The following is a 57,671-nucleotide window of genomic DNA, read 5'->3' as shown; positions in this document are numbered from 1 at the left end:
GATATTACAGTAGCTCGTGTACCTGTATAGAAAAAATCCACATCCATTTTTCTTAAATTAGAATCTAAAGTAACTTCAGCAGTAGTATGAGGGGGTAATTCTGTGTTGATCGGATCATAATAATCATCCAGCGCAGGTACAAATGTAGCTCCTCCTGAAATAAACCCTTTACGTGGATATTGATATTCCAAAATATAATACTCCATGACTTTATAAATTCCTTTCCGATATACAAATGATAATCTGTTCTATGTAGTCTAAATCAAAAGAGGATATCTGTAAAAGACCTGCCATTTATAAAATGACAGGTCTTTTATCCGTACTATAGTTGTTATTTCATAAATAATAAACGAAATTCAATTAAAATGCCCATTCGCCTTGACGGAATACTGGTTCTTTTTCGCCGTCTTTAGTGATACCATAGATATCCATTTCACCTGAACCGATCATAAAGTCCACATGTGTCAGACTGTTATTAAGTCCACGTTCATTCAACTCATCACGGGATAATTCTTTACCACCGATCAAGTTAAACGCATACGCACTACCAATTGCAAGGTGATTCGAAGCATTTTCATCAAACAATGTATTATAATATAGAATGTTCGATTGAGAGATAGGAGACTTGTGAGGCACAAGTGCAACTTCACCCAGATAATGAGAACCTTCATCCATATTGACTAGACGCTCTAATGTATCTTGTCCTTGTTCAGCTTCTACACCAACAATACGACCGTCTTTGAATGTTAATTTGAAATTGTCGATAATGTTACCACCATAACTTAAAGGCTTCGTGCTACTTACATAGCCGTTAACATCGCTCTTAAGAGGTGCAGTAAATACTTCTTCTGTTGGCATATTCGCCATAAATGAGAATCCACGCTCACTTGTGCTTTCTGCTGCTGCCCATAAGTGACCTTCAGGAAGACCAATCGTCAAATCTGTTCCTGGTGCAACATAATGAAGTTGTTTGTATGCTTTATCGTTCAGGTATTTGGACTTGGTATTTAACAATTCAACGTGTTTTTCCCAAGCTTCGATCGCATCGCCATTACCTACACGTACCGCTTTGAGAATCGCATCCCACATAGTAGACATTTGATCTTCTTTTGCTACATCAGGGAATACTTTAGCAGCCCAAGCTTCAGAAGGAACCGCTACGATAGACCAGCTTAATTTTTCAGATTGTACATACTCACGGTATTTCGCAAGTGCTTTATTAGCAGTCATTTGATACGTAGAAATGCGCTCAGGCTTCACACCTTTTAACAAATCAGGATCATCCGAGATGACATGCAAAATAGCTCCGCCATCTTCAGCAAGTTCTTCCATTTCAGCAGCATACCATTTTGGACCAATTTCAAAAGATTCATCTGGAGCCAGATCGTAGCGCATACGTGCGACTTGATCGTCACTCCAATTGACTTTAACAAGAACAGCACCAGCTTCATATGCTTTTTTGGTGACAATACGTACAAATTCAACAGCATCAATCGAAGCATTGATAACCAAACGCTGACCTGGCTGTATATTAACACCGACCCGTACCGCAAGTTCGGCGTACTGTTCTAATTTGATCTGAAAATCTGACATTGATAAATTCCTCCATTTCAAATACAAAAATGTGTCAAAGAATCATTTTATGATCCGTCTTATCTATTTTACAGGAATCTATTCGTAATGAAAACAAAATGTCGAAATGTATAAATTTCCATATCTAAAAATAAAATTTGGTTTCTTTAAAAAAATGGTCTAGAATACTGTATAAATTGTTATATTTATTATGAATCCGTAATTGGTTGATGTGAGGTAAGAGAGGGGCAATCTGGATGGTATCCGATTGGAGAGTAGCTGAAGAAGCGCTACGCCGTATAGGAGTAAGTGGTAGTGATGATAATGATCCTGTTGTTATATCCGGTTATGCGGATGGAGCAAGGTGTATAGGCATAGGAACAGATGCGGCTGTATTTACGTATGATCAAGTTCCAGAGTATGCGTTTAAGCTTTTTACACCTGAAGCGATTGATAAAATTCAATCTGAAGTCTTTGTATATGAGCGATTAGCAGGTTCACCGTATTTTCCGACTTGTTATGGTAGAGGAACGAACTATCTGGTTATGAGTTATGAAGAAGGGCCAACCCTTCAAGATTGTTTACTACAAGGAATAGAAGTACCAGAGCAAGTGATTTTGGATGTAGAAGCGGCTAGAGAGTATGTACGCAGTATTGGTCTGAATCCACGGGATATTCATCTCAAAAATGTCATTGTCCAAAATGGACATGCTAAAGTAATCGATGTATCCGAGTATATTCAAAAAGGCGATGATAAGCGTTGGGATCATCTGGTATGGGCTTATTATCAATTTTATAGCCGAATATCAGGTAAAAGTATTCCATCATGGGTATTAGATACGGTCAAAAATTGGTATTCTCGTCTGGGCAAAACCAATATCGATCTGGAAGAATTTGCGAAAAGAGCAGGCGAACTGTTCTCTAAATATATGAAATAACACAAGTAACAAAAAAAGAAGGAAGTTCTCTACATATACCGTAGAGAGCTTCCTTTTCAAATAAAGCAGACAGTTAAAAAGAAAATCAAAGACTCATAAGATCATATTCAAACTTAAAGTTTAAATCCAGCTAACAATTGTTGTAGATCTTCTGCAAGTGAAGAGAGGTAACGAGCCGATTCAGACACTTCTTCCATTGTAGATAATTGTTCTTCGCTGGCTGCGTTCATTTCTTGAATACCAGCAGAACCTTGTTCGGATAGAGCACTTAAATGCTCCATCGCTTCAGAGATTTGTTGAGATTGTACAGTGATAGAACCCACCATTAAGCGTGTACCACCAATTTGTTCTACCGTATCAGCTACGGCTTGACGAATCGCTTCGAAAGCGACATTGACACGTTCACTACTTTGAACACCTGCTTGTACATTGTTCACTGAAGTATGCACTTGTTCAACAGCTTTTTGACTTTCAGATTGAACGTCTGAGATCAAAGCGGTAATTTGTGTAGATGATTGGGCTGCACCTTCAGCAAGTTTGCGAATCTCATCCGCAACAACTGCAAATCCACGTCCAGATTCCCCGGCACGAGCCGCTTCAATCGAAGCATTGAGAGCAAGTAAATTGGTTTGTTTGGCAATTTGTTGAATTGCTTGAGAAGCTAAGCCGATTTCGTCTGATTTTTGATTTAAGCTAGTTAACACATTCAAATTATCTTGAATATTGCTTGCCAAATCATTGATCAAATGTGTAATTTCTTGAACTTCATTGATTCCATTTCCTGCGGTTTCTTCCATATGATTCGTAAGCACTTGAATATTTTTATTGCTTGTTTGCAATTGTTTCATTTTGTCAGTCATTTCATTGGTTGCATTAGTTACCTGGTTAACCGTCTCAACTTGAGATTCAAATCCAGTTGATAACTCACCAGAAGAAGTAGCGATATGAGAAGAAGCTTTTGCCGTTTGTTCGGCACTTGCTGTTAATTGTTCAGAAGAAGCCGATAATGTCATTGCACTTTCGTCGACTTTTTTCGTGATTTCACGAATACTGGATATCATAGTGTTGAAGCCAGCAGACAATTGACCGATCTCATCTTTAGATACATAGTCAGAATGAACGGTAAGATCACCGTCAGATGCGTTAGTCATTAATAGTTGTACATTATTTAAAGGGCGTACAATTAAGCGTACGATCCAAGTTCCTAGTAATAGCGATACAATCAAGCCTATCGCAAAAAGAATACCTGTAATCCATTGAGATTGAGCATACTGTTGATCTGAATCTACTTTCGCATTGCCGCCTTCATCAATAAGATTGGTGCGCATAGCGTTAAGTACTTCATTTAACTGAGTACGCTGGTTACTTAGATTCGCATAAGCTTGAAAAGCTTGCTCATTCTCATTAGATGCTGCTAAAGCAGAAATATTGTCGCGTTGTTCGGAAAAGGCTGTTGCTAAAGGAACCAATTCAGCTGCTAGCTTCTGATTTGCCGGGCTTAAAGCCATTTGACCCATTAATTCAAATTGTTCTTTGTTACTTGCAGTCGTTGCATTAATAAGATTGACTAGCGCTTTGTTAGCTGTTGGGTCCGTCGTCTGCATCAATTCAAGAAGATTAGCAGCACTATCCCCATAGTTCATAATAATTTGATCCATAATTGTTAGCGAGCGCATATTAACTTCATACATATTTGAAGCGACTTTGGACATTTTATTAGTCATCAATGTTCCTGTGGCGCTTAACATAATTAAGATTAGTAGGTTTACTACAATAAGAGTGATAATTTTAGTTCTAACTTTCCAGTTTTTCATGCTTTGTTCTCCTGACTGAATATGATTTAAAATCGTATTTATATTTTGAAGCGGGCAAGAGTCGTCTGTAAATTCTCAGCAAGATCCGCTAAATAGCGTGCCGCACTTGAAACTTCTTCCATCGTAGACAATTGCTCTTCACTAGCAGCACCTGTCTGTTGAATTCCCGCAGAACTTTCTTCTGATATCGCACTCACATGTCCCATGGCTTCAGCAATCGTCTCTGATTGTTTGGCAACTTCTTGAATCAATGAACCGGTACGAAGAATTTTCTCTGTTGTATTGCTAACCGAATGCTGAATCGCTTGAAATGCTGTATTGACACGAGTACTGCTTGCAACAGTACTCTGGATGCTATCGGATGATTTGTGAACTTGTTCAACAGCCATATTACTATCATGTTGGATCGATTGAACCATATTTGAAATTAATTTGGATGAATCAGCTGTACTGGATGCAAGCTTGCGAATTTCTTCAGCAACCACTGCAAATCCTCGACCTGCATCACCTGCCCGAGCTGCTTCGATCGAAGCATTCAAAGCAAGTAGATTAGTTTGTTGAGCAATCTGTTGGATGGCAGAAGAAGCAATACTGATCTGGTTAGATTTATCATTCAAATTAGTCATGACTACTAGATTGTCTTGCATATCTTTAGCTATTTCCTGAATTAAATTCGTAATCTCAGTCACTTCACTTAATCCATTTTTAGCGTCATTGTTCATTTGTTCTGTCATTTGATTCACTTCATTACTAATCGCAGCTACATGTCCCATACGTTCATACATTGAACCAATGGACTGATTCACTTGGTTCACAGATTCTACTTGAGATTCAATACCTGTAGACATTTCATTAGTAGCGACAGCAATATGTTCAGCAGCTTGAGCAGTCTGATCTGCACTTGCTGTTAATTCTTCAGAAGAAGCTGATAATGTCATTGCACTTTCATCCACTTTGCGAATAATATCTTTCACATTATTGACCATAGCATTGAAGGATTGTGTAACCTGTCCAATCTCATCGCGAGATGTATATGTTCCTTCTACTGTAAGATCCCCTTCACCCGCACGACTCATCAATTCTTGTAGATGTTTCAGCGGGCGACTGATCGTACGACTGATCCATAAACCTAGTAATGCAGAAAGAAGAGCACCTGCAATAAAGACAATAATTAATACTAATTTGGCAACAGAGGCTAGATGAACAGCTTCTTGATTGTTGATTTGAGCTTCTGACTTGAGCAAAGCATTAAGTTGTCTGGTCGTGTCATTCATTGCTATTCGTAATGGCTCTACATCATTTTGAAAAACGCGATACGCTTCGGTGTTGTTATTTTGTGAAGCATTTTGAAGAACTTCTTCAATTTTGGAAGTGTAATCCGTTAAAGATTGAGTGTAAGTATCATAAAGCTTGGTTGTTGCTGGACTGAGCTTGATCGTGCTCATATCTGTATATAAAGTTTGATTTTGAGTCAAACGTTCTTTAATAGAAGCATCTAATGCTGTATTGCGTTCATCGTCTGTCGTGATAATAAATTCAAGCAATGCAGCTTCGATCGTACGGTTATCAATAATGATCTGGCTAACATCACTGATTGCTCTTACATTCTGGTTATACATTTCGTTCGATTCAGTAGACATCAGATCCGTTGTTTTGTAACCTGCAAATCCTATAACAATCATAAACAATGCACTGATTAACGTTAAACTGATAATTTTAGTTTGTACTTTTAAATGCTTCACCGGTACCATCTCATTTCGTGTCTATTTTTATAGTTAATAAGTCTTGGTTTTTAAGTAATGTAAAAATATCACAATTTGTCGAATATGTCGATACATTTTTAAATATTTTTTCATTAATTGTATTTTAATGTATTTTTAAAAAGGTTTTAATATTAAGGCGTTATCTATTATTGTCCTTTTAAATCTATCTTTTTTCGCTTTTTCAATCCTTTTATTGTTCCAACAAATTATATTTCGGTAAAATTTTAAAATAATGTATAGATGTCGAAAAAAATAATATTTTAAAACTCAAAATGTCGAATATAGTCGAAATTAATATAGTTAAAAAGACCTTATTTTTAAAAAATTGAAATAATAGAACATACTTTGATATGAAAAAGGGTATTGAGTAGGAGTGTTCATTTACGATGAAGCTTTATTTTGAATAGCGAAAGGAAGATTACAATGGATCAAAAACATTTATATATTAACGGAGAATGGGTGAAAGCTAGTTCGTATACTCCTTTATATTCTCCCTACAATCGTTCTCTTATTACAGAAGTGGCAGAAGCGAACGCAGAAGAAACGAAGCAAGCAATTACTGCTGCTTATGAAGCTAAAGAGACTATGCGTGCGATGCCAGCTCATCAGCGAGCCTCTATTTTGGAAAAATTAGCTTCTCTATTAGAACAACGATCTGAAGAAGCAGCTCAATTGATAGCTCTAGAAGGCGCCAAGCCGATTCAAGCCGCTCGTACTGAAATTGGGCGTACTGTCGAAACGTATAAATTTGCAGCAGAAGAAGCCAAACGGATTCATGGTGAAACGATCCCACTGGATGCTTCGGTCAGTGGAGAAGGAAGAATAGCGTATACAGTCAAAGAGCCTGTAGGTGTAGTTGGAGCGATTACTCCTTTTAACTTCCCTATGAATCTGGTTGCACACAAAGTGGGTCCTGCTCTTGCCGCTGGAAATACGGTTGTATTGAAGCCTGCGGAGCAGACACCATTGTCTTCTTTCTTATTAGCCGAATTATTACAAGAAGCAGGATTGCCTGCTGGCGCACTTAATGTAGTGACAGGTGATGGTAAAGTGGTAGGGGATACGATTGTTACTGATGAACGTGTCAAAGCATTATCATTTACAGGTAGCCCGGGAGTAGGTATCTCTATTCGTTCCAAAGCAGGGCTGAAAAAAGTGACTTTGGAGCTTGGATCGAATTCTGGCTTGATTATTGATCGAGATACTGATATCCCGGCGATGATTAAGCGTGCAGTCTCCGGAGCATTTGGTAATCAAGGGCAAGTGTGTATTTCAATTCAGCGAATCTATGTACATCAGGAGATCTTTGAAGCGTTTGTTGCTCAATTTGTAGAAGCAACGCGTGCACTGAAGTTAGGTGATCCTATGAATGAAGATACCGATGTGTCGGCTATGATCGCACCGAAAGAACAGACAAGAGCGATAGAATGGATTGAAGAAGCTGTATCCCAAGGAGCAGAGATCGCTTATGGCGGTACAGTAGAGAATGATCTTCTGTTGCCAACTGTCTTATTACGAGTACATCCGCAAGTACGTGTAGCATGTAAAGAAGTCTTCGCTCCAATCGTAATGATTAACCCTGTGGCAGATATGGAAGAAGCCATTCGCGAAGTCAATCGTTCGGATTATGGATTGCAAGCAGGGATCTATACGCAACAACTGCAAACGGCATTTCATGCTGCTGAGAAATTAGAAGTCGGCGGAGTAATTGTTAACGATATTCCTTCATTCCGTGTAGATCATATGCCATATGGTGGAGTCAAACAAAGCGGGATAGGACGCGAGGGAATCAAATATGCTTTAGAAGAAATGTTAGAGACTAAGTTAGTTGTCTTTAAAAAATAAGCAGTCTATCGAGTAATAATTTCCAGTTTTATTGTTAAAATTATACTCATTCACGACCTGATTCTTATAACCTTTTTTCACTTTTTGTGAATCGGAATTTAAATAAGACTTAATTACTGCTGAAAAGTAGAATTAAGTCTTATTTACGTGCGTAAAATGAGGTACTTTTCCCCAAATGATACTAAACTATACACCCTATGTCAGATAAAACAGTGTTTTTCAACTTTTTCCATATTTTTATCTAAAAAGGTATTTATTTTTTTTAGGAATCATGATACGATTCCTTTCAGACGCAAGAGGAATCCACAAAATGATTTATTTGGTAAAATATGAGCGTCCAAAAGGAGGGGTACCGGTTACTGATTGTTGTTGTAGATGTTGCCCGCAGTTTGTAGCTGGCGCTTAGGCATTCCTAGAATGCTATCATTCAATTTTGGCAAAGGCTCGTAGGTACTTAGAAGAAAAGGAAGAATATTCGCAGACAGGCTATACCAAAAAAACCAAGTGAACAGGGGAGAATACTTTGAAAAAGACGTTTGGATTTATACTTGCCGGTAGTTTGTTGATTGGTGCTCAGGCTCCAGCTTTTGCTGCTTCTGCTAATGAAGTAACACCACTAGGAGATTACACTCCACAAGTGATTACACAATCTACTTTGGTAACTAGCGGATTGACAGGCGATGCAAAAGTATGGAAATTCTTGGACAGACAAAAACGTACAATTGCCGGAGATCAACAAGCAACTGCACAACAAGTTTTTGATATTACTAAACGTCAAGCAGATTCTTCTACAGGTACAGAACATTATCGCATCAACCAAATTTACGAAGGCGTTCCTGTATACGGCGCAGAACAAACACTACATTTCGATAAAACAGGAAATGTATCTTTGTATCTAGGTAGCGTTGTGGAAGACGTTTACGGTAAATTGAGTGATTCTAAAGATGCAAAAGCAGCTGTAACTCCAAAAATTAGCGCTTCTGAAGCAATCAAAATTGCTGAAAAAGATGCTGCTTCTAAAATTGGTTCACTAGGCGAAGCTCAAAAAGCACCAAGTGCTAAATTGTATGTATATGCTCCAGAAGATAAAGCTAGCTTAGCGTATGTAACTGAAGTTAACGTACTTACTCCTGAACCACTTCGTACACGTTACTTTATCGATGCGAAATCAGGTTCAATCTTGTTCCAATATGACTTGATTGAGCATGCTACAGGAACAGGTAAAGGCGTATTGGGCGATACCAAATCGTTCACAACAACAGTATCAGGTTCTAGCAACTTATTGATCGATAGCACTCGTGGAAAAGGTGTACAAACATATACGGCAGCTAACCGTACTTCCTTGCCAGGAACAACAGTATCCAGCACAAGCAGTACGTTTAACGATCCTGCTGCTGTAGATGCTCATACTTACGCAGAAAGAGTATATGATTTCTACAAATCTAACTTTGGACGTAACAGTATTGATGGTAATGGTCTAGCTCTTAAATCAACAGTTCATTACTCTACTAGATATAACAACGCATTCTGGAACGGAACTCAAATGGTATATGGAGATGGCGACGGTTCTACATTCATTCCATTGTCTGGCGACTTGGACGTTGTTGGTCATGAATTGACTCACGGTGTAACCGAGTATACAGCTAATCTTGAATACTACGGTCAATCCGGTGCGTTGAATGAAGCGATCTCTGATATGTTCGGTAACACAATCGAAGGTAAAAACTGGTTGATCGGTGATGCGATCTATACGCCAGGTACAACTGGTGATGCACTTCGTTACATGGACAACCCTGCTAAAGGTGGACAACCAGCTTCAATGTCTGCTTATGTAAATACAAGTGATGATAATGGCGGCGTACACACAAACAGTGGTATTCCGAACAAAGCATACTACTTGTTAGCGCAAGGTGGAACATTTGGTGGAGTGAACACTACAGGTATCGGTCGTTCACAAGCGATCCAAATCGTATATCGTGCATTGAACTACTACCTAACTTCTAGCTCTAACTTCTCAGCTTACCGTTCTGCAATGATCCAAGCTTCTACAGACTTGTACGGTGCAAGCTCTGCGCAAACAACAGCAGTTAAAAACTCTTTGAGTGCTGTAGGCATTAACTAATCCCGAATAGTTACATCCAAGAAGCAGTAAATGATCTCTTTGAGATTGTTTACTGCTTCTTTTTGTTTTCATTTGATAAAATGTGGTTATTTATATAAAATGAAATAATAAACACAGATTTATTTTCTTATTATGAAATAAGTGTTGGTTATTTGTGAATAACGAGTCTAAAATCATCTATAATATTTATTTATCAAACATATAAATTTGTTTTAAAAGAAAATTTTCGTTAAAAACAACATTTTTGTTTGGATTTATGATATTATATGCTCTAGAAAACAACATTTATTTTTAAAATCCCAAATAAAGGAGTGGAAGACATGGAACGCGAAATGGCATTGGAAATTGTAAGAGTAACAGAAGTCGCGGCATTGGCTTCGGCTCCCTGGATGGGACGCGGTGACAAAAACAGCGCAGATGAAGCAGCAACACTAGCTATGCGTGCAATGTTTGACTCGGTATCGATCAACGGTACAGTAGTTATTGGTGAAGGTGAAATGGATGAAGCTCCAATGTTGTATATTGGAGAAAAAGTGGGAAATACAGATTCGCCAGAAGTTGATGTAGCTGTAGACCCGCTAGAAGGAACAGCTATTGTAGCGAAGGGGTTGAATAACGCACTTTCGGTTATTGCTGTAGCAGATAAAGGTAATCTTCTACATGCACCTGATATGTATATGGAAAAGTTAGCTGTAGGCCCTGCATTAGTGGGCAAGCTCAGTATTGAAGATCCTGTCGATGTGACTTTGCATAAAGCATCCAAAGCACTCGGTAAAAATATGGCGGATATCACCGTAATGATACTGGATCGTGATCGTCATGAAAGTATTATCAAAACATTACGTAAAGTAGGCGTACGGATCAAATTTATCAGCGATGGCGATGTAGCTGGCGCGATGGCTCCTGCTTTCCCCGAAGCAGGGATTGATCTGTATCTAGGTTCAGGCGGTGCACCAGAAGGTGTACTGGCGGCAGCGGCGCTATCTTGCCTTGGTGGAGAACTTCAAGGCAGACTGATGCCAGCCAATGCAGCTGAATTTGAACGCTGTCAGGCAATGGGTATCGAAAATCCGTACCAGATTCTTACGATGCAGGATATGATCGGCACCGACGATGTTATTTTTGCCGCAACAGGTGTAACGCCTGGTGAGATCCTGGGTGGTGTACGTTATCTGGCGGATGATCGTGCAGAGACACATTCAATTGTTATGCGTGCCAAAACCAAAACGATTCGTTATATCAAATCACTTCATTACCTACCGAACAAAGAAGTGCTTCACAAAGTAAGAAAGATTCAAGCAACAGGGCAACCTGAAGATCGCCGTGTAGCAGCTGTTGAATCGGTAGTCAGTAGCAAAAAGCAACCGGTCGAAGCGAAGCCAACATCTTAATCGCTGATGTTGCATTTTTGATTTCAGTATTACTCTTTATAAAAAGACAGTCCTTGATAGAAGGGCTGTCTTTTTTTGTATGGATTTGAAGAATCACAGAGATTGGTATAGGATAAATGATAATGAATCTTACTAGAGGAAGGGTATGGACAGCATGGAACTTAGCTTAGATCATGACATGTTAAAAGCTAAATTTTATATCATCATGGAACCACATCCTGATGCGATATATAGTGCTTCTTTTACAGAGTTGAGTACAGTGGATGGGATGGAGAAGTTTTTACAGTTCTATGCTCCTTTGTTAAAAGCACCGGATACCGAACCTGCGGGCACATTTTTTTGTTCGTGGTTAGGTCGAATCGCATTAGCAGGGCAATATTATCTTTCCTTCTATAATAAGAGTATTGCACTTGAGCCGGATAATTTAATTATGGATATGGTTGAGAGTAATGGATATTGTCAGTTTGCTTTTCGACTTCAGCAATGGGGTGAAGAGCAAGGGCCGGATGCACCGGAGGAACGAGCCTTATTCCGTCAGACTCATTTAGAACAGTTGTACCAACAAACGCTTCGTCCTATAGTCGAAGCGATCTCTGCGGTCACAGGAGCTCATGCGCGTGTCTTCTGGCGTCAATTTCCAAGTCAGTTCAATTATTTTGTGCAGACATGGCAACAAGAAGCATCTTCACCAGAGATTGTAGAGCATATTAAAGATGATCATCGGTATGTGACTTCTGAAATGAGTGCTGAACCTTTTGGATTAACGGTGAATCCATTGAATATGCGGACTCGTTATACGACCAGTATTCAAGGAGATCAACAGATTCCACTAAAAAGTGCTTGTTGTCTATATCATCGGATGGATGACGGGGATTATTGTTTCTCTTGTCCGAAGCTTAGCGAAACCGATAGAGATGAGCGTCGTCATGCTTATCAACAAAAGGAGGGGATTTAATTGATTATTGGAATTATATCGGATACCCATCTATCCAGTCGCAATCGTCATTTGCCTAATCATGTATTAGAAGGTTTACAAGGGGTAGATTTGATTTTGCATGCAGGAGATTTCTGTGATTGGTGGGTCTATGAGAAGTTGTCTGAATTAGCGCCTGTCGAAGCAGTCGCAGGTAATAATGATGGATCAGAGATTGTGGAGCGATTAGGACTACAAAAGATTATTGAAGTGGGCGGCAAGCGAATTGGCTTGGTGCATGGAGATGGATGGAAAGGGACGACACCGGATCGTGCTTTTAATACGTTTCCTAATGAAGCAGTAGATATTATTGTATTTGGACACTCGCATACACCATTGTCTGAAGTGCGGGAAGATATCCTACTATTCAATCCGGGTTCGCCGACAGACAAGCGCCGTGAACCTCGATACTCTTATGGTAAGATCACGATCGAGGGCGATCAAGTATCTGCGGAACATTTCTTTTTTGATAAAGAATAATCTATAGATCCTATATAAAAGGGTTGATGATGAGCGTATGTCGCTCAAATCATCAACCCTTTTCGTGATGCCTATTTACGTATTACATCAGGATAAAGTAGTCGTTTACCATGCGGAATACTCTAGGTGAATCCAACTTGAGATGGAGCGTGTACTATCACTGGATAACGTAATTCGATACAGACCCGGTATAGGATCGTTAGGAGAAAGAGGTAATATACGATGCAAAAATCCACCTTGATTGCCGTCAATAATCTCTGTGACGACAGGTGTCCATTTTTCAGTAGACCATGAGTAAAATTCATAGGTCATGAATACACGCTCTCCTGGCAGTAATGTAACAGAAATCTCGGCATCTACATTGCCACCCGGGCCAATACTAGGACTGTAATACACACGATTATTTTGATCCATCGATCCTGGGAAATCATCTTCTGCATATAATGAAGGTGTGATCGTATTTTCGCTAGATGAAGGGATCTCATTGTGCTCCATCGCCATCATCGAAGTGGGAGAAATAAAGAACGTCATCGTTAAGATCAATCCTATTACTGATGTAGCATATTTTGAATAGTTCATAACATATCCTCCTTGATAAGATAAAGATATATTTCTACTACAAATCCAATAGCGAGTGGGAACCTCCAGGATCACCTCCTTACTCAAGTAGCAAACAAGCTGTTATCACAACTAAAAAGTAAGCGTTATTATTTTACATCCTAATATTACTATATTTTCCATAATATTAATATAAGTAATTAGAAATAATGTAGGCTGCATAACGAATATACCGATATCAACAATGCAATAGTTCTATAACTATAAGGAAAAATGACTTTATTTTTACATAAGATATATAATTATAGAGTTATAACTTAAATATTTCCTTATATTCATATAGATAGAACTATTATTCGATGATATCGTTAACTTAAACCTGATAAACATGATTTTAAGTAACAGGTTGCATATTATACTTCAAAAGGAGCGATATCACTGATGAAAAAATGGTTAACAACAGCTTTAGCGGCTACTTTGTTAGCATCAGTAGTTACAATTGTGCCGACAACTGCTGTACCAACAACAACTGTTGAAGCGGCAGGAGTACAAAACACTACCATTATCGTGAAAGCAGGGGAAGTGTATGATGGCAAAGGAGCACGTTTCATCGCAGGAAGTGCTCTTGGAGATGGCAGTCAAAAAGAAGGTCAAAAACCTATTTTCCGTGTTGAAAATGGGGGCACATTAAAAAATGTAGTACTGGGTTATCCAGCGGCTGATGGCGTACATACTTATGGCAACGCCACTCTGGAGAACATTGTCTGGGAAGATATCGGTGAAGATGCAATGACAATCAAAGAGAGCGGAACAGTTACGCTTAAAGGCGGTTCAGCTACCAATGGTGACGATAAAATGTTCCAAATCAATGCTGCTTCTACGTTTAAAGTGAGTAACTTTAAAGGTTCCAAAGCAGGTAAATTTATTCGTCAATTGGGCGGAAGTACATTCAAAGTGAATGTAACAATCGACAATTGCGATATCTCTGATATGAAAGAAGCTATTTTCCGTACAGATAGTTCAACAAGTACAGTGAAAATGACGAATACCCGTTACCACAATGTAGGCACTAAATTTATTGGTGTTAAAAACATTACGGAAAGTGGTAACACTCAATACTAATAGTTAACGATCCAGTTATTGGCGTACATGTTTTCCCAACTCTAACCCTGATTTGTCCTTGTTCTTAGCAAATCCCCCTTTGCTACTATAAATAGAACAGTTAACCTCCAACTCACATCGTAGTGAGTTAGGAGGTTCTTTTTTTGTGCATAATTATGCTTTATGGATCACAGAAATTGCATATTTAATCTTTTTTTAAGTAATTCATGATCTGAATTTAAGGTTTATCCTACACAATGAAATGACATAAAAAACATACATGTACTATTTATAGTCGGGGGAGGAACACCTATGGAAATAAGAGCAAATACAGTATCCAAATTGAGGATAGATATCCCACTTATTTTTATTTTAATCCTTTCTGCTTTTCTGAACATATGGAAGATTTGGGAAAACGGAAATGCGAATGCTTACTATACAGCAGCAGTAACCAGTATGCTTCAAAGTTTCCATAACTTTTTCTATGCTTCATTTGATCCCGGAGGATTTGTAACGATTGATAAGCCTCCTATAGCGTTCTGGGTGCAGACGTTATTTGCATCTATTTTTGGAGTGCATGGATGGAGCGTCACATTGCCGATGGCATTAGCAGGTGTCGGATCGGTAGGTCTAATCTATCTTATTGTCAAACCCACTTTTGGAACGTCTACAGCACGTTTAGCAGCACTAATGATGGCGATCACCCCTGTAGCAATAGCCGTACAACGTTCCAATAATGTAGATAGTCTATTAGTATTCTGTTTGCTACTAGCAACATGGATGTTATTCAAAGGCGTGAAGCAACATAAAGCACTATGGATTATTGCCGGATTTTCGATGGTGGGTATTGCTTTTAACGTCAAGATGCTACAAGCGTATATGATCTTACCTGCCTTATATGTATTTTATCTTTTGGCTTACCAAGTTCATTGGAAAAAGAAACTATCTGTTCTAGCGATCGGAACGGTATTGTTAGCAGGTATTTCGGTATCATGGGCAATGGTAGTCGATAGTGTACCGGCTAGTGAGCGACCTTATGAAGGAAGTAGTCAGACAAACTCTGTGATGGAATTAGCTTTTGGCTATAATGGACTGAATCGTCTAACCGGACAGACGTCTGTACTTGCACCAGCGAATGAGCTGAACAGCAGTCAGATTGCTCCTCCAGACGGAGGTAGAAATACAGGAACGATGTTTAATATTGGCGATGCAGGCCCGCTTCGTTTATTTCAATCCAGTCTTTCCGGTCAAGCAAGTCTATTATTACCATTTGCGATCATCTCATTGATTGCATTATTTGCAGGTTTACGCCGAAAATGGCGTCGTTCAGATCATCTAGAGACGATATTCTGGGTGATATGGTTACTTCCTGTTGCTGGCTTCTTCAGTATTGCAGGATTTTTCCATCAATATTATCTGATTATGTTAGCACCACCTGTCGCTGTACTAGCTGCAACAGGATGTATAGCTCAATGGAAATTATATCGTGAAGAGCGTGGATGGCTATCATGGTTGTTGCCTATCAATATGGCAGTGACAACTGCTTTTCAACTGTATGTGATCTATCCATTTAATGAAACGATCGGTTCAAGTTGGTTTTATATTATTGGCATTTTAGGATTAGGGTTGACGATAGGCTTGATCTTAGGCAAACGTCGTTCTATCTTCAAAGAAAGAAAAGCGTATCTAGCTTCTATGGCGATGGCAGTTCTTATGTTAACTCCAATGTATTGGTCATCGTTCTCTATTGTAAATGCTACTGGCAACGTAGCTATTCCAGCAGGTGGCCCTGAAGCGAAAGAAAGATTGGGGGGATTCGGAGGTGCTTCTGCTCGTCTAACAGCTCCCAGAGAAACACCTCCTGCGAGAACGCCTAATCGTGGCGGTATGTATCAGAGTGCCAATGAGAAATTATTACAATATGCGATGGAACACAATACAGGGGAAAAATATCTATTCGCTGTATCTAATGCAAGTACAGCTGCTCCTTATATTATCCAAACAGGCAAGCCTGTGATGGCAATGGGTGGATTCGGAGGCAGTGATCCGATTCTCACCGTAGATTCTTTACAAGATTTGATCAGCAAAGGAGAAATCAAATACTTTATGATCAATGGTATAGGTGGTCGTGGTGGTGAAGCTAGTGAAGTGATCACATGGATTAAAGCACACGGCACAGAAGTTCCTACGGAAGAGTGGCAAGATACGACCAGTACGGTTTTACAAAATAGCCTTTCTGGAGCTAATAATACTAAAGTTACAAGTTCTACTATGAACAGCCCTCTAAATGGGATGAATCGTACCCATAATGGCGGTGGATTCGGTGGGATGATGAGTGGCACATTGTATGAAATTACACCAACAGATATTAATTCATAAGATTGTATAAATACTATCCTCTTTTTCTTGTAGATTCACTCTACAGAAGAAGAGGATTTTTGTAATATTGATTCGATTGCGTTTCATAATATATAAGAGGTTTACATATTATCTTATACGATCTTTTTAAATGTAAGTAAGTATCGAACATCTACTAACGTACACTTGTACGTGAATGATCTATATGGAGAAACCAAAGTCAGTGTTGATTATAAAAAGAAAAAAGGACTATAGGAGGGTAATATTTATGATTAGTGATAACACATTATACGATTGCATTATTGTAGGTGGAGGCATTGCAGGATTACAGGCGGCTATTCAGTTAGGCAGATATTCTGCACATGAAGTACTGGTGATTGACGCTGGACATGGACGTTCTACTTTGTGCCAGAACTACGGAAACATTCTTGGATTTCCAAATGGTGTCTCAGGCGAAGAGTTGCGTAAGCTTGGACGTGAACATGCAGAACCATTAGGTGTACAATTTCATGAAGATCGCATTTTGGAAGCTCAACAAAAAGAAGATCATTTTCTACTCAAAGGTGCACAAGGAGAAAGTTATAAAGCCAAAACGCTATTGTTAGCTACAGGCTTAATTGACCGTTTCCCACGATTACCGGGATTAGTTGAAACATTAGGTTATAGTGTATATGTATGTCCGGATTGTGATGGTTATGAGATTGAAGATCGTCGTACAGTCGTGATCGGTGCAGGAGAAGCAGGAGCACAAATGGCTCTTATTCTGTCAGAGCGTACTTCTGACTTAATCTATATCAATCATGAATCCAAGCCATTCCGTCCAGAAACGATGGAGCATTTACAAGACAAACAAATATCGTATATCGAATCGGCTGTAGCTAAAGTGGATTATCATGAAGGTGGTATTATCCATAGTGTAGAGCTAGAAGATGGACAGACCATTGAAGTGGAACGTGGATTTATTGCTTTTGGCGGAAATCATGTCAATTCAGAGCTTGCCGAGCAATTAGGTGTAGAAACGATTCATAATCATCATATAGAGACCGATCCACGCTCTAAAATGAGCAATATTGAAAATGTATGGATTGCTGGTGATCTAGGGGCACATTCAGAACAAGCGAATATTGCTATGGGCGAAGGAGCACAAGCGGCGATATGGATTAATAAAACATTATTAAAAATGAAAAGTACTCCACAAAAGCAAACAGTAAATTAATAACTATATTTCTATAATATTCTAGAAAGCAAAAGACACTTTAAGTGCGCTTTTGCTTTCTTTTGTGAAAACGGTTGTGTTAAAATTGAGATGGATTACTATTTAATCGGTCAGGTGGGGTGTCATATTGCGTTTATATCCTAAAAAGGGATTCAAGCTTGTCACCATTGTAAGCACTATCATCGTTTTTTCAATCCTACTCACGATGATTATTTCTGTTTACTCCGCTTATCTGGTCAGTAAACAAGCGCTTGTTGATAATTATCTGGAAAGCAATTACCAGCATGCTAGTGAACTGGCTAATGCTGCGGGTAATGTGTTAGATACAATGCAAGAAAGTGTCGATGGACTCGCTACAATATGGCAACGTGGAAGTAAAATCGATCAAGATTTGTTAGAAGATTTGTATTCTAATAACAAAAATTACTTTAATTCGATTGTCATTGTAAATAAGAAGTTAGTTGTAGATAATACGGTACCTGCTACATCAGGTGTCACAGCAGGGCAACAATTAAGTGGACCTATCAACAATATGTTGTTAGAGATACGTATTCCTCATATCACTGAGCCTTTTCGAAGTAAAGATGGTAGATGGATTGTATTAGTAACCAGTCCCTTATTTGATAAGCAAGAACGTTATTATGGGTATATTGCCGGAACGATTTATTTGCAAAAATCAAATGTATTACAAGGTATTTTAGAACATGATTATTCTTCGGATGGTTCGTATATCTATGCTGTCGGGCCTAAAGGGAATATTATTTTCCATCCGGATATCAACTTAGTCGGAGTAAGCAAAGCTTCGGATGAAGCAGTGTGGAAAGTCATGGCAGGTCTAGCAGGCAAAATTGAATTTACCGATCAACAAGATCAGACCTTCTATACTGGCTATGCTTATAATATGAAAACTAGCTGGGGTGTGATTGTCCAAACGCCTGCATCGGTGATTGATGTTCCTTTGCGTGAATTATTGCAGAAGAGTATTCTGTTATCTTTGCCTTTATTGCTGATTACGTTAGCGGCAGGTTGGATTATTACGTATTTGGCTGTTCGACCGTTGCACGTATTGGCTGAATATTCGAACCGGATGGTCAATGATTGGCGTAGTGAAGCTTTACCGCCGATGAAATCGGGAACGTATGAAGTGAAAGTCCTGTATCAAAGTATTCGATTTACTACACGTCAATTACAGAAGTACATTATGAAACTAAAAAATGAAACGGCTCTGGATGGTTTAACAGGGCTTGCAAACCGTCGTAACTTTGATTCGACACTCGAAGCATGGTGTATTGGAGATGAACCTTTTGCCATGGTCATGTTAGATATTGACCGTTTCAAGCGAGTGAATGATACGTATGGTCATCTTACCGGAGATCGAGTGATGCAATTTTTAGCGGTCATTATGCGTAACGTGTCACGTGAAGGAGACGTTTGTTTTCGATACGGTGGGGAAGAATTCGGTATTTTACTACGTGGATGTAATGTGACTCGTGCTTATATTGTAGCAGAACGATTGCGTGAATTGCTTCAAGGAACGGTGAGTCCTTCAGGTGAAATAATTACGGTGTCTAGTGGAGTGGTAGCTTTCCCTGAACATGGTCGAACTCCAGATGATCTGATTAGTCATGCGGATGAAGCAATGTATACGTCTAAGCGTGAAGGTAGAAATCGAACAACGATTTATTACAACCAACCGATAGAAGTTGCTGAAGAAGTAGAAAAAGAACCGACTCCTGAAGAAATCAATGTATAACCAAAGCTTGTTCACGTGAGATCGTGAGCAGGCTTTTTTTGTTATGTATGCTTTTCTTTCATTTAAACGATCCGATTGATATGTTCTATATCTGTATCAATCTTATCTATAAGCGAATTCATTGACCTTATCCCCGATTAGGTCTACATTTATGTGACAATACCAATTAAGTAGATAGGAATTAAAGACATTAGAAAAAAAGAGGGAGGATCTAGAGGATGAGTGAACTTGCTATAGCTTTATCTTTGCCGGATACGCTTGAATCGGACGTGATTCGTATTCGCCGCGAATTGCATGCTTATCCTGAAGTTCTTTTCGATGTTGATCATACGACTACACTGATTGTTGGACTATTACGCAAATGGGGATTGGACGTACAACATGGCGTGGGTAAGCATTTTGGCAAAGGAATAGTAGGTATCCTGCATGGCGCAGAACCAGGCGAGACTATTCTATTACGTGCAGACATCGATGCTTTACCGATTCAAGAAGAACATCAGTATCCGTACCGATCTCAACGTGAAGGTTATATGCATGCTTGTGGTCATGATGCTCATACAGCAATGTTGCTTGGTGCGGCTAAAGTATTAAGTCAACATCGAGAACAGATTCGTGGAACGATCAAGTTTGTTTTTCAACCGGCTGAAGAAGGGGCACTGCTTTCACCTATTGATGGACGATGGATTAGTGGCGGACGAGATATGATCGAAGATGGTATTTTGCAAGGAGTGTCGCAATCTTTCGCAATGCATGTCTGGCCTGATCTTCCTGTAGGGAGTATTGGGATTCATGAAGAGACGGCAATGGCGGCATCTTGTCACTTTTCAGTTCATTTTCAAGGGACTTCAGGTCATCATAGTGCTCCTCATTTATCGTCAGACGCTATTATTATGGCGGCACGGTTTGTAAATGATATGCAGATTTTTATGACAACAGGTATTAATCCTAGCGAAGCCAAAGTGCTATCTTTTGGAACACTACATGCAGGCACTGTCAAAAATGTGATTGCAGGCGAAAGTGAAGTGACGGGAACGTTTCGTGCTTTTCGAACAGAAACAGTAGAGCGGATCACTCGGGCAATTGTTGATTATGCCCATAGTATTGCTTGCCTGCATGGAGGAAAAGCAACCATAACTCAGCGCACCGGTACGGTACTGAATAATGAATCTTCAGCCGTACAAACAGCTAGGAAAGCGGCAGAACCTATTTTTGGTAAAGAGCATGTACTGACGTTAGAGCAACCTTTTCTTGCCGGTGAAGACTTTGCCCTATACACTCAGCATCGTCCGGGGGTATTTGCTTTTATCGGTTGCCGTTCACCAGAAGCGACAACAGCGTATCCTTTACATCATCCCAAGTTCGATATCGATGAACAGGTTCTTCTTTTAGGAACCAAAATGCATATTCAGTTTGCTTTAGATGCACTGACTTGATCACAACAATGACTTACAAGCTATAGATCAATTCTATTAAAGATAAAGGGTGGATGATCATGACTCAAAAGACATTGAAATTAGGAGCTATTATTCAAGGTGTAGGCGGTAACATGTCAGCTTGGAGACATCCAGAAGCGATTGCTGATGCGAGTATTAACTTCGATTATTATCGTCAACAAGCGTTAAAAGCAGAATCGGGCAAGTTTGACTTTTTATTTATCGCAGACGGTCTGTATATCAATGAAAAATCAATTCCTCATTTTCTGAATCGCTTTGAACCGATCACCTTATTATCTGCTCTAGCAGCGATTACTTCACGTATTGGTTTAGTCGGTACACTATCCACATCATATAGCGAACCTTTTACAGTAGCTAGACAGTTCTCAAGCATCGATCATATCAGTGGTGGGCGAGCAGGATGGAATGTAGTTACTTCGCCACTTGAAGGTTCAGCGCGCAATTATAGTAAGCCTGAACATCCTTCTCATCCTGAACGATATAAGATCGCCGATGAGTATTTACAAGTGACCAAAGGGTTATGGGATTCATGGGAAGAGGATGCTTTTGTACGGGATAAAGAATCAGGAGTATTTTTTGATCCTGATAAACTGCATACCCTTCATCATCAAGGTGAACATTTCTCAGTACAAGGGCCACTCAATATTGGACGATCCCGTCAAGGACAGCCTGTTATTTTCCAAGCAGGTTCTTCTGAAGATGGTAAAAATTTGGCGGCTAAAGAAGCTGATGCGGTATTTACTCGTCATGATAGTCTGGAAAAAACAGTTGGTTTCTATCGTGATCTTAAAGGTCGGCTCGCACAATATGGGCGTACAGCAGATGAATTACTCATTTTACCGGGAATTAGTGTCATTCTGGGTCAGTCAGATGAAGAAGCAGAACGCAAATACTGGCAGGTGGCGAAATTAGTCACGATTGAAAATGCGATAGATTATCTGGGTCGTTATTTTGAACATCACGATTTCAGTCAATATGCTTTAGATGAACCTTTTCCCGAGTTAGGTGAATTGGGTGAAAATAGTTTCCGTAGTACAACAGACAGCATCAAGCGTAATGCTCGTCAACATCAGCTAACACTACGAGAAGTTGCATTACAAGCGGCAACACCTAGACCTACCTTTATCGGAACTCCAGAGCATGTGGCAGATCAGTTGCAACAGTGGTTTGAAGCAGGAGCGGCAGACGGATTTATTGTCGGCGGAGGTACCCCGCAAGGATTAGCTGAATTTATTGATCAAGTTGTTCCTATTTTGCAAGCCCGAGGTCTTTATCGTACCGAATATGAAGCAGATACGCTGCGAGGTAATCTAGGGCTGAATATTCCAGCTAATCGTTATACTCCACATACCTCTCCGGTTACACGGTGAAAGGAATCACTTATGGCACATACTAAAAAACAGTATTTACCTGCATCGTTAGGATGGACTGCAAGTATTCTATTGATAGCTCTATCATTGGTATTATCCGGTTGCGGAGGCGTAGCAGCAGAGAAAAGTAGTGCTCAAGGCCATGCTACAGCTAATGGAGGAAATTTAACATATGCGCTAGCCACTTCACCCGATACACTTGATCCTCATCGTAGTGGTCTAGCGGTATCGGTGAGGGTGATGCGTACATTGTACGATAGTCTTGTGTTGCAGACCGCCGATGGTTCGATTAAGCCTTGGCTTGCAGAGTCTTGGACAACTTCCAAAGATGGCAAAAGCTATACATTCAAATTACGCAAAGATGTGAAGTTTCACGACGGCACTCCTTTTAATGCAGAAGCAGTCAAATTCAACTTTGATCGTGTGATCGATCCAGCGACCAAAGCAGCCAATGCACTAGCACTTATTCGTCCTTATAAATCGTCTAAAGTGATCAATGAATATACCGTGCAAGTGAATCTATCGACACCTTCCGAAGCTTTTCTAGGTAATATTAGTCAAGCCATGCTAGGGATCGTGTCTCCAACAGCAGCGAAAAAAGAAGGCGAACAATTTGGTAAGCATCCTGTCGGTTCAGGTCCTTATCAATATGTTGATTGGAAAGACAATACTTTCATTCAAGTAAACCAAAATCCGGATTACAAATGGGCTCCTGAAACCGTGAAAAATACAGGCACACCTTATATCAATGGCATTACATTCTCAATTATTCCTGAAGAAGCGACACGGATCGGTAGTGTACAAAGTAAGCAGGTACTTGCTGCTGAGACAGTACCTCCACAAAATATATTGGCACTCAAAAACAGCCCGGATCTTCAGTTATTGCAAGCCAACACACTCGGCTTACCATATACCTTATTTATCAATGAACGTCATGCTCCGTGGGATGATGTCAAAGCAAGACAAGCTCTACAATCTGCGATTGATGTGAATGCGATCGTCAAAACGTTATATCTAGGTACGTATGAACGCGCATGGTCTTCATTGACTCCAGGCATTCTAGGTTACGATGAGTCATTGGAAAATAAAATCCAACCTGATCTAGCTCGTGCTAACCTTCTGCTAGATGAACTGGGATGGGTGAAAGGGCAAGATGGTATCCGTGTCAAAGACGGCAAGCGTCTCACGCTCAAATATGTAGACGGTTCTCCTAACCGAGAAAAGCGCAATGATATTGCGGCGATGATCCAACAGCAATTAAAGCCTGTCGGTATCGATGTGCAAGTCAATATTACTAAAGATATTGCGACAGTAGTCTATCAAAATGGAGAGTACGATCTGTACGGTAATAGTCAGGTGAATTCTGATCCTAATGCATTGTCGGCGTTCTATCATACTGCTGATCCGTCAGCCCGTCCGACATTACCCGGGTTATCTGATCCGCAAGTCGATCAATGGCTAGAACAAGGAGCTATTGAAAAAGATAAAGACAAACGTGCTGAAATCTATCGCAAGGTACAACAACGTATTAGCGAACTGTCTGTGATTATTCCTGTTTACATTTTCCCGTATACGATAGCAGCATCGAAGACTGTACAAGGCATTACATTTGATTATCTAGGTTATCCGATATTTAACGATGTACGTATCGGAGGATAAGGAGGGATCTATGGTACAGACGATCATAACACGCACGATCTCATCGTTACTGGTTATTGTAGGATCATTAACATTGGTATTTGCGATCTTTTACTTGCTACCCGGTGATCCTGTACTATCAATGATTGATCCCACATATGCTACACCTGAAATGATCGAAAACCTACGGGTACAGTTAGGATTAGATCAGCCATTTTATATTCAATTTGGTCATTATCTCGCAGATATGTTACGTGGTGATTTTGGCGTATCGATGGTGAATTCTGATCCTGTATTACCCAAAATCCTAGCGAATTTTCCGTCTACATTGATTTTGACTTTATCCAGTACATGTATAGCTGTCATCATTGGTGTAGTGCTTGGTATATTATCGGCTGTTCATCGTAACGGTTGGATTGATATTGTAGCACGAACCGTCGGCTTATTCGGAATTTCGATGCCTACATTCTGGTCAGGCATTTTGCTGATTTTGATCTTTTCTATTCAATTGGGCTGGTTCCCGGCAATGGGTTCGGAAGGGATATCGACACTGGTACTGCCTGCGATTACGCTCGGGATTGTCGGAGCAGGCTTTGTGATTCGAATGGTGCGTAATAGTATGTTGGAAGTGCTGAGTGAACCTTTTATCACGACTTTACGGGCAAAAGGAATATCACGTCATGTGATTATGTATAAGCATGCTCTACGTAATGCACTGATTCCTGTGGTGACAGTCGTCGGTATGCAGATTGGAGAAATGCTAGCCGGAACGGTAGTAATCGAGACGGTCTTTTCCAGACAAGGTATTGGACGGATTCTAGCAGATGCGATTATGGCACGTGATATTCCAGTAGTACAAGGAGTTGTCTTTTTTACAGCTATTCTATACGTAGTTATTAATCTACTGGTAGATATCTCATATACGTATATTGATCCTCGTATCCGTCGTTCGAGTACTTCGAGATAAAAGGGAGGGTATCTATGAAGCAGGCAACACCAACATTAACAACAGACTGGCAAAATGAATCGTCTTCTACGGTACGATCGAAAAAGTTATCATGGCAAGCAACAACGACTCGTTATATGTGGTATATCGCATTAGCTCTTATTGCATTTATTGTACTCTGTGCGCTTGTGCCCCAGTGGATTGCTCCATATTCACCTGTAGACATGGTAGCCGATCGTATTTTACAAGCACCTAATGCTATCAATTGGCTAGGTACTGATTATTTTGGAAGAGATATATTCAGTCTGGTAGTCTATGGCGCTCGGGATTCGTTGTTAATCGGATTTAGCTCGGTCGTTATAGGTGTACTTGTAGGCGTATTGCTAGGCACATTGGCAGGATATATTGGGGGCATACTGGATACGATCGTAATGCGCTTTATAGATATTTTAATGACTATTCCCGGTGTGTTGTTAGCCTTAGCGATTGCGGCTGCACTGGGTCCGGGATTGCTGAATATTATTATTGCGATCTCTGTCTCGGCGATTCCCGGTTATGCGCGTGTGATGCGTGGTCAGATGGTGAGTCTGCGTAGTCGAGGGTATGTAGAAGCTTCTCGCTCTCTAGGAGCTTCTGGACTGCGTATCGTCTGGAATCATATTCTTCCTAATGCAGTCTCACCGATTCTAGTGATGGGAACGCTAGGTCTAGGTACAGCGATTCTGACAGGCGCAGGGCTTAGCTTTCTAGGCTTGGGTGTGATCCATGAGATTCCCGATTGGGGTGCACTTTTATCTCAAGGTAGAGGCTATCTAACTGTAGCATGGTGGATTTGTACTTTCCCCGGACTAGCTATTACTGTATTTGTACTTGCGATCAATATTATAGGAGATGATCTCAGAGATCGGTTAGATCCCCAAAGTTCTTATCTATAATGATAGATAATTTTGAGTCTATACCATGTGAAAAAAGTAGAGCGTATACGCTACAACAAAGTCCGTCATAGGATGAGGTTGTGATGTATACGTTCTTTGGCGTGAAAAAAGATTGTTTCTTTCTTGACTGTATAGGGGAATAATGACAAGATTTATTCCATATCGACTAGAATATAAAGAGGGGGAAGGCTATGGAGTACTTTATCGCTGTACTTGTCTTACTTTTAATGATTGGTATTTCTAATATTTTGAATCGACTGGTTCCTTTGGTGCCAGTACCTTTATTCCAAATTGCACTCGGGATCATTGTCTCGATCGTAGGCGTAGAGTTACCTCTTGATCCTGAATTATTCCTTGTGCTATTTATTGCGCCATTATTGTATAACGATGGACGGCGTACACCTAGAGATGAGTTATGGAATCTGCGAGTCCCCATTATAGCGCTAGCCTTTGGGCTTGTATTTGCTACGGTATTGATTGCAGGTTATGCCATTCATAGTCTAATTCCAAGTATTCCATTACCCGCAGCGTTTGCTCTAGCGGCTATACTATCGCCTACCGATGCAGTCGCTGTAGGTTCGCTCGCAAAGCGTGTCCATTTACCACAATCTATTCATCGGTTACTCGAAGGGGAATCTTTGCTCAATGATGCTTCCGGTCTGGTAGCTTTTAAATTTGCTGTAGCAGCTACAGTCACCGGTGCTTTTTCATGGTGGGAAGCTTCTTTTAGCTTTGTGCTTGTGGCTTTGGGCGGATTGGCTCTTGGCGCATTGATGTCTTTTATCCTTATTCGTTGTCAGGTGTGGTTACGACGTTGGGGAATGGAAGATATTACGGTGCATGTATTGTGGCAAATTCTCACTCCATTTGTAATCTACTTACTCGCCGAAGAAATTGGCGTATCTGGTATTTTAGCTGTTGTTGCCGGGGGTATTGTTCATGCGATGGAGCGTGATCGTGCCGAATCTGTACAACTTAAAATGCAATTAGTGTCTACCAGTACATGGTCTGTGCTTGTATTTGTACTAAATGGTCTGGTATTTATGATTCTTGGTGTACAGATTCCAGAAGTGATGGGAACTATATTCCAAAATGTCAATTTCGACAACGGAAGAGTACTGGGTTATGTCGTACTTATTACATTACTTCTGTATGTGCTACGTTTTATCTGGATTTATGCATTTTGGAGTGTACGCTATTTGTTACAAGCGCCTTCCGAATCCAATCGACCTAGCCTTAGAGGGATATTATTAACTTCTTTATCTGGAGTTCGGGGTGCCTTAACCTTAGCAGCTGCGTTTTCTATTCCATATGTATTAAATGATGGGACTGCATTTCCAGAACGGGAATTGATCTTATTTATTGCAGCAGGAGTTATTCTACTGAGTCTGATCTTAGCGAGTATTTTCTTGCCATTATTATCTTCTGATCCAGAACCTGTAGTGACGCTTGCTGATAAAAAGAAAAAATCAGAAAAAGATATTCGACTCAAAATTTTAGAAGCGGCTGTACAATCGGTTCATTCTAATATGAACGATTCCAACCGTGATGCCGCTCGTAATCTTATCGCTGAAGTGAAAGGCTATATGTCCAAAAGCGATGTGTTCCAAAAGCGGATCATGGAGATTAACGGTATGGGACCACAGGAAATGGAGATTTATCTGCACGGTATTCAAGCTGAACGTACAGAAGTCAGACGGTTACGTAATCGCGGGGAGATCACCGCAGAGATTGCGATGACTTTCGAATATCGACTAGATCGTCTGGAAACAGTTCTTCGAGATCGATCAGATACGGGTATAGCAGAATGTCTGGACAAGTGGAAAGGGATGATTCCACTGAACAATGCAGAACAGCATGAAACGTTAGAGCCGAATGATGAAGCAGCACGAACACATATGCTGAAAAAGTTAAAACTGCATACATCGATTGCGGCTATTGAAGCGATTCAGCAACAGATGACTCCAGATAACAGAACAGCTTCGACCAAAATTATAGCTCGTTATGAAAAAGTGATTCATGCCATTCAGTACCAGACAGGGCAATCACTACCTGATATTACACTAGATAAAGGAAAACTAGATCTAATTACGACAGCGATCCAAAATCAACGTGATAAAGTACAAGAACTGTATGAAAGTGGAGAAATTGACCGTCAACACGCTCGTAAAATGAGACATTTTGTTCAAGATTTAGAAAAGTGGATACTGATGGAAAATTAAAAGTATGTCAAATTTAAGACGAAATGATATTTTTACAAAAAATGGTTATCAAATTCGGTTATGTTGAACCGGTGTTGGGTAAGTTATAAATAGGAAGTAGTCGATATATTATCTTCTACGTTAAAGAAGATTTATCCAAATGAAGCGTTTATCTCGAAGCATGATGGTAGTACATACCGTATTATGCTTTGGGATAAACGATCTCTTCATTTGAAATAGAGAGAACAAGAATGATACATATTCTTCTGTGGTCTATACTGTGCTTTTTTTGTGCACAGTTAAAAATAGATCGTTCTTTCTTGATCTATATCGATAGCATTTTTTCCTGATATTCACTAACTATAATTCTACTGGAGGTAACATCATGAAAAAATCAACGACATTCAAAAAACCTATTTTTGCATTAGCTACGTTTGCAATCAGTGCTTCTTTACTTCTACCCGGTGCAGCTTCAGCAGCAGCTGAGACTTCAAATAATGTAAATGGCAGTTATAGTCTGGGTACGAATGGTTATCTAGCGAATACAGGTTGGTCGGGCATGAATAATTCAAATAGTACGATGACTGGTGAAAATCAAGATTCTGCGCAGTCGATCTTCTATGATACCAATTCATCTTTCGGTTATAACTGGGCATATGCAGCAGACATGACAGGTACACAATCTTCTCCAGCAATCTCTTACGGTTGGAACTGGACACCAGGTTATGAGAATGCAGGTAACTTCCCTGTCCAAATCTATAAAGACAACGAGAACAGACGCAGTAATAGTAGTAGCTCTAGCTCTCGTCAAAGCCAAATGAAAGATATCAATACTTCAGTGAGCTATTCGACTGAAGAAGCAACAGGTGATTATAGCACAGGATATACGGTATTTATCCATAATACGCAGTGGGCAGGAGCAGAGTCTCAACCTTCTGATATTGTAAAATTAGTCACTTCTACTTCACAGAATGCTTCAACTGTAGTCGAGAATAAAAATGATTCTACTTCAACAACAAACCAAGATATGAAAACGACCACAGCAACATGGGGCGAATCTCTAGGCACAGTGAGTCTAGATGGCGCTAATTGGGATGTGTATCGTAAAGGTATGAATAGTGATATGGAAGGTCAATCGAACTTCAATAGTATGAATGGAAATGTATATACTTTTGTAAGAACAGAGAATGCAGATAGCGTAAACTTGAACATCTCTACCTTTATCAAAAACTTGTTAGATCGTAACGAATTGAACTCCTTTGATTATGTAAGTGGCGTGAAATTCGGTACAGATGTGATGAGTGGTAGCGGTAAATTGAATGTGACAAACTGGTCGATTACAGCTCAATAAGATCATTTTCGAACTAAAATAGTACTAAAATTTATATCATTTCTGAATAAAATCAAAGTGTTTCTTTTGCCTACGGGTGAGAGAAGCACTTTTTTTGCATTTTGACAGTGAAAAAATTACATGGAATTATATGGTAATTAGGAAATGGTAAAGGTGGCTTACTTAAACAGCGTATAAATGAATTCCGCGTAAACTAACATATGTGTCATTGTGATATATAAAAAAACAGATGAAAACGTTAACATTTTTGAATGTTATAAACAAATTAAATCCATAATTACCAATTTACACCAGTAAAAACTTTCAGTATAATCAGCCCTGAGGAGGTGATTCAGAAGGGGAACAAGCAAACGTAAGCCAAAAAGATAACGCTTACTTTTCGAATGGATACACATGATCCACCCAAATTACTTAAGAAAGAAAGGTGAATTTTTTGAAATCCAAAAAAAGTATCTGGCAAACATTGAAGTACACGATGGCCGTTTCACTATTAACTGGAAGTCTTTTGCCTGTACTTTCTACTCCAGCAGCTTATGCTGAAGCCCATGTCGATAATCCGTTTGTTGGCGCGACTGCGTATGTGAATCCTGATTATGCCAAAGAAGTTAATGCCTCAATTGCGAAAGTAAGTGATGCTTCACTCAAAGCAAAAATGGAAACCATAAAGTCCTATCCTACATCCGTCTGGTTAGATCGGATTGACGCGATAGGCGGTGGTGCGAACAATGCAGGTCGTCTTAGCTTGGAAGCTCATTTGGATGCAGCGTTAGCCCAGAAAAAAGGAAATACCCCGATTACAGCAAGCTTTGTAATTTATGATCTTCCTGGACGGGATTGTCATGCTTTAGCTTCTAATGGCGAACTACCTTTAACACCGGCAGGGTTAGAACGATACAAAACAGAATATATTGATGTGATTGCCGATATTTTCGCTAATCCTAAATATCAAGATATTCGTATTGTAAACGTAATCGAACCGGATAGCTTACCCAATCTGGTGACGAACTTGAGTGATGCACGTTGTGCTCAAGCTAGTTCAACTGGAATCTATGAAGCGGGCGTAAAATACGCTTTAAACAAACTTCATGCAATCCCAAATGTATACAATTACCTTGATATCGGTCACTCCGGTTGGTTGGGATGGGATAACAACCGTACAGCAACGGTCTCTTTGTATACTAAAGTGGTGCAATCTACAACAGCAGGTCTTGCGAGTGTAGATGGGTTTGTAACTAACACAGCGAATACAACACCGCTGAATGAACCTAATCTTCCTAATCCTGATCTAAATGTCGGTGGACAACCGATCAAATCTTCCAAATTCTACGAATGGAATCCTTACTTTGACGAAACTGATTTTACAGGCGCATTGTATAAGGATTTTGTCAGTGCAGGCTGGCCAAGTGGGATTGGATTCTTGATTGATACAGGCCGTAACGGATGGGGTGGACCTAACCGTCCAGTTGCCGCTATCGGAAATGATATCAATACCTATGTGAACTCTGGACGCGTAGACCGCCGCGATCACCGTGGTAACTGGTGTAATGCTAGTGGAGCAGGTATTGGTGTAGCTCCAACATCAGCTCCAGGTGCTCACTTGGATGCGTATGTATGGGTTAAACCTCCAGGTGAATCCGATGGTTCTAGCTCACTGATTCCGAACAATGAAGGCAAAGGCTTTGACCGTATGTGTGATCCTACATTTACAACAGCCGATGGCGTATTAACCGGTGCATTGCCTAACGCTCCTATCTCTGGTGCTTGGTTCCATGATCAATTCGTGATGTTAATCAACAATTCTTATCCAGCTGTAGGCGGTTCTACAACACCTACAACTCCAGTTCCAGTAACGGTTCCTACTGCACCAACAGGTCTTAAAGCAACTGCTGAAGATGGTCAAGTCAAATTGAACTGGTCATCGGCAACAGGAGCTACTAGCTATACGGTGAAAAGAGGAACGAGTGCCACAGGAGCTTTAACTACTGTAGGTGCTAATATTACAACCACATTGTACACAGACAAAGCAGTTACAAATGGAACAACGTATTATTATGCTATTACTGCAAATAACACAGCAGGTTCAAGTGTAAATTCGTCTGTGGTGAGTGCTAAGCCACAAGCGACTACAACTACACCGCCAACACCAACAGACCCACCGACACCAACACCTACACCAGCAGGTGATCTTGTGGTTCAGTATCGTGCGGGAGATACCAATGTTAATGATAGCCAGATCAAACCTTATTTTAATATCAAAAACAATGGTACAGCGGCTGTCAATCTTAGCGATCTCAAATTGCGTTATTATTTCTCTAAAGAAGGATCAGCAGATATGACTGCTTGGGTCGATTGGGCGCAAGTAGGTCAAAGCAACGTAACAACTACCTTTACACCTAATTACGTAGAAGTAGGCTTTACTGCTGGCGCTGGAGCACTTCAACCTAGTGCACAGACAGGCGATATTCAACTACGTATGGCCAAAAATGATTGGTCTCCACTAGATGAAAGCAACGATTATTCTTTTGACGCAACCAAGACTTCGTATGCAGATTGGAACAAAGTAACATTGTACAAAGGCAATACATTAACATGGGGTGTAGCGCAATAATAAATAAGCATGATGCGCATATGACCATCTGCTAACTATGCTCAACAGCAAAAGACCTTGTCCTTTTAGGGATAAGGTCTTTTGTATAATTATCATAAGCATGACAAGAATTATAAGTAATCGTTTGAAAACGAAGAAAGAAAATGGGGAAGATCCGGTAAGCTTGCAAGTGGCATCGGATAACTGATCCAATATCCTTGAAAGTCATTACATCCCAGTTCGATCAACTGCCGCCATTGTTCTTCTTCTTCAATGCCTTCAGCAACCACATGCAGCTCTAGCGCTTCTGCCATCGCAAGTAGAGCTTTAAGCACAGGAGGGTTCATTTGCGCCACAAAAGAACGATCTATTTTGATATTGTCGATGGGAAGACGAGTAAGTGTACTGAGTGAAGAATACCCTGTCCCAAAATCATCAATAGAGATCGTATATCCTTGTTCACGTAATTTGAGTAGTGAAGAGCGTTCACTAACCGTATCGATCATAGCTACACTTTCCGTAATTTCGAGATCAATATAATGTGGATTAACGTTTTCTTCTTTGAGAATCTGATTAATTCGATCAATAAAATCAGGTTCACTTAATTGGATTCTAGAAATATTAATAGCAATCTTCGTCTGTTGTCCATATTTGGCTTGAATAATAGTCAGATCACGGCAAGCCTGACGAATCACCCATTCCCCTATCGGAATAATCAGACCTGTTTGTTCAGCGACAGGGATAAAGTCAGCTGGAGAAACCATATATTTATGATCTTTTTTCCATCGTAATAAAGCTTCGACCGCAACGACCTGCTTTTGCTTGTTGCCATAGATCGGCTGATACAATAATTGCAGTTCTTCTTTTTCCAGACAACTGTTCAGTGCCAGTTCGTAATTAAAACGTACCACTTGCTCGTACTGCGTACTTTCACAGAACAAATGATGTTTGTTACGTCCGCTTGTTTTGGCATGGTATAGGGCAATATCAGCACGTCTCAAAGCAATCGAGATATTGATATCTTCCGAGAAGAAAGCGATCCCTACACTGACGTTAATCTTAATTTGATGATTGTTGAATAAAAAAGGTTCATTCATAAGAGAGATAATAATCTTCGCCATCTGTTCGGGATGTTCTTGTTCTCGATTAGATACCAGTATAAATTCATCCCCGCTCAAACGAATACTGATATAGTCGGAACTGAAATTGCGTTTAAGACGACCGGCAACTTCAACTAATAAAGTATCTCCACTTTCCATACCCAGAGTATCATTTACATACTTAAGATTATCAATATCAAACATAAATAAATAAGCAGGTTGAGTCACGAACTCATACAGAAAGCGCCGATTCAATAATTGAGTCAATTCATCATGATAGGCGTAATACTGCATTTTCTCTTGATAATGATGACGTTCATCATAACTACGAGTAATACAGACGAGATGAGTGATATTTTGATGTTCATCAAAGATAGGAGAAATGATACTATCTCCGCTTAATGTTCCGGTAGGCAAAAGATGCCCTTCATCAAAACGTACACTTTGTGCTTGAATAAGTACTTTGGAATATTTGTTATGCAAATATTGAGCCATTTCATATTGATTCCGTTCACTGTATAACTCAAAAAAGTTTTTACCCATATATTCGCTAGTGATTCCACTAGACAATTCTGCCTTCCGATTGACATAACAATATACGAATTGTCGATTCTCGACAGCCATAATATACACTAGATCTTCCATAGCATCAAAAGCTAACTTAAGAAGCGGATGAATCAGTGAATCTTCGTTATTCATTTAGGTCCACTCCTTTACCATACAAATCATAATCTTAAAATTATTTTTAATATATAATAGGTTTCATCGGTATGTATAGAGCATATATGAAGAAAAAATGAACTTCTTTTTTTAAATGAATTGTTCAAAATTTGATTGTGCTATTCTTTTTAAGGGTATATGACTATAGATATGTGTATTTTATCCATATAAAAGGAGTGTTATAGATGGCACAGAAATTACAAGGAACGGTAGCCCTCGTTACAGGCGCAAGTAGTGGAATAGGGGAAGCAACCGCTAAGACTCTGGCTGCACAAGGCGCAACTGTAGTGGTCGTAGCACGTCGTAAAGACCGTCTGGATCAATTAGCTGCTGATATTACTTCTCAAGGTGGAGCAGCATTCGTGATTGAAGCAGATATTACCGATCAAGCACAAGCACAACAAGCGATTGAACAAACGATTCAAAAATATAATCGTTTGGATATTGTCATCAACAATGCTGGTGTGATGTTATTAGGTCCAGCAGAAAATGCACCGACAGAAGAATGGGATCGTATGGTGTCGATCAATGTGAATGGACTATTGCATATTTCTCATGCTGCATTGCCACATTTACTGAAAGCCGCAGAACAGTCAGAGCGCAAAGTAGCCGATCTGATCAATATTAGTTCGGTAGCAGGTCGTCGTGCAGGCGCAGGTTCTGCTGTCTACAATATGACCAAATTTGGAGTAGTTGCTTTTAGTGAAGCTCTTCGTCAAGAAGTGACAGGTCGTGGGGTACGTGTAGGCTTAATAGAGCCAGGCGTTGTACAGACCGAATTATCTTCACATGTACGCTCTGAAGTTATGGAAGAGATGGGTAAGCTATTTGGTGATATTACACCGCTAGAATCTCAAGATATTGCAGATGCTATCGAATATGTAGTGACACGTCCTAAGCATGTGGCTATCAATGAAGTATTGATTCGCCCAACCGATCAAGAATTTTAAGATGATATAATAAAAGACAAACGTATATAGATAACCAAAAGAGTCACACTTATAATAAGTGTGACTCTTTTGGTTATCTTACTTATGCAGAGGACTTTTATGATTTGGTAGGAACAGCTTCTAACAAGCGAGGAAGACGTATTAACAAAAATACACTTCGCGCTAAACCAAAGACGATAAAAGCTAACCATAATCCATGGTTGCCATACAGAGGAACAGCAATCCAGAGCACCGCTACAAATAATACAAAAGAGATTATCATAGAATTACGAATAGGAGCAGTGACAGATAACCCTGTAAATAATCCATAGAATACAAGACCTGCACCTGTCACTAGAGGAAACAGTAACAACCAGGGGCTATATTCATTAGCCAGTGCAATCGTAGATGCTGAATCTGTAAATAATCCCAATAATGGTTGATGGAACACCCAGTAGACGATCACGATCAATAGCGCTGGCAGAAATGAACTGTACCATGACCACCGAATCGTCTGCCGTAGTAACAATGGGTTATGCGATCCACCAGCTTGGCCCGCATAAATACTACTCGCATTGGCAAATCCATCAAAAAAGTAAGCCATAATATAATGGACTTGTAACAAAATAGCATTCGCAGCCAACATCTCAGGGCCGAATGAAGTACTATTCGCTGTAAAGATATTGAACATTGCTAACAGACAGATCGTACGAATAAATAAATCGCTATTCACACTGATCATACGGCGTAAAGCTTCACGATTAAATAGACCTGCTTGCGATATCGATCCCCATTTGAAATAAGGAGAACGACAGATCAGAAAGATCCCGAATACTAGCCCGATAATCTCTGCAATCAATGTAGCTGAAGCGACACCTGCAACTTGCCAGTGAAATACATGTACAAATACGATCGCCAAAATCATATTGAGTACATTAATCCCTATCTGGACAAATAAAGTCTGCCTCACATGCGCCATTCCGATGAGCCAACCCAGAATAACATAATTCAGCAGAGTTACCGGAGCACCCCAGATACGAATATGAAAATAAATAGAAGCTTGCTCACGAATATCTGCATCTGGCCTGATCCATGCCAGTACACCTTGTAGAATAGGATACTGTAACACAATAAATAGGAAACCGATAAGCAGAGCAATGATGGTCGGACGAACCAATTCGGAGAAGCCACGTTCTAATTCTCCGGCGCCTTTGGCTTGTGCTGCAAATCCAGACGTACTTACTCTTAGAAATCCAAATAACCAGTACAATGTATTGAAGATAAGAGTACCAATTGCAACGCCACCTATGTAAATGCTACTTGATAAATGACCAACAACAGCAGTATCTACTGCACCAAGAAGGGGAGTAGTCACTGTAGAAATAATTAACGGAATACTTAAAGCAAGATAACTACGATAATTAGGTGGAGTAGAAGATTGTAATGTTTTCATACTTTTGTTATACCATAAATTAATCGAAATGAATACGATTAAACAATTTGTGAATAGATTGTTGAATTTATAGTTGGAAATCATTGTGTATCGTTAATGAATGTGATATTAATTAATAACAACCTAAACAATAATATTGAAAGCGTAATCATATTAGAAAGAAAGTGTACTTTACTACCACTATAAAGGAGAGAATCCCTATGCTCAAAAACAATAACGTGTTGACCACAGTTACACCGAAAGAAGTTCGTATTCAAGATGAATTTTGGACGAAATATAATGAACTGGTACGTGAAGTTGTGATTCCTTATCAATATGACGCTCTACATGATCGTATTGCTGATGCTGAACCCAGTTATGCTATTCAGAATTTTGAGATTGCTGCGGGTCGCAAAGAAGGGGAATTTAATGGATTTGTTTTTCAAGATACCGATGTAGCGAAATGGATCGAAGCCGTAGGGTATTCATTAATGACACATCCTGATTCTGCATTGGAACAGATGACCGATCAAGTGATTGATCTTGTTGCTGAAGCGCAAGGCGAAGATGGATATCTAAATACATATTTTACAATCAAAGAACCGGATAAACGTTGGACTAATCTAGCGGATTGTCATGAACTGTATACAGCAGGGCATATGATTGAAGCTGGAGTAGCTTATTACCAAGCAACAGGTAAACGCAAACTGCTTGATGTGGTCTGCCGTCTAGCGGATTATATTGATACCATATTTGGCACCAAAGAAGGTCAATTACGTGGCTATGATGGTCATCAAGAGATTGAGCTAGCACTTGTAAAATTATACCGTTTAACCGGAGAACAACGTTACTTGCAACTGAGCCAATTTTTTATTGATGAACGTGGACAAAAACCTAACTTTCTAGAGCAAGAATGGGAACAACGGGATCGCATCAACTTTTTTGTAGGTAAAACAAATGAAATTAATCTGAAATACAGTCAGGCTCATGTGCCAGTACGTGAACAAAAAGAAGCAGTAGGGCATGCTGTTCGTGCAGTCTATATGTATACAGCGATGGCTGATCTGGCTGGTTTAATCGACGATAAAAGTCTATATGAAGCTTGCCAGACATTGTGGAACAACATGGTGCACAAGCAGATGTATATCACAGGCGGAATTGGTTCTACGCATCATGGTGAGGCTTTTACTATTGATTATGATCTTCCTAATGATACAGGGTATTCAGAGACTTGTGCAGCAGTAGGAATAGTCTTTTTTGCTCATCGAATGCTACAGATTGAAGCCAAAAGCGAATATGCCGATGTGTTAGAACGAGCTTTATACAATACAGTCATTGGCGGAATGGCGCAGGATGGTAAGCATTATTTCTATGTGAATCCATTAGAAGTCTGGCCGTCTGCTTGTCATCATAATCCAGGCAAGCATCATGTAAAGCCTGTACGTCAGAAATGGTTTGGCTGTTCCTGTTGCCCTCCTAATATTGCACGTCTGGTCAGTTCATTAGGGCAATACATCTATAGTACTGATCAAGATACGATATATACGCATCTGTATATCGGTGGGGAAGCACAATTAACACTTGGAGAACACCAAGTCGTTATTCAGCAAGAAAGTGGATACCCGTGGAATGGAGCGACTCGTTTTTCTTTTCAATTACAACAACCTCAATCGTTTACATTGGCTTTGCGTTTACCCAATTGGTGCAAACAAGCTACGCTTACGATCAACGGTGAAGCAATAACTTATGACTCCTTATTGCGTGATGGATATATTTATATTCAGCGAGAATGGTCAGCAAGTGATGTTATAGAATGGAATATGGAGATGCACGTACAAGTGATTCATAGTCATCCAAGACTACGGGCTACAGCGGGCAAGGTCGCTTTACAATATGGCCCATTAGTATACTGTCTGGAGCAAGCAGATAATGGAGAATTGATCTCAGCATTATCTATTCATCCTGAACAGCTATTGACTGCCCGATTCGATCCACAGTTGCTAGGAGGAACGATCATTATTGAAGGTACAGCTTTGCGAGAGCAAGAAGAGGGATGGGGCGACAATCTGTATCAGGATAGTACTCCGATACCTCAACAACAACCATTTACAGCGATTCCTTACTTCCTGTGGGCAAATCGTGGTGAAGGCGATATGGCGGTCTGGATTCGTAAAAGTGAAGCCTTTTCTACAACTTCATCAACTAAGTAGGACAAGAGATGCGATATTTAGATGTCGCATCTCTTTATTTTGCAGAAAATAGTATGAAAAAATGTCAATTTAACGAAAAAAGCGAACATTTGTGCTTATTTTTTAGCTTAAACTATTGAATCAATATGCAGTTAAATGTAAAATAGAATAGAGAAGTGTAAAGGGGGGTTAATTTTGGCTAAAGCAAAAGTAGCAAAGCGTCCAACACGGGATGAATTTGTACTAGAAGAGATCGGTAATCAACTTACTGAAGCCTATCAAGAAAAATCGGAAATTTTGCTGACTGTCTGGGGTACAGAAGAACCTGTACGCGGTCAGATTGTAAATATGGATCCACGTACAGGTCGAGTACATGTACAATATGAAGAAGAACTTCATAAAGTCAAATTTATGGATATTATGGGTGTAAATTACCCGAGAGATTAAATAAATTGTTTTGACAAAATAACGATATTCAGAATATACTAGCATAGCCGATTATCTGCTATGCTAGTATTTTTTTTGGAGGATAACTTATGTCATTTAATCAAGAGCAAGACCCGCTAGGTTTGCTGTTATCCAGAACATATTTGGCTTATAAGAAAAAAGCTTCTCATCTTTTACAGGATTATAATATCACTCCAGAACAATTTGGAGTTCTGAACAACCTTGTGGTTCACGTAGGCATTTCTCAGAAAGCGTTAGCTGAATTATTTTCTAAAGATCAGACCAGTATTGGTAAAACGATTGATCGATTGGAAAATAAAAAGCTGATCACACGTACAGTAGATCCTGCTGATCGCCGAGCTGTATTATTGCATTTGACTGCGCAAGGACAAGCATTGATCGCAACCACACAGCCGATTATGAAAGAGGTTGATGATGAGATCAATAGCCTATTTCCACCGGAACAAGTAAAACAGTTTATTGCCACAATCAATCAATTGTTTGACCATTTATCCCGCTGATACTGTCAGCTGGATATTTTTTAGCGTAATACATGCATAACCATTTATATCCTATGCATGTAATTTTAAAAAGAGAAGTTGTATTTGGAGGAGAAAAGAATGACTGTATTCAAAACGTTTAAAGATTTTTTGGGCATTACCCAGACTAAGGTAGGGATCGTATTTTCTATTTTTGTACCTTTGGTCTTTTTATTATTCTGGATGACGGGTTATCACGGAGCTACAGAGCGCGTGGATCAACTGGTGGTAGGTATTGTCAATGAAGACGGAACAGCAGGTGATAATATTGCTCAAGCGATCGCTACAGGGGTTCCATACAAGACTCAATCTTATCCGTCGTTAAACGAAGCACAACAACATATGGATAATGGTGAATTGACCATGGTTATTTCTATTCCTGCTCATTTCACCGAAGATGTAGCAAGGAATGGCAGTACTCAGATGAATTATTATATCAATCAAGGGAACTCCGATATTGCGAAGTCCATCGTACAAAGTTCTGCTGCACAGATTTCCTCGATAATAGGCGAACATGCTTTTGCTGATGTTCATCAAGAAATCGTGACTACAAATGTGGTCAAAACACATGATATTTCTAATTTTGCCATTTCAATGTTGCCTATGATCTTAGGTTTTGTCACATATGTTGGTGTTATGACCATGAATATCCAATTAAATATTGCATCTATGATGTTAAAGCGTGATCATAGTAAGTGGCAGATCTTTTGGGGAAGACAGATATTACTGCTGGCAATCTCTATCGTAGCTTCATTACTGATTACGACAGTAGCCACGCTATTCGCAGATACAGCCGCTTCATTCTGGCAAATGTGGAGCTTTCATCTATTGGTCTACATTTCCTGTATTGCTGTTACACAAATGGCGTTCGCTTTATTCGGCAATGTGGCTCCATTATTCAACGTAGCGTTAATTCCGCTTCAGTTGATGACCGCAGGAAATATCATCCCTGCTGCTATGTTATCTCCTTTATATCGAAATGTAGGACACTTTTTACCAGCTCCAAATGCTATACAAGGCTATTTAAGGTTAATTTATAGTGGGGCTTCTGTATCCTCATTTGTGATTCATTTACTATGGATAGCGATTGTCACTTTTGGAATCACATGGATTCGTACAGCGCTGATCAAGCCAGCACCAAGCCCTATCAATCATCCGGCAAATAGTCACTAATCTCCAGTAGACTGAACAAGGTTGTTGTGTATGTATTATCTGTACTATTCCAAAAGGAGGCGTTAACGATGTCATTATCACACATTCTAGTTCCTTATGATGGCTCAGAACATTCTCAAAAAGCGTTAGAGAAAGCGATTGGTCTTGGAACAGAACTAAAAGCTCAGATTGAAGTATTGTATGTAGATTCAACGTCTACAGAGATTTTGCAACAACCGTTAGTGATTCCTACACATGAACTAGAATCTTATTTTGACCATGAAGAAGAGGATGTACGTCTTAATCTACGTCAATTGATCTCCACTATTCCTAATGCTCAAGCTACAGTGATTCAAGGCAGTGCGGGTAAAAGTATCGTTAAGTATGCAGACAGCATTGAAGCAGATCTGATTATTATGGGTAGTCGTGGGCTAGGTACTGTGAGTGAATTTGTAATGGGTAGTGTTAGTCATTATGTAACACAGCGCGCCAAATCTCCTGTTATGATTGTGAAATAAACGAATCAAATAAAGGATGTACAGACACCCAATATCTTTTCTCTCAGTTAGAGAAGGGTATTGGGTGTTTTTGTAGGTGTCTATATTCATGCTCAATCAGTGGATCGATATTCTTATACAGACTATTTCTACATTTCTATAAATGATATTTTGATCCAGATAAAGGATAAAATATCGTACAAAGCGAATAGTTACAAAGTGAAATGAAAACGTTAACATTTTGAAGGAGGACAAATAATGAACAGCAAATTACTTAACAAATGGGGCAAAATCAGCTGTATGATGTTGATCGGAGGGTTATTAAGTACATCGTGGGGAACATCTTCTTCTGTAGCCGCTTCTGCAACCGCTTACAAATTTGATTTTGGTGGCGGTGCAGTGACTTCTGGATATACAGGTGTACAAGCTTCGACCGCTTATAATGCTTCAACAGGCTATGGATTCAACACGCCAGCCAATATTAAAAATGTATCTGCTTCAGGGACAGGTGTAGCTAGTGATGCAGTACAATTTGTCACCTTTGGAACGAAAAGTAGTAATACTTTTAACGTTGATCTACCTAATGGATTGTATGAAGTGAAAGTGACACTCGGTAACACCACACGTTCTAGTGTAGCCGCAGAAGGGGTATATCAGTTGATTAATATGACGGGAAACAATGCGACTGATCAATTCCAGATTCCGATTACCGATGGTCAGCTTAACTTATTAGTCACAGAAGGCAAAGCAGGGGCAGCCTTTACATTAAGTGCACTTGAAATTACACAAGTATCGACCAATCCGACCACTCATCCAACAATCTACGTAGGTGGCGACTCCACAGTAGCAAATTATTATCCTTTGACTAGCAGTGTACAAGGTGGATGGGGACAGATGTTACCTCAATTTATTAACAAGAACGATTATCTCATACGCAATATGGCATCCGGTGGACAAATTGCGCGTGGATTCCGTGATGATGGACAACTGGAAGCCATTTTGAAATACATTAAGCCGGGCGATTACTTTATTGTGCAACTGGGTATCAATGATACGAATGTCAAAAATAATACGACAGAAGCACAATTCAAAGATATTATGCGCGATATGGTGAATCAAGTGAAAGCCAAAGGTGCTACAGTTATTCTATCTACACCTCAAGGCAGAGCAACCGATTTTGATAGTGCAGGTGTCCATCATGCAGAAGGTCGCTGGTACCGCGGAGCAACGATAGCAGTGGCTCAAGAAACCAATGTTCCGTTGATCGATCTAAATGTACTCAGTTCTGCTTATTTCACTTCGATCGGGGCAAATGCTACATTAGCATTGTATATGAACGGTGATACATTACATCCTAATTATGCTGGCGCCACACAGCTTGCTCGTATTGTTGTTGAAAATATGAAAGCCCAAGGGTTATATTAATCGTTGAACGAGGAATGAAAGTGGTACTTCTGTATATCCAAAGCTTCTTCGCTTATATAGGGAGAAGCTTTTTTCATATACGATGACTTATTATGTTCATACATAACTAAAGAAACTATAGTATAATACCTTAAGTATTGCTATGCTCGACTGTGAAAGGTAGACTATATACGTTGAGCTTTTTCATTGTATGAATAACTTAATCCGATCTTCTGCTATAGAAGGTCAGACCTGATGGAGGATATATTATGTTACTTATCGAACCAACTTTGATTCAACAACGAATCGATGATCTACAAGATCAAGATTTGTATATTCATTTGGAAATGACCACTGGAGCCTATGCCGCTCATTTGGATAGTACCAAGCATCCAGCCGCTACTTTTATCAGTAATGCGACATTACGCTATATTCATGGTTCTATTTCTGGCGAAGGTCCATATCGTGTTGGACTTAAAACAGAAAAAGGTTGGGTTTATTCAGAAGGACTTACTCATTATGAAGAAACCGAACAAGAGCGTCTGATTCTAGCTGGTCATGATACGCAAGGTAAATTAGTAGTTGCTTTGCAACTCAGTAAGGAGCCTTTCTAATGGACAATAATAAAAAAACTACATTTTCTCTGATTCCTGCTGATTCTCGTATCCTTGTCGTATTGCCACATCCTGATGATGAAGCATTCAGTTTATCAGGTACACTAGCGAAGCATATTGCACAAGGAGGACAAGTCACTTATGCTTGCCTCACACTTGGCGAAATGGGACGTAATATGGGAATTCCACCATTTACCAACCGAATTGGTCTGCCTACGATTCGTAAAGGTGAATTGGAAAAATCTGCAGAAGCGATAGGCATCCAAGATTTGCGCATGCTCGGGTTCCATGATAAAACGATCGAGTTTGAAGTTAAAGAAGTATTAGATGGTACTATTTACGATCTAATCGTTGAACTCAAGCCATCCTTGATCGTTACCTTCTCTCCAGGATATAGTGTTCACCCTGATCATGATGCGACAGGAGCAGCTGTTGTACGTGCTGTAGAACGTCTGCCTCAAAGCGAACGTCCATTACTGCATACAATGGCATTTTCCAAAAACTGCTATGCTGAATTAGGTCAACCTGATATTGAGAATGATGTCAGCGACTTTTTAGAAAATAAAATGAAATCGATCCAAGCCCATCGCTCGCAATTTCAAGCGGTAGAAATGCTAGGTCAGAACAAATTAAAAGATAAAGAAATCAAAGAACGTTTTGGTAAAGAACGTTTCTGGACACATTCTGTTTAAGACGTATGTTGTTATAAAAAAAGCCGCCCTATTCCTTCACATCAGAAGGGTAGGGCGGCTTTTTGTTGTGATTATTTAATTAATCCTTTAGAGATCAGGAACTCATGAGCAACATCATCTTCACGGTAACCCTGATCGACTTTGGCATTCATAATCTGCATTTCTTGTTCATTGATTTGACCTTGTAATGCATCCAAAGATTCCTTGATCGCTGGATATTTTTTAAGTGTCTCTGAACGAACAGCTACGCCTGCATCATAAGGCGGGAAAAAGTGCTTGTCGTCTTTGAGTACAAATAGATTATTAAGCTTGATCTGACCATCAGTAGAATAGACACTCACCACATCAGTATCATGTTGTCCGATCAAACGGTACTTAATACCTTGATCCATACCTCTAACATCTTTGAAGATCATATTGTACTTCTTCTTCAATCCAGGATACGTATCTGCACGATCGGTAAATTCAAATTCTGATGCTAATTCAAGATTAGGCGATACTTTGGCTAGATCACTGAATGTTTTTAAGTTATACTTTTGTGCCGTTTCTTGGTTAACCGCCAGAGAATACGTATTACTGAATCCAAAAGGAGCAATAAATTGCAAATCATCTTTTTTCATCAATCGTTTAGCGCTTGCTAATGTTTCTTTAGAATTGGTAGTTTCTTGTTGATAATAGTTGGCAACAATCGTTCCTGTATATTCAGGATACAATTGAATATTGTTATTTTGAAGAGCGGTCCAGGCAACACTTGATCCACCTAGATTGACTTTACGGTTGACTTTGATACCGGTACGATTTTCAATCATATCTGCCATTAGATAAGCTAATATAATGTTTTCGGTAAAGTTTTTGGAGCCAATGGTAATTTCACCGCCAGTTGTACCCTCTGTAGCGGATGAACTGCTACAAGCTGTTGTGAGCAGACTTGTGATCGTCACTATACATATCAATAACGTTATCCAGCGTTTATTTCGCTTCATCATCATTCCTCCTGCGTTCAGATTCCTTATTTCAATCCTCGTGGTGTTGTCCAACGTTCTACCAACCCAAGCAAGTAATCAAATACCAATGCAAGGATAGCTGCAGGAATAGCACCTAATAGAATAAGGGCATCAATATTACGAGTAATTCCAAGGAAGATAAAGTCACCTAAACCACCAGCGCCTATAAAAGCAGCTAACGTTGCTGTACCTACATTAATAACAGTTGCTGTCCGAATTCCCGCCATAATCACAGATAATGCGAGTGGAAGCTGAACACGGAACAATATTTGACGGCTGGTTAGACCCATACCTTTGGCGGCTTCAATAATAGCTGGATCGACATCTTTGATCCCTGTAAATGTATTACGAATCACAGGTAGCAGAGAATATAAGAACAATGCAGCTACGGCTGTAATCGTACCGATACCGAAGATCGGAATCATAAAGCCCAGTAGAGCCAGTCCCGGAATCGTCTGCAAAATACTAGCAACTCCAATAATGGGTGTGCGTAATCCTTTCACACGTGCGACTAGAATACCTGCCGGTACCCCGATAACAATAGCAATCAACATCGATATTAATACTAATTTGATATGAACCCCTGTTGCTCCAATCAGTTCTGGACCACGAAGGTTAAATTGACGGATAAATTGCTCCCACAAAGATATGTTTTCCATTATACTTCGCCTCCAGCCCAGTGATTAGCAAACATGGTCAGCAAAGTCCCACGAGTCACTATACCTACTAATTTTCCTTGTTCATCGACAACAGGTAGAATACCGTTTTTCGCTTCAACGACATTTAGCAAAGCATCTTGTGCGGTATCTGTTGGTTTTAACATATGTGTGACAGGCTTTATAATTTCGCCTATCGTAGCTACTGTATCGATATTAGCCAATACATCATAGGCAGATACAATCCCTAGCAATATACCTTGTGTATCGGTAATCAATAACGTATCTGTTTTGCGTTGGCGCATAAAGGTAATAGCTTTACCCGGGCTACGATCTGGAAGAGAAGTGGAAGGATCTTTACGCATCAGATCGGTAACCGGAATATACTCAGGATTTTGATACAATCTATTTTTACCTATAAATTCTTCTACAAAACCATGAGAAGGTTCGCGTAGTAACATATCAGGCGTATCCAGTTGCAATAACTCGCCATCTTTCATAACTGCGATTCGATCGCCTAATTTCAAAGCTTCATCCATATCATGCGTAACGAAAACGATCGTTTTTTTCAAATCACGTTGTAGACGTAATAACTCATCTTGCAATTGCTCACGTGTGATAGGATCAAGTGCTCCAAAAGGCTCGTCCATCAGTACAATATCAGGGTCAGCGGCTAGAGCACGGGCTACACCGACACGTTGTTGCTGTCCACCTGATAATTCTTTAGGATAACGCTTGGCAAATAGTTCAGGATCAAGACCTACCAAGTTGAGCATTTCAATCACTCTATCTTTTTTCTTCTTCTCATCCCAGCCTTTAAGTTCAGGCATTAGAGCAATATTTTGTTCAATCGTGTAATGAGGAAACAGTCCTGCTTGCTGAATCACATAGCCCATCGTACGGCGTAATTTCACAGGATCTTGTTTTTTGATATCTTTGCCATCTACAGATAAAGTACCTCCTGTATGAGAGACTAGGCGGTTAATCATTTTCATGGTAGTCGTTTTACCACATCCGCTGGGGCCAATAAACACCAAAAATTCCCCATCTTTTATTTCAAAATTAAGTGACTTGACGGCTTGAAAACCATCGGGGTACGTTTTGCTTACATTTTCGAATTTAATCATAACTTGTACTCCTTTATCTATTTTATTTTTGGTATGTACAACCATTGACATTTCAATAATGATTCTAAAAAAAAGTTAGGTTCATCATGCGTATAACAATTGATTGAGCTCCATGTATTTAGACCTAATTTATACATTTGAAACAATATACAAAGTCATAATTGTATGAAAACGGTCGAAAAATGTCTAAAAAAAGATGAAGAAGTCTTTTGATTATTTGAGGTATAACGCTTACAATTTAAAGTGAATCTATCGAACAAATAAAAGGAAGGATGTTGAAGATGGAACGCGTTTCTTTTGTTTTACATATTGATCCGAAAGATCAAAAAGAGTATATTGAACGCCATCAAGCGGTTTATCCAGAATTGTTGCAAGCGTTTGGAGAAGTAGGGATTCACACGTATAGTATTTTTTTGCATGAAGGCACTCTATTTGCTTATATGGAAGTAGATCACTATCAATCAGCGATGGATCAACTAGCTGTGCATCCTGCTAATCAGCGCTGGCAGACTTTTATGTCAGATATGTTGATTGCTAATCCGCAAGGAACCACATCTGAAGTCATTCCTGAAGTGTTTCATTACCATAATTAATCTTATTTCTAGTAATATCCTATTAGAGAATAGTTGAAAGAACACCTTCAGCCTGTCATGATTAGTGTTGGAGGTGTTCTGATATGAAATATGTTCATTTTAGTTATCAACAACAGCAACACATAGGTGTCGCATTAGATGATGTGATTGTACCTATGTCTGCTTTACAACCTTTTGTCGATTCCTCATTAACCCTTCCTGTACACATGGACGATCTCTGGTCTCAACATGGATTACATACACAGCTTCAACACATCTTAGAACAACACACCACTGAACTTTTAGCTCAAGCGATTGCTGAACAAGATATCGAATGGTTGCCTGTAATACCAAGCCCCGGTAAGTTGATCTGTATTGGTCTTAATTATCGCCGTCATGCAGAAGAAACAAAGGCACCGATTCCGCAAACACCTGTTGTTTTTAGCAAATTCTCTGATGTGGTAGCAGGTCATCTACAATCTGTAACGCTCCCACAAGCCAGCACACAAGTCGATTACGAAGCAGAGCTATGTATAGTAATCGGTCAGCAAGCGAGTCAGGTGAGTACAGAAGAGGCTTTAGATTATGTATTTGGTTATTGCGCCGCTAATGATGTCTCTGCACGTGATCTACAGATGCTGACCAGTCAATGGTTATTGGGCAAAACATGTCCCGATTTTGCACCGATTGGTCCTTATCTGGTTACAGCTGATGAAGTTGGCGATCCCAACCAGCTCCAGATCAGTGCCTATCTAAATGGAGAACAAGTCCAACATTCCAATACATCTGATATGATTTTTGATTGTCGTTATATTATTCATTATCTTTCTCAGCATATGACGCTTAATCCGGGTGATATTATTTTGACGGGTACACCTGAAGGCGTGATTTTGGGCAAACCAGAAGAAGAACGAGTCTGGTTAAAGTCTGGTGACGAAGTTACAATTGAAATTGAAAAGCTAGGCAGATTAACGAATACATTTGTATCGGCTAAATAGAATCAAACGATATTTTGGAAGGCACAGGAGGGGATCGCTATGATCCAAGAAAATACCAAACTGAGAACGCTAGGAACGTTTCTCAAATCGCGTCGGAATCAATTACAACCTGAACAAGCAGGGTTCAGTCATTCTTACGGTCAACGTAGAACACCGGGATTGCGACGGGAAGAAGTGGCTGTACTTGCTGGTGTAAGTGCTACCTATTATACATGGTTAGAGCAGGGAAGAGATGTGACCGCTTCACGCGATGTGATTGAAAATATAGCCAGAGCACTACAATTGAATCCTGATGAAAGAGTACATTTGCTTCAGCTCTGGAATCCGAATGAGCCTGAGACGATTGCAAATGTCTCTACGATAAGCCCGCACTGGCAACATATTCTGAATCAACTTCATTCTCCATCCATTATTACGAATCATATGTCAGAGTTTATTTTTTGGAATCCAGCAGCCAATGAATTATTTTCCAATCTAGACGCAATGTTACCTGAAGAACGGTTTTTTATGAGGTTAGTCTTTCTAAACGAAGAATTTCGGAGTCGGATCGTGAACTTGGAAGAGTATACGATTAGTTGTGTCGCTGTCTATCGTAGCTATTACAATCGCCATCCTGAAAATCTTTTTTTCAGAGAATTTGTACAACGTTTATGTATGGATAGCCCTGAATTTGAAGCGATATGGAATTTACATCATGTTCAACTTCAAAAAGCATGTCTTTTACACATTCATATGCCTAGTGCCCAACAGATAGTTACTTTTGACTCTAATTCGATGGCAACACTCGACAACAGTCCCAATTATCATATGTGTATCTATTCACCAGTCTCCTCATAATGAATATTATGTTCCTAAACTAACAGGTAGCTCACATGCTGCCTGTTAGTTTTTTTACTAGCATAACTGTACTGTGGTTGAACCTATACATATGGAATAGGATATAGAAAGTAACCACACTATATTGTATAGATTGAACAGGAGGAACGATAGATGCACTATAATCAATTAGGTCCAAGCGGGCTATTTGTATCTGAATTATGTTTTGGCACAATGACGTTCGGAGGCGGAGAAAATTTTGATATCGTTGGTAAAGTACAGCAAGAAGAAGCAGATACTTTACTAGCACGTGCGTTGGAAGCAGGAATTAACTTTATTGATACCGCAGATATTTACTCTGAAGGCAATTCAGAAAGAATTACTGGACAAGCGCTACGCAACTTAGGCGTCAAACGAGAAGAAGTGGTTGTCGCTACGAAAGTGTTCGGTGTCATGGGATCTTCTCCTAATCAGAAAGGTTCTTCTCGCAATCATATTATGGATGGTGTCCAAAATAGTCTGGAACGTTTACAAATGGATCATATTGATCTGTATCAACTTCATGGATTCGATCCTGCTACTTCGATAGAAGAATCACTACAAGCTTTAACTGACCTTGTACGCCAAGGATTAGTTCGCTATATTGGTGTATCCAACTGGGCAGCATGGCAAATCGCTCAAGCGATCGGCATTTCGAATCAGCATCGACTTGAAAAATTTGTTTCTACACAAGCGTATTATACACTTGCAGGTCGTGAGCTGGAACGTGAGATTATCCCGATGCTACATAGTCATAACGATATGGGATTGCTCGTATGGAGTCCACTTGCAGGAGGTTTATTAAGCGGTAAATTTACACGTGATCAGCAAAATTCTGAAGGCAGTCGACGCAATGATTTTGATTTCCCGCCTGTAGATAAAGACCGTGCGTATGATATTATTGATACTTTGATCGAAATGGCTAATCAAAAAGAAGCATCAGTAGCTCAACTTGCTCTAGCATGGCTGTTACATCAACGTGCAGTGACCAGCGTTATTATTGGCACGAAGAAGATGCATCAGTTAGAAGATAATCTAGGCGCCATCGATATTGTATTTTCTGAAGAAGAATTACAGACACTCGATAAGATCAGTCAGATTCCTAGTGAATATCCAGGCTGGATGATAGATATGTGGAGTCAGGCAAGAATAGAACAATTACAACAGGTGCGTCATACCCGTTCGTGATATACATTACACTGAAAAAAGGAATCCCAAGGTAATATACTTGTGGGTTCCTTTTTTTATGTGTATGATGTTTTGCCTTTTGTTGCTACGATGACAAGAAAGCAGAAAAACGTTATGATAACAGGAGCGGACATAAATAGAGATGAGGTCTATGAATGAAGGTAAGGGAATGGATTAACCACGATGGAATCCGGCGCATTATCGTGCTCGCGATTCTTGTTCTGGTGATTTTTGCTATGCAAAGTATGATGAATATTATTTTACTTACATTACTGCTGACGATTCTAATCGGTAGTATGTATGATGGGCTTATGAAGTTATTTCAAACGTTCATTCCTAATGTTTCACGCTTTTTTGTTTTACCTTTAGTGTATCTGATCTTGCTGGCTGTTATTGCCTGGGGCGTGTACCGAATGGTGCCTACAGTGATTATGCAGGTCACTCAGTTATACGAAATGATTATTGAAGCCTATCGGCATCCTCACGAAAGTGAATGGAACCCGTACATTATTAACTTTTTGAATACGTTAAATGTACAGCGTTTTATCGAACCCGGCTTTAATGTTATTTTAAAAATTAGCAAATTAGGTTCTCAGTTACTTATAGCATTATTGCTTAGCTTATTTTTCTTATTGGATCGTGCGCACATTACACGTTTTACGTCTTCTTTTCAAGAAAGTAAGTTAGGTTGGTTTTTTAAAGAAGTCGGTTATTTCGGCAAAATGTTTTTAGATACGTTTGGTAAAGTCATTGAAGCTCAATTATTGATTTCATTGATCAACTGTATTATTACGATTATCGCGCTCTGGTTCATGGGCTTCCCGAATTTATTAGGTCTGGCTTTGATTATCTTTATGTTAGGCTTAATACCGGTTGCAGGTGTATTTATATCGCTTGTTCCGCTAGGATTGATTGCTTTCAGTATCGGTGGAGTGAAGTACATTGTCTATCTGCTGATTCTGGTTGTAGTGATTCATGCGATTGAAGCTTATTTCTTAAATCCCAAATTAATGTCCAGTAAAACCAATCTACCTGTTTTTTATACTTTTGTAGTTCTTATTTTTTCTGAACACTTTATCGGTCCATGGGGATTGATTATCGGTATTCCGTTATTTGTCTTTTTCCTTGATTTGATCGGGGTTACTCGTAAGAAAAAAGGCAGTGTCTAATGGATCTTTATTTATAAAATAGGGTTGTAATCACAGTCTATTTGAAACGTTTATGCTGCCTGTATGGAGTATAAACGTTTTTTTCTTTTACAAAAATTTTACATTTACGATTAGCTTTTCATTATCGCACATGATATCCTTATAAACATATCGATCTACTTAGGTATACAATTATTCATATTTGGAGGGATTTTATATGAGCGTCAATTCACCAAAAACATCAGAACTATTTACTCCTTTTCATACACCACAGCTAGAATTGTCCAATCGGATCGTTATGGCTCCGATGACACGTAATTTTTCACCTAATGGTGTACCTGGAGCAGATGTAGCGACTTATTATAGACGTCGTGCTGAAAATGAAGTCGCATTGATTATTACAGAAGGTACAGCGATCAATCATCCTGCGGCTGTCTCTTCCCCGGATATCCCTGTTTTTCATGGCGAAGAAGCTTTGAATGGTTGGGCAGAAGTGGTTAGACAAGTACACGAAGTTGGTGGCAAAATCATGCCTCAAATCTGGCATGTTGGTATGGCTCGCCCAGTCGGTTCATTACCAAATGTAGAAGCTGCGCCGATCGGCCCATCCGGTCTGGATATTAACGGTGAGAAAGTAAATGAGCCGTTGACAACAGAAGAGATTCAAGAAGTCATTCAAGCGTATGCTCAAGCCGCTGCGGATGCCAAACGAGTAGGCTTTGATGGTATAGAACTTCATGGAGCACATGGTTACTTAATCGATCAGTTCTTCTGGTCACAAACGAATCAACGTACTGATGAGTATGGTGGCGATCTTGTAGCACGTACACGTTTTGGTGTTGAAGTGGTCAAAGCTTGCCGTGCTGCTGTAGGGCCTGATTATCCGATCGTATTCCGCTTTTCACAATGGAAAATGAATCATTATGATGCTCGTCTTGTCGAGACAGCCGAAGAATTGACTCAATTTTTACAACCGTTGTCTGAAGCTGGCGTAGATATTTTCCATTGCTCTACACGTCGCTTCTGGGAACCTGAATTTGAAGGTTCTGATCTTAACCTTGCCGGTTGGACGAAAAAAATCACAGGCAAACCAACAATCACAGTCGGTTCTGTAGGACTTAATCAAGTATTCTTAAGCAATAAGACTGAAGATGTCTCTGAAAGTATCCGTCTTGAAGAATTGGATGCGAAATTAAATGCAGGGGAATTTGATCTAGTGGCTGTCGGTCGTGCATTGATCGGTGATGCAGCATGGGCTACCAAATTGCACGAGCAACGTACAGATGATATCAAAACATTTGATCAAGAAGATCTGAAATCTTTACGCTAAACTGAAGGTATCAAATTAAATAAACAGGTAACAAAATCAAACCATATAGATTAAGTAGAGCAACCTTTTCATAAGGGTTGCTCTTTTTTTGATCATAAATCAGGTATTTGTATACATGTTACCGATATAATGATCTATTTTGGTGATTTGAGCTGAATTTATAAAAGTAATGTAAACTTAACTGTCTCACAATGTAAAAATAAAATAAAATATTACCCAATTATTTTGCTTTTTTTACAAAATAGCTTACTTTTGAATATATTTCCATGATAATATGAGTTAGATATCTATTCTTTCAGTACATAGGAGGCAAAACATGGTAACACGTAGTGGAATAAAATCAAGCTGGGTAAAGTATGCTCTAATGGTGGCAATTGCTTTACCAATGCAAACAGGCTTGCTTGGTGGATTAACAGCAGTTCATGCTGAAGGACCTACAGATCCAGCACCTTTTATCGCAGCCAAAGTGGTTAACGAGAATGCAGGTAAAAAAGTATTGTTCGATAACAGTCATGCTCAGACAGCAGGGGCAGCCGATTGGGTAATCGACGGCGGATTTTCAGATTTTGCAAATGCACTCGCAAATGATGGTTACTATGTGAAAGAACTTCGCAAAAGTACACCAATCACATACAGTGACTTGAGTGAATACGATGTATTTGTTATCGCAGAACCTAACGTTCCGTTCAAAACAACAGAACAAGCTGCGATGAAACAATATGTTGAAAGCGGTGGCAGTATTTTCTTCGTAGGTGATCATTATAATGCCGATCGTAACAAAAACCGTTGGGACGGATCAGAAGCAATCAATGGTTTCCGTCGTGGCGCTTGGGAAGATCCAACGAAAGGCATGAGCACAGAAGAGAAAAATTCTGCGGCAATGCAAGGAGTAGCAAGCTCTGATTGGTTATCTGATAACTTCGGGATTCGTTATCGTTATAACGCTTTAGGAGATATCAATGCTAACCAAGTGGTTGCACCGAATCAAGCTTTTGGAATTACAGAAGGTGTAGGTAGTGTAGCGATGCATGCCGGTTCTACACTTGCTATTACAGATCCAGCCAAAGCTAAAGGAATTGTTTACTTGCCAGAAACGAATGCAGCGTGGGGTAATGCTGTCGATCAAGGGGTATACAATGGTGGCGGTGTTGCGGAAGGCCCTTATGTAGCAGTCTCCAAATTAGGAGGAGGTAAAGCAGCATTTATCGGTGATTCTTCACCTGTAGAAGATGCTTCTCCGAAATATCTACGTGAAGAAACAGGCACTAAAAAAACAACGTATGATGGATTTAAAGAAGTAGATGATGGCGTATTGCTTGTGAATACGATCAACTGGCTATCCGATAAAGAAACCTATACAAGCTTTGATCAAGTAGAAGGTCTGCAATTGGATCAACCGACGACATTATTGCCAATCGAGGCTCCACAAACATCAACTGAACCTCAAGCAGAACCTTGGTCAGCTCCAGCGGCTGGATACAAATGGTGGGATGCTTCCACATTTAAGCCAGGTGCTTATGGCAGTGCAGTATCAGTAACATCGCCAACTTATAGTCTTGTACATCAAGCAGAGTTGCCAAATGCTGAACCTTTCCAAATTCGTATTGTCGCTGATAACTTGGCAGCAAATAGTACAGTCACAGGTTACAGTAGCGGTATTTTCTTAACAGGAGGTACACAAGTAGGGCAAGTACAGAATCCTGATGGTACATGGCCTACTTCTTATGGATACAGCTCAACGTACAGCTTGACCGCAGATAGCAAAGGTCATGCTTACAAAGACATTACGGTCCGCGTGAAGCCGGGCACAACAGGAACAGCAAGTCTACGTGTAAGACTGAATGGTAGCAATCTAGTAACCACTCCGGTGACGATTGCAAATGTGCCTGCTGAACCTTTGCCAGCGGAAAATGGTGGGGTACAACCAGCACCGGCATTAACAACCGTAGCGAATGCTCGTACTCAAGCAGAAGGTAAAGTGGTTACGATTGAAGGCGTTGTAACGACAGAGCCAGGTGCTTTTGGTGGACAAGCTTTTTATTTGCAAGATAACACAGCAGGTATTTATGTTTATCAGAATCAAGCTGGATTTCATCAAGGAGATGTTATCAAAGTCACAGCTCCATTAGCTTTATACAATACAGAGCTTGAATTGACCGATCCGGTAAGTATCGAGAAAACAGGTACTGCATCATTGCCGACAGCAAAAACAGCAGTAGCTGTAGACACGTATAATCAAGGACAATTGGTACAATTGAAAAATGTACAGATCAGCAATATCGTTGCAGCTACACCTACAGGTTCTTTCGAGTTTGATGTAACAAGCAATGTATATGGTGATCAACCTGCAACTACACATGCACGTGTAGACGCACGCACAGGCTTAACACAAGCGAACTTTGCTTATCAAAATGGACAGTTTGTAGATATTACTGGAGTAGCTACTATTTTCAAAGGTGTATTCCAATTGAAGCCAAGAAGTGCGGCAGATATTACATCTGTGGCAACAACACCTACTGATCCTACCAACCCAACAGATCCTACAGAGCCAACAGAACCACCAGTTGTGACAGATCCATTAGCAACAGATGTACCAGGAACACCTGTATTATCTGACAATAATGGACATGACACAGGAATTAAAGATGGTAATTATACAGTTACAATGAATATGTGGTGGGGCAATAATGGTTCTACGTATAAATTGTATGAAAACGATCAAGTGATCAGCAGTGGAAAGCTTGCCGATCAATCACCTAATGCACAAGTAGTACAAGCTGATATCAAAGGTAAAGTAAATGGTTCGTATACGTATACTTTAGAATTAACCAATTCATTCGGTACAACGAAAAGCCAACCTTTGGTGGTTAACGTAACCGATGCTTCTCCTGCCAAGTCCGTATTATCGAATGATAACTGGGATGGAGACGGTAACTATCAAGTGAGTATGAACCTATGGTGGGGAACGAATGGATCAGAATATCGTTTATATGAAAATGGTAAATTGATCGATACTCAATCTCTAAAAGAAGGTTCACCTCAAGCGCAACATGCCATTAGTGGTATCACAGATCGTCCAGTAGGTACGTATGAGTATGTGGCTGAATTGGTCAATGCTTCTGGCGTTACGAAAAGCGAAGCCATCACTGTAAAAGTTACTCAATAATCGTAGTTGAGCTGTATGAAGCAAATATGATGTACAAAAAAGCCTTGAACTTCAACGGTATGCATATCGCATAACTGTATCGAAGTTCAAGGCTTTTTTGGAGTTTGTGGAAAGTCATCTTCAAGTAGATTCTATCAATTCATCCACGATAGTGAAAAATCCTTACCCTTGCATAACAGCAACTAACAATACGATCCATCCAGCGATAAAAGCAAGACCACCGAGAGGAGTAATCGCACCTAATTTCCGAACACCAGTAAAGCTAAGTACATATAAGCTTCCTGAAAATAAAATAATTCCCACAAACAGCAACCAACCTGCGGTTACAGCCAGCGAAGAATGGGTGAGATTATGTCCGAGTGTCCCTATGACTAACATACCCAATCCATGCGCAATATGGTATTGTACACCTGTCTCGTATACTTTCATCATATCTGCGTTTAGCTTTTTCTTAAGTGCATGAGCGCCAAAAGCCCCCAATGCGACCGCTAAAACCATCATCATACAACCTATAATCAGTATCGTTTGCATCTCATTCATCTCCAGTCGTAACTATCTCTTTATTTATAATTTGCGTAAATAGATATTTTGAATCGTATGATTGGCTTCTTTTTTCAAAATCAGCTGTGCGCGTCCTTTGGTAGGAAGGATATTTTCATGTAGATTTTTGGCGTTGATCGATTCCCATGTATGGTTAGCAACCACTAAAGCTTCTTCTTCAGACAAATCTGCAAATCGAGAATGGAAATAAGAGTCTGGATTCTGAAAAGCAGTCTGGCGTAACAATTGGAAGCGCTCTACATACCAACGAGCAATATTTTTCTCTTCTGCATCAATAAAGATCGAGAAGTCGAAGAAGTCGCTCACGAATAGCGGACTGTCTTTTTTCACCTGCAAAACATTGATTCCTTCAACAATCAGAATATCAGGATGATCGATGACACTTTCTTCATCGGGCAGAATATCATAAGTTAAATGTGAATACTTAGGTGCTTTTACTTTCGGCTTACCAGATTTTACTTCTCCAATAAACTGAATTAAGCGCTTAATATCGTAACTTTCAGGGAATCCTTTCCGATTCATAATCCCATTCTCTTCAAGAACCGCATTCGGATACAGAAAACCATCTGTGGTCACCAGATCGACTTTCCGATGCGTGTCCCAGCGGGTAAGCAAGGTCTGGATCAAGCGTGCTGTGGTACTTTTGCCTACAGCGACACTACCAGCAATCCCAATAATGTAAGGCGTTTTACGGGCTTTTTTCTGTAAAAAAGAAGTCGTTAGTTGGTGGAGCTGTTGAGAAGCACCCACGTAAAGATGAATCAGATGAGTCAGCGGTAAATAGACCTCTTCCACTTCCTGGAGAGAGACCTGTTCATTTAATCCACGTAGTTTTTCTAATTCAACCTCGGTCAAAGATAGTGGTGTATCGTGATCTTTTAAGGAAGCCCATTCCTTACGATCAAACTCGATGTATGGCGAATATCGTTTCATGTGCTCTCACTTTCTGAGAATTTTTTATTTCTAGTGTACCAAACTTTACAAT

Annotated in this window: 46 protein-coding genes (1 of these 46 cut by a window edge); 34 read left to right on the top strand and 12 right to left on the bottom strand. The window is 39.8% G+C overall.

Going from position 1 to position 57,671, the window contains the following annotated elements; genetic code table 11:
- On the bottom strand, positions 1–206 hold the 5' portion of the coding sequence (locus PO903_RS17105) for an imm11 family protein (RefSeq protein ID WP_273594067.1). It extends 382 nt beyond the left edge of the window; the window shows 206 of its 588 coding nt (coding positions 1–206); its start codon is at positions 204–206; the stop codon falls past the left edge of the window.
- Positions 207–360: 154 nt separating this feature from the next.
- Positions 361–1,593, bottom strand: coding sequence for an aminopeptidase (locus tag PO903_RS17100; RefSeq protein ID WP_137221837.1), 1,233 nt, complete (start codon positions 1,591–1,593; stop codon positions 361–363).
- 236 nt (positions 1,594–1,829) lie between these two features.
- On the opposite strand from PO903_RS17100, the gene PO903_RS17095 reads away from it, so the two are divergent.
- Positions 1,830–2,510 (top strand): serine/threonine protein kinase, encoded by a 681-nt coding sequence (locus PO903_RS17095; RefSeq protein ID WP_069328818.1) that lies wholly within the window; start codon positions 1,830–1,832, stop codon positions 2,508–2,510.
- A 113-nt stretch (positions 2,511–2,623) separates the two neighbouring features.
- On the opposite strand, the gene PO903_RS17090 is transcribed toward PO903_RS17095, so the two are convergent.
- Positions 2,624–4,324, bottom strand: coding sequence for a methyl-accepting chemotaxis protein (locus PO903_RS17090; protein WP_273594066.1), 1,701 nt, complete (start codon positions 4,322–4,324; stop codon positions 2,624–2,626).
- Between the two features lie 38 nt (positions 4,325–4,362).
- The gene (locus PO903_RS17085) at positions 4,363–6,066 is read right to left on the bottom strand and encodes a methyl-accepting chemotaxis protein (protein WP_069328825.1); all 1,704 of its coding nucleotides are present in this window, start codon (positions 6,064–6,066) and stop codon (positions 4,363–4,365) included.
- A gap of 444 nt (positions 6,067–6,510) precedes the next feature.
- On the opposite strand from PO903_RS17085, the gene PO903_RS17080 reads away from it, so the two are divergent.
- The 5 genes from PO903_RS17080 to PO903_RS17060 all read left to right on the top strand — a co-directional run bounded on the left by PO903_RS17080 (position 6,511) and on the right by PO903_RS17060 (position 12,898).
- Positions 6,511–7,932, top strand: coding sequence for an aldehyde dehydrogenase family protein (locus tag PO903_RS17080; protein WP_273594065.1), 1,422 nt, complete (start codon positions 6,511–6,513; stop codon positions 7,930–7,932).
- A gap of 523 nt (positions 7,933–8,455) precedes the next feature.
- Positions 8,456–10,054: a M4 family metallopeptidase gene (locus tag PO903_RS17075; protein ID WP_069329789.1), complete on the top strand. Its 1,599-nt coding sequence runs from the start codon at positions 8,456–8,458 to the stop codon at positions 10,052–10,054.
- Between the two features lie 320 nt (positions 10,055–10,374).
- Positions 10,375–11,445, top strand: a complete 1,071-nt coding sequence (gene glpX, locus PO903_RS17070; protein WP_069328718.1) for a class II fructose-bisphosphatase — start codon at positions 10,375–10,377, stop codon at positions 11,443–11,445.
- A 145-nt stretch (positions 11,446–11,590) separates the two neighbouring features.
- Positions 11,591–12,400: a (2Fe-2S)-binding protein gene (locus PO903_RS17065; RefSeq protein ID WP_273594064.1), complete on the top strand. Its 810-nt coding sequence runs from the start codon at positions 11,591–11,593 to the stop codon at positions 12,398–12,400.
- The gene (locus PO903_RS17060) at positions 12,401–12,898 is read left to right on the top strand and encodes a metallophosphoesterase family protein (protein ID WP_273594063.1); all 498 of its coding nucleotides are present in this window, start codon (positions 12,401–12,403) and stop codon (positions 12,896–12,898) included.
- Between the two features lie 105 nt (positions 12,899–13,003).
- Here PO903_RS17060 and PO903_RS17055 read toward each other — a convergent pair whose 3' ends face one another.
- Positions 13,004–13,477, bottom strand: coding sequence for a hypothetical protein (locus PO903_RS17055; protein ID WP_069328715.1), 474 nt, complete (start codon positions 13,475–13,477; stop codon positions 13,004–13,006).
- A 420-nt stretch (positions 13,478–13,897) separates the two neighbouring features.
- Here PO903_RS17055 and PO903_RS17050 point away from each other — a divergent pair, with 420 nt between their 5' ends.
- The 12 genes from PO903_RS17050 to PO903_RS16995 all read left to right on the top strand — a co-directional run bounded on the left by PO903_RS17050 (position 13,898) and on the right by PO903_RS16995 (position 32,387).
- Entirely contained in the window at positions 13,898–14,578 is a 681-nt protein-coding gene (locus PO903_RS17050) for a pectate lyase (protein WP_069328277.1), read from the top strand.
- Between the two features lie 291 nt (positions 14,579–14,869).
- Positions 14,870–16,936, top strand: coding sequence for an ArnT family glycosyltransferase (locus tag PO903_RS17045; RefSeq protein WP_273594062.1), 2,067 nt, complete (start codon positions 14,870–14,872; stop codon positions 16,934–16,936).
- Positions 16,937–17,183: 247 nt separating this feature from the next.
- A complete protein-coding gene (locus PO903_RS17040; RefSeq protein WP_139129255.1) occupies positions 17,184–18,131 on the top strand; it encodes an NAD(P)/FAD-dependent oxidoreductase in 948 nt (315 codons plus the stop codon).
- 127 nt (positions 18,132–18,258) lie between these two features.
- Positions 18,259–19,884: a sensor domain-containing diguanylate cyclase gene (locus tag PO903_RS17035; RefSeq protein WP_273594061.1), complete on the top strand. Its 1,626-nt coding sequence runs from the start codon at positions 18,259–18,261 to the stop codon at positions 19,882–19,884.
- A 218-nt stretch (positions 19,885–20,102) separates the two neighbouring features.
- Entirely contained in the window at positions 20,103–21,317 is a 1,215-nt protein-coding gene (locus PO903_RS17030; protein WP_069328280.1) for a M20 metallopeptidase family protein, read from the top strand.
- A 59-nt stretch (positions 21,318–21,376) separates the two neighbouring features.
- Positions 21,377–22,708 (top strand): LLM class flavin-dependent oxidoreductase, encoded by a 1,332-nt coding sequence (locus PO903_RS17025; RefSeq protein ID WP_502921652.1) that lies wholly within the window; start codon positions 21,377–21,379, stop codon positions 22,706–22,708.
- A gap of 12 nt (positions 22,709–22,720) precedes the next feature.
- On the top strand, positions 22,721–24,367 hold the full coding sequence (locus PO903_RS17020; RefSeq protein WP_273594060.1) for an ABC transporter substrate-binding protein: 1,647 nt from the start codon (positions 22,721–22,723) through the stop codon (positions 24,365–24,367).
- A 10-nt stretch (positions 24,368–24,377) separates the two neighbouring features.
- Positions 24,378–25,313, top strand: a complete 936-nt coding sequence (locus PO903_RS17015) for an ABC transporter permease (RefSeq protein ID WP_069328283.1) — start codon at positions 24,378–24,380, stop codon at positions 25,311–25,313.
- 14 nt (positions 25,314–25,327) lie between these two features.
- Complete coding sequence (locus PO903_RS17010; RefSeq protein WP_273594059.1) at positions 25,328–26,227, top strand: ABC transporter permease; 900 nt, start codon at positions 25,328–25,330, stop codon at positions 26,225–26,227.
- A gap of 191 nt (positions 26,228–26,418) precedes the next feature.
- On the top strand, positions 26,419–28,449 hold the full coding sequence (locus PO903_RS17005) for a Na+/H+ antiporter (protein ID WP_273594058.1): 2,031 nt from the start codon (positions 26,419–26,421) through the stop codon (positions 28,447–28,449).
- Between the two features lie 364 nt (positions 28,450–28,813).
- The gene (locus PO903_RS17000) at positions 28,814–29,779 is read left to right on the top strand and encodes a glycoside hydrolase family 12 protein (RefSeq protein ID WP_069328286.1); all 966 of its coding nucleotides are present in this window, start codon (positions 28,814–28,816) and stop codon (positions 29,777–29,779) included.
- Positions 29,780–30,254: 475 nt separating this feature from the next.
- Complete coding sequence (locus PO903_RS16995; protein ID WP_273594673.1) at positions 30,255–32,387, top strand: glycoside hydrolase family 6 protein; 2,133 nt, start codon at positions 30,255–30,257, stop codon at positions 32,385–32,387.
- Between the two features lie 110 nt (positions 32,388–32,497).
- On the opposite strand, the gene PO903_RS16990 is transcribed toward PO903_RS16995, so the two are convergent.
- Positions 32,498–34,165 carry a putative bifunctional diguanylate cyclase/phosphodiesterase gene (locus PO903_RS16990; protein ID WP_273594057.1) on the bottom strand — a complete coding sequence of 556 codons (1,668 nt, stop codon included), beginning with the start codon at positions 34,163–34,165 and terminating at the stop codon, positions 32,498–32,500.
- Positions 34,166–34,371: 206 nt separating this feature from the next.
- Between PO903_RS16990 and PO903_RS16985 the strand changes: the two genes are divergently transcribed.
- Positions 34,372–35,136, top strand: a complete 765-nt coding sequence (locus PO903_RS16985; protein ID WP_069328288.1) for an SDR family NAD(P)-dependent oxidoreductase — start codon at positions 34,372–34,374, stop codon at positions 35,134–35,136.
- Positions 35,137–35,233: 97 nt separating this feature from the next.
- Here the strand turns inward: PO903_RS16985 and PO903_RS16980 are convergent, their stop codons facing one another.
- Complete coding sequence (locus PO903_RS16980) at positions 35,234–36,568, bottom strand: MATE family efflux transporter (RefSeq protein WP_273594056.1); 1,335 nt, start codon at positions 36,566–36,568, stop codon at positions 35,234–35,236.
- 200 nt (positions 36,569–36,768) lie between these two features.
- Here PO903_RS16980 and PO903_RS16975 point away from each other — a divergent pair, with 200 nt between their 5' ends.
- The 8 genes from PO903_RS16975 to bshB2 all read left to right on the top strand — a co-directional run bounded on the left by PO903_RS16975 (position 36,769) and on the right by bshB2 (position 44,081).
- Positions 36,769–38,757: a glycoside hydrolase family 127 protein gene (locus PO903_RS16975; RefSeq protein WP_273594055.1), complete on the top strand. Its 1,989-nt coding sequence runs from the start codon at positions 36,769–36,771 to the stop codon at positions 38,755–38,757.
- 174 nt (positions 38,758–38,931) lie between these two features.
- Positions 38,932–39,183, top strand: coding sequence for a YolD-like family protein (locus PO903_RS16970; RefSeq protein ID WP_069328291.1), 252 nt, complete (start codon positions 38,932–38,934; stop codon positions 39,181–39,183).
- Between the two features lie 89 nt (positions 39,184–39,272).
- On the top strand, positions 39,273–39,704 hold the full coding sequence (locus tag PO903_RS16965; RefSeq protein WP_069328292.1) for a MarR family winged helix-turn-helix transcriptional regulator: 432 nt from the start codon (positions 39,273–39,275) through the stop codon (positions 39,702–39,704).
- A gap of 99 nt (positions 39,705–39,803) precedes the next feature.
- Positions 39,804–40,895 carry a YhgE/Pip domain-containing protein gene (locus tag PO903_RS16960; protein WP_273594054.1) on the top strand — a complete coding sequence of 364 codons (1,092 nt, stop codon included), beginning with the start codon at positions 39,804–39,806 and terminating at the stop codon, positions 40,893–40,895.
- Positions 40,896–40,963: 68 nt separating this feature from the next.
- The gene (locus tag PO903_RS16955; protein ID WP_069328294.1) at positions 40,964–41,392 is read left to right on the top strand and encodes a universal stress protein; all 429 of its coding nucleotides are present in this window, start codon (positions 40,964–40,966) and stop codon (positions 41,390–41,392) included.
- A 237-nt stretch (positions 41,393–41,629) separates the two neighbouring features.
- On the top strand, positions 41,630–42,796 hold the full coding sequence (locus PO903_RS16950; protein ID WP_502921651.1) for a rhamnogalacturonan acetylesterase: 1,167 nt from the start codon (positions 41,630–41,632) through the stop codon (positions 42,794–42,796).
- Between the two features lie 248 nt (positions 42,797–43,044).
- Positions 43,045–43,389: a YojF family protein gene (locus tag PO903_RS16945; protein WP_069328295.1), complete on the top strand. Its 345-nt coding sequence runs from the start codon at positions 43,045–43,047 to the stop codon at positions 43,387–43,389.
- Positions 43,389–44,081, top strand: a complete 693-nt coding sequence (gene bshB2 / locus PO903_RS16940) for a bacillithiol biosynthesis deacetylase BshB2 (RefSeq protein WP_069328296.1) — start codon at positions 43,389–43,391, stop codon at positions 44,079–44,081. The genes PO903_RS16945 and bshB2 overlap by 1 nt, the downstream gene beginning before the upstream one ends.
- 71 nt (positions 44,082–44,152) lie before the next feature.
- On the opposite strand, the gene PO903_RS16935 is transcribed toward bshB2, so the two are convergent.
- From PO903_RS16935 to PO903_RS16925, 3 genes are read right to left on the bottom strand one after another with little or no spacing between them, the layout of a single operon-like run.
- Positions 44,153–45,064, bottom strand: a complete 912-nt coding sequence (locus tag PO903_RS16935) for a glycine betaine ABC transporter substrate-binding protein (RefSeq protein WP_273594053.1) — start codon at positions 45,062–45,064, stop codon at positions 44,153–44,155.
- A gap of 26 nt (positions 45,065–45,090) precedes the next feature.
- Positions 45,091–45,744, bottom strand: a complete 654-nt coding sequence (locus PO903_RS16930; protein ID WP_069328298.1) for an ABC transporter permease — start codon at positions 45,742–45,744, stop codon at positions 45,091–45,093.
- Positions 45,744–46,868 carry an ABC transporter ATP-binding protein gene (locus tag PO903_RS16925; protein ID WP_069328299.1) on the bottom strand — a complete coding sequence of 375 codons (1,125 nt, stop codon included), beginning with the start codon at positions 46,866–46,868 and terminating at the stop codon, positions 45,744–45,746. Before PO903_RS16925 ends, PO903_RS16930 begins: the two co-directional genes overlap by 1 nt.
- A gap of 281 nt (positions 46,869–47,149) precedes the next feature.
- On the opposite strand from PO903_RS16925, the gene PO903_RS16920 reads away from it, so the two are divergent.
- The 7 genes from PO903_RS16920 to PO903_RS16890 all read left to right on the top strand — a co-directional run bounded on the left by PO903_RS16920 (position 47,150) and on the right by PO903_RS16890 (position 56,125).
- On the top strand, positions 47,150–47,461 hold the full coding sequence (locus PO903_RS16920; RefSeq protein WP_069328300.1) for an L-rhamnose mutarotase: 312 nt from the start codon (positions 47,150–47,152) through the stop codon (positions 47,459–47,461).
- An 83-nt stretch (positions 47,462–47,544) separates the two neighbouring features.
- On the top strand, positions 47,545–48,438 hold the full coding sequence (locus tag PO903_RS16915; protein WP_273594052.1) for a fumarylacetoacetate hydrolase family protein: 894 nt from the start codon (positions 47,545–47,547) through the stop codon (positions 48,436–48,438).
- 39 nt (positions 48,439–48,477) lie between these two features.
- Complete coding sequence (locus PO903_RS16910; protein WP_083243549.1) at positions 48,478–49,275, top strand: helix-turn-helix transcriptional regulator; 798 nt, start codon at positions 48,478–48,480, stop codon at positions 49,273–49,275.
- Between the two features lie 153 nt (positions 49,276–49,428).
- Positions 49,429–50,481 carry an aldo/keto reductase gene (locus PO903_RS16905; RefSeq protein ID WP_137221878.1) on the top strand — a complete coding sequence of 351 codons (1,053 nt, stop codon included), beginning with the start codon at positions 49,429–49,431 and terminating at the stop codon, positions 50,479–50,481.
- Between the two features lie 155 nt (positions 50,482–50,636).
- The gene (locus PO903_RS16900) at positions 50,637–51,650 is read left to right on the top strand and encodes an AI-2E family transporter (protein ID WP_069328304.1); all 1,014 of its coding nucleotides are present in this window, start codon (positions 50,637–50,639) and stop codon (positions 51,648–51,650) included.
- Between the two features lie 196 nt (positions 51,651–51,846).
- The gene (locus PO903_RS16895) at positions 51,847–52,959 is read left to right on the top strand and encodes an NADH:flavin oxidoreductase (protein WP_069328305.1); all 1,113 of its coding nucleotides are present in this window, start codon (positions 51,847–51,849) and stop codon (positions 52,957–52,959) included.
- Between the two features lie 316 nt (positions 52,960–53,275).
- Entirely contained in the window at positions 53,276–56,125 is a 2,850-nt protein-coding gene (locus PO903_RS16890; RefSeq protein WP_502921650.1) for a chitinase N-terminal domain-containing protein, read from the top strand.
- A 162-nt stretch (positions 56,126–56,287) separates the two neighbouring features.
- On the opposite strand, the gene PO903_RS16885 is transcribed toward PO903_RS16890, so the two are convergent.
- The gene (locus tag PO903_RS16885; protein ID WP_069328307.1) at positions 56,288–56,656 is read right to left on the bottom strand and encodes a DUF423 domain-containing protein; all 369 of its coding nucleotides are present in this window, start codon (positions 56,654–56,656) and stop codon (positions 56,288–56,290) included.
- Positions 56,657–56,689: 33 nt separating this feature from the next.
- Positions 56,690–57,619 carry a type I pantothenate kinase gene (coaA, locus tag PO903_RS16880; RefSeq protein ID WP_069328308.1) on the bottom strand — a complete coding sequence of 310 codons (930 nt, stop codon included), beginning with the start codon at positions 57,617–57,619 and terminating at the stop codon, positions 56,690–56,692.
- Positions 57,620–57,671 lie beyond the last annotated feature (52 nt).

Source organism: Paenibacillus sp. PK4536, assembly GCF_028594455.2.
GTDB lineage: Bacteria > Bacillota > Bacilli > Paenibacillales > Paenibacillaceae > Saccharibacillus > Saccharibacillus nuruki.
The sequence above is the reverse complement of the archived record's forward strand: the minus strand, read 5'-3'. Positions and strand labels throughout refer to the sequence as shown.

Excerpts from the sequence above, each read along its gene's own strand:
- PO903_RS17100 (WP_137221837.1), bottom strand. The coding sequence starts at position 1,593 with ATGTCAGATTTTCAGATCAAATTAGAACAGTACGCCGAACTTGCGGTA.
- PO903_RS17095 (WP_069328818.1), top strand. The coding sequence starts at position 1,830 with ATGGTATCCGATTGGAGAGTAGCTGAAGAAGCGCTACGCCGTATAGGA.
- PO903_RS17090 (WP_273594066.1), bottom strand. The coding sequence starts at position 4,324 with ATGAAAAACTGGAAAGTTAGAACTAAAATTATCACTCTTATTGTAGTA.
- PO903_RS17080 (WP_273594065.1), top strand. The coding sequence starts at position 6,511 with ATGGATCAAAAACATTTATATATTAACGGAGAATGGGTGAAAGCTAGT.
- glpX (WP_069328718.1), top strand. The coding sequence starts at position 10,375 with ATGGAACGCGAAATGGCATTGGAAATTGTAAGAGTAACAGAAGTCGCG.
- PO903_RS17065 (WP_273594064.1), top strand. The coding sequence starts at position 11,591 with ATGGACAGCATGGAACTTAGCTTAGATCATGACATGTTAAAAGCTAAA.
- PO903_RS17055 (WP_069328715.1), bottom strand. The coding sequence starts at position 13,477 with ATGAACTATTCAAAATATGCTACATCAGTAATAGGATTGATCTTAACG.
- PO903_RS17050 (WP_069328277.1), top strand. The coding sequence starts at position 13,898 with ATGAAAAAATGGTTAACAACAGCTTTAGCGGCTACTTTGTTAGCATCA.
- PO903_RS17045 (WP_273594062.1), top strand. The coding sequence starts at position 14,870 with ATGGAAATAAGAGCAAATACAGTATCCAAATTGAGGATAGATATCCCA.
- PO903_RS17040 (WP_139129255.1), top strand. The coding sequence starts at position 17,184 with ATGATTAGTGATAACACATTATACGATTGCATTATTGTAGGTGGAGGC.
- PO903_RS17030 (WP_069328280.1), top strand. The coding sequence starts at position 20,103 with ATGAGTGAACTTGCTATAGCTTTATCTTTGCCGGATACGCTTGAATCG.
- PO903_RS17025 (WP_502921652.1), top strand. The coding sequence starts at position 21,377 with ATGACTCAAAAGACATTGAAATTAGGAGCTATTATTCAAGGTGTAGGC.
- PO903_RS17020 (WP_273594060.1), top strand. The coding sequence starts at position 22,721 with ATGGCACATACTAAAAAACAGTATTTACCTGCATCGTTAGGATGGACT.
- PO903_RS17015 (WP_069328283.1), top strand. The coding sequence starts at position 24,378 with ATGGTACAGACGATCATAACACGCACGATCTCATCGTTACTGGTTATT.
- PO903_RS17010 (WP_273594059.1), top strand. The coding sequence starts at position 25,328 with ATGAAGCAGGCAACACCAACATTAACAACAGACTGGCAAAATGAATCG.
- PO903_RS17005 (WP_273594058.1), top strand. The coding sequence starts at position 26,419 with ATGGAGTACTTTATCGCTGTACTTGTCTTACTTTTAATGATTGGTATT.
- PO903_RS17000 (WP_069328286.1), top strand. The coding sequence starts at position 28,814 with ATGAAAAAATCAACGACATTCAAAAAACCTATTTTTGCATTAGCTACG.
- PO903_RS16995 (WP_273594673.1), top strand. The coding sequence starts at position 30,255 with ATGGCCGTTTCACTATTAACTGGAAGTCTTTTGCCTGTACTTTCTACT.
- PO903_RS16990 (WP_273594057.1), bottom strand. The coding sequence starts at position 34,165 with ATGAATAACGAAGATTCACTGATTCATCCGCTTCTTAAGTTAGCTTTT.
- PO903_RS16985 (WP_069328288.1), top strand. The coding sequence starts at position 34,372 with ATGGCACAGAAATTACAAGGAACGGTAGCCCTCGTTACAGGCGCAAGT.
- PO903_RS16980 (WP_273594056.1), bottom strand. The coding sequence starts at position 36,568 with ATGAAAACATTACAATCTTCTACTCCACCTAATTATCGTAGTTATCTT.
- PO903_RS16975 (WP_273594055.1), top strand. The coding sequence starts at position 36,769 with ATGCTCAAAAACAATAACGTGTTGACCACAGTTACACCGAAAGAAGTT.
- PO903_RS16965 (WP_069328292.1), top strand. The coding sequence starts at position 39,273 with ATGTCATTTAATCAAGAGCAAGACCCGCTAGGTTTGCTGTTATCCAGA.
- PO903_RS16960 (WP_273594054.1), top strand. The coding sequence starts at position 39,804 with ATGACTGTATTCAAAACGTTTAAAGATTTTTTGGGCATTACCCAGACT.
- PO903_RS16955 (WP_069328294.1), top strand. The coding sequence starts at position 40,964 with ATGTCATTATCACACATTCTAGTTCCTTATGATGGCTCAGAACATTCT.
- PO903_RS16950 (WP_502921651.1), top strand. The coding sequence starts at position 41,630 with ATGAACAGCAAATTACTTAACAAATGGGGCAAAATCAGCTGTATGATG.
- PO903_RS16945 (WP_069328295.1), top strand. The coding sequence starts at position 43,045 with ATGTTACTTATCGAACCAACTTTGATTCAACAACGAATCGATGATCTA.
- bshB2 (WP_069328296.1), top strand. The coding sequence starts at position 43,389 with ATGGACAATAATAAAAAAACTACATTTTCTCTGATTCCTGCTGATTCT.
- PO903_RS16935 (WP_273594053.1), bottom strand. The coding sequence starts at position 45,064 with ATGAAGCGAAATAAACGCTGGATAACGTTATTGATATGTATAGTGACG.
- PO903_RS16930 (WP_069328298.1), bottom strand. The coding sequence starts at position 45,744 with ATGGAAAACATATCTTTGTGGGAGCAATTTATCCGTCAATTTAACCTT.
- PO903_RS16925 (WP_069328299.1), bottom strand. The coding sequence starts at position 46,868 with ATGATTAAATTCGAAAATGTAAGCAAAACGTACCCCGATGGTTTTCAA.
- PO903_RS16920 (WP_069328300.1), top strand. The coding sequence starts at position 47,150 with ATGGAACGCGTTTCTTTTGTTTTACATATTGATCCGAAAGATCAAAAA.
- PO903_RS16915 (WP_273594052.1), top strand. The coding sequence starts at position 47,545 with ATGAAATATGTTCATTTTAGTTATCAACAACAGCAACACATAGGTGTC.
- PO903_RS16910 (WP_083243549.1), top strand. The coding sequence starts at position 48,478 with ATGATCCAAGAAAATACCAAACTGAGAACGCTAGGAACGTTTCTCAAA.
- PO903_RS16905 (WP_137221878.1), top strand. The coding sequence starts at position 49,429 with ATGCACTATAATCAATTAGGTCCAAGCGGGCTATTTGTATCTGAATTA.
- PO903_RS16900 (WP_069328304.1), top strand. The coding sequence starts at position 50,637 with ATGAAGGTAAGGGAATGGATTAACCACGATGGAATCCGGCGCATTATC.
- PO903_RS16895 (WP_069328305.1), top strand. The coding sequence starts at position 51,847 with ATGAGCGTCAATTCACCAAAAACATCAGAACTATTTACTCCTTTTCAT.
- PO903_RS16890 (WP_502921650.1), top strand. The coding sequence starts at position 53,276 with ATGGTAACACGTAGTGGAATAAAATCAAGCTGGGTAAAGTATGCTCTA.
- PO903_RS16885 (WP_069328307.1), bottom strand. The coding sequence starts at position 56,656 with ATGCAAACGATACTGATTATAGGTTGTATGATGATGGTTTTAGCGGTC.
- coaA (WP_069328308.1), bottom strand. The coding sequence starts at position 57,619 with ATGAAACGATATTCGCCATACATCGAGTTTGATCGTAAGGAATGGGCT.